The following is a 57,671-nucleotide window of genomic DNA, read 5'->3' on the forward strand; positions in this document are numbered from 1 at the left end:
ATTCGTTAATGTAATCGGTGATGCCGGAATACGCCGTATCCCGGTTCGCCTTGGGATGGTTGTCCCGCAGGAAGCCCTTGAGGCGGAGCTTCTCGTAACCCCAATCGCCAATAATGTAGTCATAACGGTCGAGCACCTCGCTGTACCGCTGTTTAAAAGCTTCGGGATCCCAAGCATCCCGATAATTCTGAATCAGTTCGTAGGTTCTGCCGCCGATTTGAATCAAAGGATCCATCCTCCTTCCGGTTTACGACGAAGCGGGAACGCCTGCTTGCTTCTTGGCCGAATTGACCTGTTCATGGGCGTGATACGAGCTTCGTACGAGCGGACCGGACTCCACATGGCTGAAGCCGCGCTTCATGCCTTCTTCCTTCAGCTCCGCAAACTGCTCCGGCTTATAGTACTTCTCCACACGCAGATGCTGCGGCGAAGGCTGCAGGTATTGGCCAATCGTCAAAATATCGCAGTCCACGGCCCGCAGATCGTCCATCGCCTGCAAGATTTCATCCCATTCTTCCCCAACGCCCAGCATAATGCTGGACTTCGTAGGAATATCCGGCTTCATCGCTTTCGCCCGCTGGAGCAGCTCCAGGGAACGGCGATATTTCGCTTTCGCCCGAACCCGATCCGACAGCCGTTCCACCGTTTCGATATTGTGGTTTAGAATATCCGGCTTCGCTTCCATCACGATGCGCAGCGATTCCTCATCTCCCTGAAAATCGGGGATCAGCACCTCTACGCTGCACAGGGGCAACCGTTCGCGGATCGCTTGAATGGTTCCGGCGAAGATACTGGCCCCGCCATCCTTAAGATCGTCTCGGGCCACGCTCGTCACGACGCAATGGCGCAAATTCATCTGCTCCGCCGCTTCAGCAACCCGCTGGGGTTCCTGCAGGTCGAGTTCGGTCGGCAGACCGGTATTCACCGCACAGAAGCGGCAAGCGCGCGTGCAGATATCGCCTAAAATCATAAACGTTGCAGTGCGGTTCGCCCAGCACTCATATATATTCGGACAACGCGCTTCTTCACAAACGGTATGTAAGGTTTTGGAGCGCATCATCTGCTTGATGTCTTGGTAATTGTCCCCTGTCGTCAGCTTGATACGAATCCAATCCGGTTTCGGTTCCTGGATTTGTTTTGCCAAAGCGCAAGACCTTCCTTCTTGTGATTTAAGCCGTAGCGCCATTTATTATATCATGAATCTGCTGGAAAAACCTACTTCGTAAAATGGAATAAAAACACAACATTTGCCTCAATCTAAGAGAGGTCACGAATCGCGTGCAAAATAAAGGCGAAGGAGGAATACTTGCCTTGAAGTCTCAACGGTTTGCCCGCGGCAAAGCGGTATGGTGCGTCGTCGGCGCAGCGCTGGTCTCCTTATTATGGCCAGGGCTCGGGCTTGGCTCTGCGGAGGCCGAAGCCCCGGGAACTCCGGCGGCGGAGACGGTTTCCAGCGTGTACCAACAGCGGCGCACGTTATACGAGGAAATGGGATTGCTGACGAAAGTTCCTTGGTACTGGCTGGCCGCGGTCGATCAATACGAACGGACAATCACGCCGCGCAAGGAGCAGAAGCAGCAGGAGCAGCAGCTAACCGGCTTACGATTTAAGGAAGCGTTTTGGACCGGCCCGCTAAACCCGGATCCCGAGGACCAAAATCCGGCCACGATCGAGCTGTTCGGCGGCAGCGGGAAAGACGCCACTTCCGATGGCGCAGCCGATCCCAAGAACGATCGGGATGCCTTGTTCACCATGGCTTCTTATTTAACCAGCTTCGGCTATAAGGAAGAGGACTTCCGTATTGCGCTGTGGCGATATTACCAGAACGATTCCGCTGTGGAGCGGATTCGCCAATTCGCGAAGATGTATAATCACTGGGGACGTCTGGAATTGTCCGGTAGCGCGTTTCCCCTGCCCTTACGCAGCATCTATACCTATCGCGATACCTGGGGAGACCGGCGCGGCTGGGGCGGTCGGCGCATCCACGAGGGCACCGATCTGTTCGCCCCGATGGGCGTAACCGTTCGCAGCGTATGCTACGGCGTGGTGGAGACGAAAGGGTGGAACCCCTACGGCGGATGGCGAATCGGCATCCGGGATATCCACAATCGATACCACTACTATGCTCACTTGCAGGGATATGAGAAAGGGATAGAGGTCGGCCATTTCGTTGAGCCGGGGCAAACGATCGGTTGGGTCGGCAGCAGCGGTTACGGCCCGCCGGGGACGTCGGGGAAATTCCCGCCGCATCTGCATTACGGAATCTACCGGGACACCGGAAGCACGGAATGGGCGTTTGATCCCTACCCGCTGCTGAAGAAATGGGAGCAAGACGAGCGCTCCCGAACAAATAAAGGGGCGGCCAGATAACCGGCGCCCTTTTATTAATGACTTCCCGCATTCGTTCCTGATTGAGGCAGCTCCTCGGAGCCCCCGTTCCCCGTTCCTGCATTTCCGCCGGATTCTCCCGTCTCGCCGGTTCCCTCCGGCAGAACCGTGTCTTCCTTTGTTGACGGCTCGGACGTAGCTTCCTTGCCCGGCAGCATCGGAAGCGCAATGTTGGGAGCGTCCGCCTGACCTTCGCCAACCGGATTTCCTTTGCTGTCATAGTAATACATCGGCACATCCCCGACTACAAGCAGGTAAGAGACCGGAATCTCCGTTTCGACCGTCTGGGATTCCATATCAAAAGGAACAACCACGGCCAACTCCGTTTTCACCCGAAGATACACTTCCACAAGGATCATGTTGATCCCGGCATCCTGACGCCGGGTATTCAAGTCGACCTTCACATCCCCTTTGGGTTCGATCTTGATCGGGATGCTCGGACCAAAGGAAGCCAGGAGCGGACTGCCGAGAGCCTGCCCCAGCGGGATCGACTCCGATAACCGGGCGACTTCATCAAGCGTGTGTCGAACCGTTTGAATCGTCTCGGACGTGACCTTCATATGAGCGGAGTAATTTAGCATGAATCCGGTGATTTTTCCGTTATCGTCCATTTTCCAATCGATCAGTTGCCCCACCTGCTGTTGATTCGCTACCTGCGCGGTGATCGCATCATTAATCGATTCCGTAGCGATCTGTTTCACCCGAATCTGGGCAAGGTGAACAATCGGTCCGGTCATCCGGCGTTCCACGTACTGTACAAACTGCACCATACCCAGGATCGTGATAATCACGACCGCAATCCAGATCTTCCGTCTACGCTTCGGCCGTCTTGTCCGGCTTCGCCATCCGCGTCGTCGTATCCGCATGTTTTCCTCCCCCTGCAGCCAAAACTTCTAGAGGATGTTCGATCCTGCCAAGAACCGCTTCTTCTCTTAAAGTTATGCGAGACAGGGACAAAAAAGAAGGACGCGCAGGCGGAAACGGATATTTGTCCGAAGGGGACTTGATTTTTCACTACGGATTGCGTATAGTTCTCTAGTATTACTTTTTTAGTCGAAAAGCTCTAGGTGCAGACTTTAACAGCCTTCATGGTTTAATACTCATTATAATGTATAAATATACAAGGGGATCAACATCATGAACAGCTCAAGGACACTGTATCAAATCACCGTGGAATTAAGGAAAGATCAGCTCACCTCCAAGATTACGCCGTGGAAACTGCTCGTCGAGACGAACCGTTACTACGAGATCAAACCGATCACCGGTTCAGTCAAACGCCTGTATAAAGAGAAGCTGAATACCGCTATCCAGGAAACGAAGCATTATGCCGACGGTCTTCTGACGATTTCCGCCTTCTGCCATGAGGAGCATCTTCAAGAGATCCGTTCCTACCTGATCGAACAACTGGAGGAGAGAATCAATCATTATATGAATGATCTTGAATTGAATAAAAAGGCGCTGTGTTCGAAATAATCCATTTCATACACGATTCCTAAGAGATAACCCCGAAACCAGTGGTCTGGTTTCGGGGTTTTAAGTTGGCTCCCCTGTCGCTGATCGAATAAACGACATCAGCGGTAATGCCGCTGCCGCATCGCTTCGTACAGCAGCACGGAGGCGGCCATGGCCACGTTCAGCGATTCGGCCCGGCCGCGCATCGGGATCAGCAATCCGTCGTCCATCCGTTGACGGACTGCCGGGCTAAGGCCGCCGCCTTCGCTGCCGAACAGCAGCCACACCGGCTGCGTGAAGTCGTAGGCGAAGCAATTCGCCGCCGCCTGCAGGCTGGTGCCGGCCAGCCGGATGCCCCGCTGCTTCGCCTGCGGCAGCACCTCTGCCAGGTCGGCGTGCACGACCGGCAGGTGGAACAGCGAGCCCATGGTGGCGCGCAGCACCTTGGGCCCGTAGATGTCGGCGCAGCCGGCGCCGACGATCACCCCGTCCGCCGCGACTGCGTCGGCGCTGCGGATGATGGTGCCGACGTTGCCGGGATCCTGCACGCCGTCCAGCACCACCACCAAGCTCCGCTCCCGGTCAAGGAGCGGAGCAACCGTCCCGCGGTCCTTGCGCACGACCGCGAACACCGGCTGCGGCGACTTCGTATCGCTACACTTGGCGATCACGGCGGCGGACACGCCGATCCAGTCGACGTCCAGCCCGGCGGACGCCGCTGCCTGCAGCTCGGGCGGGATGCCGCCCTCCAGGTTGTAGCAGACGCATTCCACGTCGGCCTTCGCCTGCAGCGCCTCCTGCACCAGATGGACGCCTTCGATCAAGTATTTCCCCTGCTTGTCCCGGTTTTTCTTCTCAAGCAGACCCGCCCATTCCTTGACGCGGGGGTTCTGCACAGACAATATCTCCATCGCAATTCCATCCTCAGTCAGGTTATCATCCAAAAATGATCTTTCGTTCGCAAAAAGAAGCCGCTCCCCCGCCTGCCTTAAGCCTCCGCGTAAGCCAGCTCCAGCTTCGTCAAATCGCCCTTCTCACCGACGATAACGAGCACGTCCTCTTCGGTCAACCGATCCGTTGCCGCCGGTGAAATGTTCATTTTGCTGCCCCGTTTGATCGCCATGACGTTGCAGCCGAACCTCGCACGGATATCCAGTTCGATAAGGTTCTTACCGATCATCTGCGAGCTGACGCGCATCTCCACGATGCTGTATTCCTCGGACAATTCGATGTAATCCAGAATGTTCGGCGACGTGAGATGATGCGCCACCCGAAGCCCCATATCCCGTTCCGGGAAAATAACCTTATCGGCGCCGATCTTCTGCAGGACTTTGCCGTGCAGCTCGTTCTGCGCCTTCACAACGATGAGCGGTCCGCCCATATCTTTTAGAATCAGCGTGGTCAAAATACTGGCCTGGATGTCCTCGCCAATCGCCACGACCACAACATCAAAATTGCGAATCCCCAACGCGCGCAGCGCTTCTTCGTCGGTGGAATCCGCAGAAACGGCATGCGTCACCACATTGGCTACAGCTTGCGTATTATGCTCGTCCGCGTCGATGGCCAGTACATCAAATCCCATGCTGCTGAGTGCAGTGGCCACGCTTAACCCAAATCGGCCCATGCCAATCACGGCAAACTGTTTCTTGGCTGCATTTGCCAAGCTCTCACCACCTATAACATAATTCTCATCCGAACTAGTATACCACAATCCCGCTAACGAGTTGACTCGCTGGGGGAAATCCCTCATGACATGCGCAGTTGTCCCTTGTCCCTCTTGTCCCTTGTCTCTGTACGGCTGCTTTTGTACCATTATCCCTTTCGATAAGGGAGGGGCAAGAACGGAGACCAGGATGTGAGGCAGACCAGAATCAAGTTCAGCGTAACAGACCCATTCGGGGGAAAACAAAATGCAGGTGAGAGAAACGGATCTGATCAAACGGGATAATCGTGCAAAGCGTCCGGACAACAGGGGGGGCACCTGGGGGTTACCTGGGATCAGATCACCAGAAACAGCGAATGCTTGTATGTTCCCCGAACCGATCGGGCAAATTAACACCGGGCAAGTCACATATTTCAAGGAGGGAAAACACGTGCCATCCATTACACTCGACCTGCGTCAAGCGGTTATGCACAAAATCCAAGGCAAAGACGAGCAGGGGCTGCGGGAGATGATCGAGGGCTCGATCGACGCTCAGGAAACGGCGCTGCCGGGCTTAGGTGTCGTCTTCGAAACGATCTGGAAGCATATCGATGCGTCCAAACAAAACGAACTGGTATCCGTGCTCAAGCAGCAAGTGGATCAGGCCAGCCTCAAACCGTTGAAATAGAACTGCCCGCTGCAAAAATAAGACCGCCCGGTCCAAGGGCGGTCTTTCATTATCATGCAACCTTGTCTGATTAAGGCGCCGTCTCCAGGAACTGGGCATCCGGATTTTTCTCCATCGCCGTCCGCATCGCATATTCGTTCTCGAACAACGCGACGTAGTTGCCTTTCTTATCCTTCACCAGCGTCGAATTGATCCGGAACTTGGACGGGTCGATCTTGTCGCCTACGATCCAGCGTGCGAACTGGAACGGCATCCGCTGCAGTTGCACATCCACACCGTATTCGCCTTTCATCCGGTATTCGAACACCTCGAACTGAAGCTGCCCGACCACGCCAAGCAACGTATCCTCAAAGCCCACGGTCGTGAACACCTGAATCGTGCCCTCTTCGGTCAACTGGTCGATTCCCTTCTGGTATTGCTTATGCTTCAGCGCGTTCTTCACCGTCACCTTGGCGAAGATCTCCGGCGAGAACGTCGGCAGCTCGTCAAACACGATTTCGCTGCCTTGGCTGAGCGAGTCGCCGATGCGGAAGATCCCCGGGTCAAACAACCCGATGATATCCCCCGGGTAAGCCTCGCTGACGATATCCCGGTCCTGGGCCAGGAACTGCTGCGGCTGGGACAATTTGATTTCCTTGCCCGCCCTGACATGCTTCACGGACATGCCGCGTTCGAACTTGCCCGATACGATACGCAGGAAGGCGATCCGGTCGCGGTGGGCCGGGTTCATGTTCGCTTGGATTTTGAATACATACCCCGAGAACTTCTCGTTCGTCGGTTCAATCATCCCCTGGGTACTGCGGCGCGGCTCCGGCTTCGGTGCCAACTGCAGGAAGTTCTCCAGGAACGTCTGCACGCCAAAATTGTTGACTGCACTGCCGAAAAATACCGGCGTCAGCTCCCCGCGACGCACCTTCTCCAGGTCAAACGGGTCCCCCGCCACGTCCAGCAACTCCAGATCCTGGCACAACTGATCATGAAGATAGTCGCCCGCCATCTCGCGGATCACCGGATCGTTATAACCCTCCACCTTCTTCACCTGGATCGTGGAGTGGTCATCGCCCTGGAACAACTCAACCTGGTTCTTCATCCGATCGTAGACGCCGGACAGCTCACGGCCCATCCCGATCGGCCAGTTCATCGGCACCGACCGGATTCCCAGCACCTGCTCGATTTCCTCCATCAGCTCAAACGGATTCCGTCCTTCCCGGTCCAGCTTGTTAATGAAGGTGAAGATCGGAATCCCCCGTTTGGCGCAGACCTGGAACAGCTTGATGGTCTGGGCCTCGACGCCTTTGGCCACGTCGATCAGCATGACTGCACTGTCCGCCGCGGTCAACGTACGATAGGTATCCTCCGAGAAGTCTTGGTGACCCGGCGTATCCAAGATGTTCACCCGATGGCCGTTATAATCAAATTGCATGACGGAAGACGTGACGGAAATCCCCCGCTGCTTCTCAATTTCCATCCAGTCACTTGTCGCGTGTTTGCTCGCTTTGCGCGCCTTGACCGACCCGGCGAGGCGAATCGCACCGCCGAACAGCAGCAGTTTCTCGGTCAGCGTCGTTTTCCCGGCGTCCGGGTGGGAAATGATCGCAAACGTGCGCCGTTTGTCCACTTCCTGCTGCAGCACTTGGTCCAATGCTTTGCTCATGCTCACTTTCCTCTCGTTCCACAAATTCACGTTCTCTATTGTAACATATTTTGTCCCTCAGTTAAGCAAAAACACCTTACGCCCTGGCCGGGACATGAAGGTGTTTCCAGCTATAGCTATTCTATTCGCCCGCCGCCTTCACAGGTGACGGGAAGAACGAACTTAATTCGGGTTGATCCAAATTACGTTATCTTCCTCTTGGCCGTTCACCGGCCACCAGTGGAAGCCATCCTTCGCAAGCAGTTCATCCGCTTCCTTAGGCCCCCAGGATCCGGCGGGATAGGTGCTGATGTCGGACGGATGCTGTGCCCAGGCTGCGGCGATCCGATCGACGAAAGCCCAAGCCGTCGCCACCTCGTCCCAACGGGTGAAATACGTCGAATCCCCTTGAGCCGCATCGTAAATCAAGCGTTCATAAGCTTCCGGCGAGTTGATTCCCACCAGACAGCTCTGGCAGAACTCCATCGCCAGCGGCTCGATCTGCGATTCCGAACCCGGTTTCTTGGCATTGATCTTGATATAGATGCCTTCCATCGGGTTCACGCGAATTACGAGCAGATTGGGCTCGAGGGTATGTTTTTGACCGAGATAGACATTCGTAGGCATCTGCTTGAATTCAACAACGACCTCTGTCGTCTTCACGGGGAGTCGCTTCCCGGTACGGATATAGAACGGTACGCCGGCCCAGCGGAAGTTATCCACGAATACTTTGGCCGCAAAATACGTCTCCGTGTTGGAATTCGGATCCACCTTGTCCTCTTGGCGATAACCCGGCAGCTTCTTGCCGTTCGCTTCACCTTCGATATATTGTCCCCGCACGACATATTCCTTAACTTCCTGAGCGGAATCGTACGGCCGCAGCGAACGCAGCACCTTCACCTTCTCATCGCGGATGTCCTCGGGGAGCAAGCGGCTGGGCGGCTCCATGGCGATCATCGTGAGCATTTGCAGCATGTGGTTCTGTCCCATATCGCGCAGCGCCCCGGCATGGTCGTAATATCCGCCGCGCTCCTCCACGCCAACCGTTTCACTTAGCGTAATTTGCACGTTGGCGATATGTTTGTTATTCCACAGCGGCTCGAAGAAGGCATTCGCAAAGCGAATCACTTCGATGTTCTGCACCATCTCTTTGCCGAGATAATGGTCAATCCGGTAGATCTCCTCTTCCTTAAACACCTGGTTCAGCTCTGCGTTCAGCTTCTGGGCCGACTGCAGATCGTAGCCGAACGGCTTCTCGATCACCAACCGGTGCCAGCCGCTGGTGTTCAACATGCCGCCCTTCTGCAGGTTAAAGGATACGCTGCCGAACAGCTCCGGCGCCAAAGCCAGATAGAACAGTCGGTTCCCGGGAATGCGAAAGCGAGCTTCCACAGACTCCGTCAATTCTCGGAGCTCGCGGTATCCGTCAACATTATGGATGTCCAGCGATTTATAGGAGAAATGCTCGGCAAATTGCACCCAGTGCTCCTTGTCATCGATTTTGTACCGGCAAAATTCTTCGATCGAACGATACAGATCGTCCTTGAATTCCTCGTCTGAACGAGGACGCCGGGCCACGCCAACAACGGCGAAATCCTCAGCCAATTTCCCTTCGCGATATAACGAATAGATGGCAGGGAAGAGCTTGCGGCGCGCCAAGTCACCAGTAGCTCCAAAAATAAAAAATACCGCCCCTGGGGGCCGAACCGTTTCCCGAGTTACATTTTCTGCCATGGCTCCTCATTCTTTCTATGTAAGATTAGTGAATTTCAACTGAATTCCCGACCAAGACCCTATCTTTACATGGCATCACAGGATGTGATGCCATTTTAGCATATTCGCTTCCGGGACGCCATCATAGATATTTCAGAAAACAATCTCTTTTCTGAAATATCTGCAAATCTTTCTAGGAGGACTTGTCGCGAATGAGATATCCCCTCCCCGGCTGGCTCTCAACAAAACCCGCCATGCCTTGGGCTTGATATCCGATGGGCTTGAAGCTGCCCGCGACTATCATGTTCCGCAGGTCATGAGGTTGATCCGCCGGCAGCGAGAACACCCGGACTTCGCTCATCACGGCCTGCATCGTTGCAGCCAGCGCTGCAATCCAGACGTCATCGGCTCCCCGGCCGAACACGTTCAGCAGCAGCAGCCCTTCCCGATCCAGCCTCTCCGCTGCCAGTTGAAAGAACTCCAGCGAAGTCAAATGGGCCGGCGTGCCTCGTTCGGAGAACGCATCGACGATGATTCCGCTAAAGGCACCCGGGGGCTCCTCTTCCAACAAGCGGCGTCCGTCGCCGATTTTCACCGGGGCTCCCTGATAGCCAAAATAAGTACTGCTAATTTCTGCAACAAGCGGATCTATCTCCGCAACCGTTACCCGAACCCCGGTCAAACGGCTGGCGAGGGTGCCCGCTCCCTGGCCGATTATGAACACCCGATCCCGCTCTGAGACCCGATGCTGCAGCAAATGCAGCATGGCGCGAGGATATTCTAGTATGACCCGTTCGGGCCGGTCCATATCCATAGCCCCTTGCACCGCTTCGCTGGCGAATTGCAGCACGCGAAACCTTCCCCGTTCTCCGTAAAGCTCGTCCGTTTCATAGACGGAGATTTCCGAGTAAGGGCTATGTTGATGCAGCAGCAGATGTCGCATCTTCCTCCGCCTCCTCCCTTAGAATTCAACGGTTAGCAGCGGGGTACCTATTGTGATTTCATCCATCCCGGTGCTGCTGTTGCGGTGAACAGCCAGTTGGAGCGCAACCCGGTGCCCGCCGCTTTGGACGGCAACAGGCAAGGCGTTGACGTCGTAGGTGCGGCTGGTTGTATGCTCGTCCGCAAACTCCTCCACCTGCTTCAGCTTGAGTCCAGGCAAAGCGCCGATGCTTGCTTCAAGCTTGTCCAGCACGGCGGCAAGCCCGGCCTCCCCGGAGCCTTCTTGACCTTCCGCGACCAATGCCGGCCAGGCCAGACCTTGAACCGCTCCGTTCCAATCGGCCTGTACGCCTTCGTCGGCCAGCGATTCCCCCGCTCTCCGCTGAGCTTCCCGCAGATTCGCCAATGCCGCTTCATCGCCGCCCACCGCTTCCAATCGCAGCATCGCATAGTGCTTGCCCTCCTCAAGATTTGTCAGCTCCAGCTCGGCCAGCACCCCCTCGATCCGTCCCTTGGTCTCATAAACCGTTCGCCCCTGGACCGTTCCGGCTTCCGGTTCAGGCAATCCCATCCGGCTGGCCAACACGCCGGCGGCTTCTTCCGGCGAGAGCAGTGAGCTCCATTCGCCCTGCCATTTCAACATCAACTGGAAGGGCCCCTTCGCCGCGGCCTGCCCCATGGAATACAGGACGGAGAGCTGCTGCCCCGCCGTTTCAAGCGGACCGGAAGCGACCGCTTCCCGCCCGCTTTCCTGGAGACGCTGCCAACCTGCCAGCAACATCGCACAAATGAGAATCAATAAACCGATCTTCCATAATCTGCGGTTTTGCATGTCCCGTGCCTCCTCTGCCAATAATAACTGCGATATTCGAGTATTTGAGATAGGAGTACCTTATGATCCGCTCGCCAAAACCTACAAAACTTCAGGCCATCATGACTCTGATGCTGGCCATCGGAATTACAAATCATGTATTCATCATACCTGCCCTGCTGCAAATCGCCAAACGCGACGCGTGGTTTTCCGTACTCCTTGCCGCCGTCCCCTTCGGGCTTATGATCGGGCTGATCGGATTCGTTTCGTCCCGGATCGGAACGCAGCCTCTTCCCGAATGGATTCGCCAACGGATGGGGCGAATTCCTGCTATTTTGTTTCAAAGCTTGATTACGGTGTTTTTCTTTATCACCGCCTGGTTCAGCTTGTTTGATACTGTGATGTGGATGAAAGTAACGTTCCTGCCGTACACTCCGGTTTTGGCGACCTCCTTGATTTTGACTTTGCTGTGCCTGGTCGGAGCTTTGAAAGGTATGAAGACGATCGCCATCACCTCCGGCATTTTGTTGCCGTTCGTCGTCCTGCTGGGTTTTTACGTCGCTATCGTCAACGTTGAACTCAAAGATTACAGTCTGCTTTTCCCCTTTTGGAGCACGGGTGGACCCCCGTTTTGAAGGGCGTCATCTACGCTTGTTCCGGATTTTTCGAATTGTATTTTATCTTCTTCCTTCACCCCTATCTGCAAAAGCCGTTAAATAAGAAGCAGTTTCTCGCGCTTGGCGGCATACTTTTTGGTTTGACACTGGGTCCACTAACCGGTTCCATCGCCGAGTTCAACCCTTTTGAGGCAGCTATCCAACGTTATCCTGCTTATGAGGAATGGAGGATCTCCGGTTTTGGCAAATACATATCGCAAACCGATTTTTTCTCGATCTATCCAATGGTTGTCCGGAAGCTGCATTCGCATCTCTTTTGCGCTCGTCGTCATCGCCGACATGTGGAAGAAACGCTCGGCACGCTGGAGGCCCGCTTTCCTCACCTCCCTTGCCGTCCTTCTCGTCCCGCTCAGCTGTTATACCTTCTCTGACATCACGTTCCAGCATCTGCTCATTCGATATGTCTTCCCGGCGAGCGTTTGCTTCATCTTGGGGGTGACGCTGTTTCTAGCCATTGCCTGCTTATTCAGACCACGTAAGAAAGGACGATCCGCATGAACCCAAGTGACATGTCCGTCGACCATCGGGAAGGTCCCATCGACCTCCCGTTCCTGTACGACTATTTCCGCTATTCCTCCGACGTGAAGATTCGCCGGTTCGATGCGGACTCGGAGCAGGTCCATCCGATCACCTTGATCTACTGCGAACCGATGACAGACTTGAAGCAGTTGAATGACATGGTCTTTCCACGGCTTTCGTATCTGTTTCAGGAACATGCCCCCGACGGGACCCGAGCGATCGAACAAAACCGCTATTTGCCGCTGAGCCTGATCGAAGGACCCGATCTGTTGCATCATCTTACACATCAGGTTTACTCCGGCAAGCTGGTCATTTATTGGGAAGAGGAACAGACCTTCTTCAGCTTTGACAGCTCGAACCCGCCTGGCCGCTCTCCCGAAGAAGCCAGAACGGAATCGGCCATCAAAGGGGCTCGCGATGGTTTTACGGAGAACTTAACCACCAATATCGGCTTAATCCGGAAACGGCTGCGCACCCCCACGTTATGTGTAGAGGAATTTCTGAAGGGAACGCGGGGCGAAACGCGGATTGCGCTATTCTATATAAGGGATATCATCAACCCGGATATTCTTGAGGAAGCCAGGAAGCGGCTGAACGGAATTGATACCGATGCCGTTATTGGCACCTCCTATATGGAATCGGTCATTTCCGGTTCCAGCAACCGGTCTATTTTTCCGTTAACCGATTATTCGGGAAGGCCCGATTACGTGTCCGATGCCTTATTGGCCGGCCGATTCGCCGTTTTGGTCGATGGCAACCCGATTTCCGTCGTCGCTCCCGTCACGCTGATGAATCTGATGATTTCTCCGGAGGATGCCAACACTCCCTTTTATATTGTGTCGGTGCAAAAACTGCTAAGAGCCGTTGGACTATCGGTCGGATTGTTTCTGCCGGGCTTCTATGTTGCGTTAACCACCTTTAACCTTGAGCAGATTCCCGTTCCGCTGCTGGCAACCATCAGCAATTCCCGGCACGGCTTGCCCTTCCCGGTCCCGCTTGAGGCTTTCATCATGCTGTTCCTATTCGAAATTTTCAATGAGGCCGGCAAACGCCTCCCTCAAGCAATGGGACAAACGATCACCGTCGTAGGCGGTTTGATTATCGGCGATGCCGCGATTCGGGCAGGAATTACCTCCCCGACGATCATCGTCGCCGTAGCGATTGCGATCGTGGCCAGCTCCACCTTGGAAAATCAGACGCTCAACGGTGTGACCGCCCATCTTCGCATTGGCATTGCGCTGCTGTCTTCGATCTTCGGGATGTTCGGGTTCCTGATCAGCTTTATCGGACTGATCCTCTACCTCTCTTCCCTGGAGTCCTACGGCGTGCCCTATCTGTCCCCCTTCTCCCCCTTTGTCCAAAACGACTTTTCCAAGGCCGTGCTGAAAAAGCCGTCGGACTCAACCAAGAAGCGGCCTCGCATCCTTCATCCGCTCGACAAAACCGCTAGGAGGGACAAACCTTGAAGGCAACAGCGGCGATTCTTGTGCTTATTTTGCTGCTAACGGGATGTTGGGACATGAAAGAAGCGCAAAATATCAATTTTATAACCGCGCTGGGAGTTGATTACGCGAAGGGGCGCTATATCATATACGCCCAGTTGCTGGATTTTGCGGACATTGCCAAACAGGAGGGCACGGTTGAGACGGGGGATGGTAAAGTGTGGGTCGGCAAAGGCGAGGGGCAAACGATCGACGAGGCTTTGAACTCCCTCTATACCGCTTCGCAGCAGCGCACGTTCTGGACGCATGTCCGGACGATCGTATTCTCCGAGGCGCTGCTGGACAAGGGCTTGCCTGAGGCTGTCAACAGCCTGGTCCAAACCCGCGACCTGCGGTACACGCCATGGGTGTTCGGCACGACCCAGGATATTCCGATGGTTTTTTCGAGCACCTCTCTGCTGAACGAATCCGTGCTTAATTCAGAGCTGCTGGATCCGGAGGAAATCTTCAAGCAGTATTCCTTCGTCGAGCCCATTCAGGTCCTCAAATTGATCAACGGCCTGAAGGAACCCGCCTCTACGGCGCTGCTGCCATGGATCACCTATACGGAAGAGGTTTGGAAGGGGGAGGGCAAGCCCGTTCCCCAAGTGAAAATTGTCGGCGCTTATGCCATCGCACAAGGGATCAACCGCGGGGTTGTTGACGCAACGATGCTTCAGGGAGCCCGGTATGTTGCTTTCCATCGAATGGTCAAATTCCCGTTAACCTTGTCCTCGGATGACGGTCCCCCCGTGACGCTCAGCCTGATGTGCAGCCATCCCAAAATACAGATCTCTGCCAACGGTGAATCCCCTTCGGCAAGTATCCGTGTGCGCGTCAAAGCGTATATCACCGAAGCGGCTGCGATTAACGGAGCCAAGGCCTCTCGCATTGCGGCCCTCGCGGAGAAGCAGATCGAACAGGACATCCGGCGCTCTTTTACTGCGGCGAAGGCGAAGCAGATCGATCTCTACAACCTGGAAGAGAAGCTGTATCGTCATGACCCGGTCCGTTGGAAGCAGCTCAGTTCCCGCGGCAAACCGTTCATTTCCATAATGGAGTTGAATCAGGTGAAAGCCGAGGTGAACCTCGTCCACTCCTCTTCCTACAAAATGCTAAACCGATAAAAAACGGTTTGCCGGAGCCTTTACTCCGCCAAACCGTTTTTATAAGCGTAAATCGCTGCCTGGGTGCGATCCTCGACGCCCAGCTTCGCCAAAATATTCGTCACATGGAACTTGACCGTTTTGATTCCGATGATCAGCTCGTCCGCGATGTCCTGATTCGATTTGCCTTGGGCCAGCAGACGCAGAACATCCATTTCGCGCTCGGTCAACTCCTCGTGAGCCGGCGCCTCCGCTTTTGGCTGGCGGAACCGGTTCATCATCTTGGAAGCGACCTGCGATTCCAGGACCGATTGACCGCGAGCCGCCGCACGGATGGCCTCGGCGATTTCGGAAGCGCGCGAAGTTTTAAGCAAATAGCTGAAGGCACCGGCTTCGATGACAGGGTACATCTTCTCGTCGTCCAGATAACTGGTGAGCACGATCACTTTGCAGTCCGGATGCTGCGCGAGCAGTTGCCGGGTAGCTTCAATCCCGTCCATCCCCTCCATGACCAAATCCATCAGCACGACATCCGGACGATACTCCTGCGCCAGCCGGATTCCTTCCTCTCCGCTGCTGGCTTCTCCAACGACTTCGATACCGTCTTCCGTGCCCAGTACCGCGGCCAGGCCGATTCTCACCATTTCATGATCATCCACAAGCAGTACTTTAATCTCCTTGTCTTCCATCTCCATGGCTGAGCTCATCCCCGCTTTCTTCATTAATTAATGGAACGGTAATCTCAATGCGCGTCCCCTTGCCGGACGCGGTAATAAACTGAATGGAACCGCCGATTTCATGAATGCGCTCCTGCATGGTAGACAAGCCATACGAAGCTTGCTTCTTGTCATCCAGCTCGAAGCCGATGCCGTTGTCCCGCAGCGTCACCTTGACCGCTTCGCCCCGGCGGTGAATGCGGATCTCCATCTTATCCGCCTTGGCATGGCGCAGCGTGTTGGACATCGCCTCCTGAATGATGCGGAACAGATGGTTTTCGATTCCCTTGCCCAGGTTCAAGTCCTCGTCCATCTCCAGGGTCAAGTCCATCGGGACCTTGGTTTTCAACTCCTTGACCAGGTCGCGCAAGCCTTGGGACAACTCCTTGCCTTCCAGATACACCGGCCGCAGGTGCAGCAGCAGCGCCCGCATCTCCGACTGGGCGACGGAGGCCATCTCTTCAATCAGCTCGACCTGGCGCTGGGCCTTGTCGAAGTCCTTCTCCAGCGTTCTTCCGACCGCCGTAGCCGTCATCGAGATGGCGAACAATTGCTGGGAGACGGCGTCATGCAATTCGCGGGCGAGGCGCTGCCGTTCCTCCACGATGGCCGAAACCCGGGCCTGTTCGGCAAGCTGAGCGTTATGCGTGGACAACCGCTGTAAGGAGGAGACTTGCTCCTCCCAACGTTTGCCGATTCGCTCCAACTGCTCGGCCAGCCGGCCCAATTCATCTTCACCAAGCTTCGGAACGCTCCCGGTCTGGTTGCCCTTCTCCCATTGCAGGAGGGCTTCGCGTAATCCGTCGATCTGCCGTTTCGGCCGATATCCCTGAATTAACCCGTAGGCCGCCCCGATGATGACCAGCAGGGACAGCAGTGTAATACCGGCCCTGATACCCGTTCTCCAGGACGGTTGAGGTTGAAAGTACCCATATGTATACAGCACGTAACAGGTAGCTGCCATCATAATGACAGACAGGAGAATCCCTCCGCGCATGCTGCGGGATACCATATTGCTTGTCTTTCTGGATTTCATGCGGGATGTTCCTCCTGTCTTAAGTTAATCGTATATCGACATCTCCCACAAGATAGGAAATGATGATTTTCACTTTTTGGTCACGGAGCTCATAGCTCGGCGACTTCCAATACAACCGATTGAGCATGCCCGTTTCTTTGTCTTGACCGAAGTCGATTTGACCGAACAAGACGAAGGCCTCGATCTCCACGCCGTAATCCTCCGGAATGACCAGATCGACATCGCCGACGATCCCTTGGAACATGAGGACGTTATGCCCTCCTTCCACCATGGCCAGCGACAAATCGATGTCGAGTTCTCCGAGCACATGCCACATGCTCGTATTCCGCAAGCTCCATGGATCGCGGTCCCACCGGATGCTGGAGGTGATGTTCTGCTTCTGCACGTAATTGCCCGGAGGCTGAGTTTTGCGAATTTTCGCGTAATAATAACCAAGAGAGATCATCAGAATCGCGAGCACCAGCATGAAGTGATCGAGCAAGATCATCCCGCCGCCGATCGCAAGTAAAATATACCCGGTTTTGACCTGCTCCCCCTGCCGGATTTTATAAATGCCGAACGCAAGAAAAAAGAGGGCGACAATGGTGAAGAAACTCAGCCACTTGCCGAAAATCAACAGTACCCCAAATCCAATCAAGCCGATGGCTAAGAACCTTTTCCGTTTATCCATGCCGCACCTCCCTGCAGGTTCATAGAGTTGTAAAAAGCCATAACGGTATGGGACCCCATACCGTATGGCTTCACCAGTATCTAGAATATCACAATGTCCAGCGGACGTGTAGTTTATTCCTTGTCTTCTTCGCGAGCCGCGGACGGGTTCAACTTCGCTTTCAGCGCTTCAAGCTGCGCATCCACCTTCAACTGCTTCTCGGCATCCGCCGGGCTGATATACGTGGAAGGCGAGGTTCCCCGATAGACAACGCCAGCCACTTCCGCTTCCGCTTCCAACTGCATGATCTTCTCTTCCATCCGATGGAATCCAAGCGATGCGTTGCCGCTTTCGATCGTATGCAGGCTGCTGATTTGCGACATTTGTTTTCTGGCTTTGGCCATTTGTGCACGGCTGACCAGCTCGTTGCGTTTGTTGCGGAGCTTGTAGAATTCATCCTTCATCTCATGCAGCTGTTGCTTCAGTTCGGCAGCTTGAGCTTCGGATTGAGCGTGCAGCTCGGCGAATTCCGTTTGCTTCTGATCGTAATGAATTTTCTCTTCCAGCATCTTGCGAGCGACTTCTTCCTGACCATTGCGAAGGGCAATTTCAGCTTGCGCCTCCCGCTGTGCGGAGATGCGCGCCGCTTCGTCCAGGCGCTGCTTCATCCGGCGCTCATTGGCCATTTGCTTGGCCACCGTCACTTCGGCGTCGCGGATTTCAGCCTCCATATCGCGCAGGTACTGGTTGAGCATGACGATCGGGTCTTCCACCTTATCCAGCAAATCATTCACAGACGCTTTTGTAATATCTTTAATTCTTTTGAATACTCCCATATTTTACACTTCTCCCTTCTCGTAGTCGGAGAGCTTCTTCCGCAGCTCTTCCAGTTCTTTTTTCATCGCTTTCTTCTCGATATCTTCCATCATGGAATCCAGGTTGGAGGCTCCCGGTTCGGCTTGAAAGCCGGTTCCCGAAGCGCCTGCGCCGTAATGCGGCGGCTGGGTTCCGTAAGTATTTCCGTTTGGATTTCCATACGGCGGACGGGCACCATAGCGAGGATCTTCGTAGAAGTCCCGGCGTTTAGGGCCATAACCCGGCTGCGGCCCGCCGCCCGGCCATCCGCCGTTATAGTATGGATCGTGAGGCGGATACGGTTCCTTGGAGATCACCAAGGCTGCGATAAAGTAGATGAATATCGTCGTTCCGCCGGTGAAGAAAATGCTGAGAATAGCGATCAACCGGAGCACGCCGACGTTAATGCCGAAATATTCGCCCAACCCGCCGATCAAACCGCTGATCCAGCGATCCCGTCTAGAACGATACAAAGGTCTTCCCATCGATCTTACTCCTCTCCCTGGTTATTCAGCTTCTGCTTCAAGCGGGAGAGCTCCTGTTCCAGAGTCGATTGGATGGCGGAGCCGGCTTGGTTCAAGAATTCCGAACCCGCTTTCCGCAAATCGCGCAGGCTGCGGGCTTCCCACTCCATGTCGGACACCCGGTCCTCCAAGCGATGGAACATCTTCGGCACATCCTGCACGCCGTAACCGCTCATTCGCTGGTTCATCCGCTGCTGTAAACGAAGCGTCTCCATTCTTGCGTAGTAATATTGGCGTTTGCTGTACACAACCTGATATTCGGTCTTCAATTCGTTCAGTTGAGCTTCAAGTTCCTGCAGAGATTCCAGGCTTTGCGTATACAATTCGGTGTATTGCTCAACCTTTTCCTCGTACAGCATCTTCTCCTGCAGGGCCAGCTTCGCCAAGTGCTCCTCGCCCGCTTTCAGAGCGAGCAGCGCTTGTTCTTCGCGTTTGTCCCGCATCACCTTGGCTTGGTCGACCTGTTGCTTCATTTGCTTCGCATGACCGCTGTATTGGTAATGCAGCTTCTCGGCTTCAGAAATCTCCTGCCGCGTCTCAATCAGGAACTGGTCGATCAATCTGACCGGATCTTGGGATTGCTCCAATTTCTCATTCAAAGTAGCTACCGTAATATCTCGTACCCGACGAAATACACTCATGACACCCTTCCCTCCTAACCTTACGGTTCTCATTTCAATCTCACTTGCATGTATGCATCAAATCAGTAACTCCGTCTTCCTCTTAAGGAAGAGATACCGTATACGATTAACCCGATACCCAGGATCGGAACGATCAGCCAGGCCAACTTGGAGATCAGGGAGATCACCCCGAAAATCAGCACCAGCCATCCGAAGAAGGCGTTCCCCCGGCGAATTCCGTAATAGCCGAGACCGATCATGACGATCGCGACAACCAGTCCGAACAGGCTGCCCAGGAAAGGAGTCAACTTGCCGAGCAGAATCAGAGCGCCCAAGGCAATTAGTACAATAGCGAATACATTCGGTCGATTTGTTCTCATCGATTTATCACCGCCTCTCATTTAATCAACCTTATGTCTCTATTCTAGGTGGATTACAGGTTTTCCAAAACGGACCGCGGACGGTTTTTCAACCTAGACCTAAGTCGAGGATTCGCTCGGCCCCAGGGTTTACAAGACAAGAGCCGGATCCGCGGCAAATGCTTTACAATTTAACAGGGGAAGTCTATAATGATGTCAGCAAGACTAAACAATAGGATATGAGAGTTATTGGAGGAGCCTGCCACGTAGCGGGCTCCTTTTACTTTTTTTTGACCGGAAATGGCATAATTACGCCCCTGCATGGCAATCTAAAGTTACCTCACACTTCCTGCTGACTTTGGAGAGGAGAAATACAATGGAGCAACAAGCGATTTGGGCCATCATCATCTTTCTATTCACGTATGCACTGATCATTTCGGAGAAAATCCATCGGACGCTGCTGGCCATGGTCGGCGCTGTCCTGATGATCGTCTTCGGCATCATCGACCAGGAGTCGGCGATTCATCACATCGATTTCAATACGCTGGGTCTCTTGATCGGCATGATGATCATCGTCAATACGACGGCCGATACGGGACTATTCAATTATATCGGCATCTGGACCGCCCGAAAAGCCAAGGGCAATCCCGTCACGATCCTTGCGCTGCTGGCGTTGATCACTGCGGTCGGATCTGCCTTCCTGGACAATGTAACCACGATCATCCTGATGGTACCGATCGCTTTCAGCATCACCCGCCAGCTTAAGGTAAAGACTTTCCCTTACATTTTCTCGCTGGTGATTGCCTCGAATATCGGAGGTACGGCAACCTTGATCGGGGATCCGCCGAATATCATGATCGGCAGCGCCGTCAAGGATTTGACCTTTATCGCCTTCCTGCAAAACTTGACGCCCATCGTTCTGCTGATTATGGCCGCCACCTTGCCGCTACTCGTGCTTCTATTCCGCAAGAGTATCCGGTCAACGCCGGAGAATCAGAAGAAGATAATGAATCTCAGCCTGAGCGGCTTGATTACAGATCGAAAACTGCTCATCCGATGCCTTGTGATCCTCGGCTTGACGCTGCTGGGCTTCTTCTTGCATCAAACGTTACATTTAGAATCTGCTACCGTGGCTTTGGCCGGGGCTTTTCTGCTGTTATTGCTAACGGGAGAGCATGTGATGGAGAGAGCGTTCCGCTCTGTAGAATGGCCGACTATCTTCTTCTTTATCGGTTTATTCGTCCTGGTCGGCGGATTGATCGAAACCGGGACGATTAAGCGGCTGGCCGAGTGGGCGGTCGACTTGACCGGCGGGGATCCGCTGACGACATCGATGCTCATATTATGGCTTAGCGCAATCGCCTCATCTTTCCTCGACAATATCCCGTTCGTGGCTACGATGATTCCGATGATTCAGGATATGGGAGCGATGGGAATCGACAATCTGGAGCCGCTTTGGTGGAGTCTGGCGCTTGGAGCCTGTCTCGGCGGCAACGGCTCGCTGATTGGAGCCAGCGCCAATCTAATCGCCGCAGGCATGTCCGCCAAGGAAGGCGAACCGATTACGTTCATGCGCTTCCTTAAATATGGCTTCCCGCTGATGATCCTGTCCATCATGTTCGCAAGCGTTTATATTTGGGTCCGATATTTTTAGTCCATTTGGGCCAATGGTTCATCATTTCTTTTTGATAAGGAAGACGTCAATATGCTATCCTGAAGATAGAAGTATTGTTATCCGAGGGAGGGATTACGCATGAATATACGAATATTCAAGCCTCGCTGGTTGGCTGTTGTCATGTTGTCGTTGTTCCTCGCTTTTCCCCTCCCTTCCTTTATTGCGCTCCCCGTACAGGCGGAGGCCAGCGGGGAAGAAACGCTGGAAACCGACTATCGCGCGGTGAACCCCAAGGTGCCGCTTCGCCTCAACAGTTCGCCGTCCCACGGCAAGCTGTTTATCGATAGAACCTCACATCAACCGGATCGCGTTCCGGCCTTGATCAGCTTCTTGCTGTTAGCGCCATGGGCGCGCTTCCGCCCGTTATTTGGCTTGCTGTTAAAGCGGCTTCTGCTGATGCCCATCAAATTTACAAGTATGTTTGTGGCATAAATCAAGCTGTATTTTCTGGATCCCTAATCTCCTGCTTGCAGGGGCTTATTTTGCAATACCTCAAATGGGAATCATGACATTATAAACTGGAGGATTGACTCAAATGAATCTCAAAGAAACCGATCTGCCGGGAATCGGCAAAAAAATCGTAATTCAAGCCCGCAGCGGCGACAAATTATCGATCGTAATCCATAACGACGGCCGGCGTGAGCTATCCCATTTGGATAATGACGATCCAGAGGACAGTATTTCCAAGGTGACCTTGGATGACGATGAAGCCAGATATGTCTCGGCTCTCATCAGCGGAGCGACTTACAAGCCAACGGCGATGGAGAACATTGAAGTCGCTTTAGGTGATTTGAGCATTGAATGGTACAAATTAGATCCGAATTATAAAGCCATCGGCAAAACCATCGGCGAACTTAAAATTCGTCAACGTTCAGGGGCTACGATCATCGCCGTCATTGAGAAGAACCATACCAAACATATCAGTCCCGGCGCCAATCTGATGCTGACGGCCGAAGCTATGGTTGTCGTGCTTGGCGAACGGCTCCATCAGCAGCAAATCAGACAGATCCTGCTGAGTGGAAAATAGGAGAACCGCCTGCCCTTGATGATGGGTTTGTCCAGTAAGGAGGGGTTGGTTTGAAACACCAGATGAGAATTCATTCCTCCGGGAAAACCCGTGGCAGTTTCAAGCATCTCATTCCGTCAGTTGGCCGTGCCGCAGGCGTCATTGTCGGCGCACTGCTGGCTTCCGTCGGTTTAGAGCTGTTCCTGATGCCGCACAGTATCATTGTAGGAGGGATGACCGGGTTATCCGCATTGCTGGCGTTAAAGACGGAAATGCGGCTCGGATTGTTCCTGTTCCTGCTTAACCTGCCGTTGCTATTTCTCTATCGCAAAAATATTCATTGGTCCTACGGGATCTTTACTGTGATCGGAGTATTGGTGTTTTCACTCGGGACGCTTGTGCTCCATCCCTATCCCTCCCTGATTGGCGAGCCGCTGCTGGCGGCGCTGATCGGCGGAGGATCTCTCGGACTCGGTCTTGGGTTGGCCTTACGTTTTGGCGGGGCGCTGGACATTGCGGAGAAAGCGTTGAATCAGCTCCCCTATCGCAGATTATCCCCGGATCGGATTCTGCTGCTGTTGAACTGCCTGATCTTGATCGGTGCAGGCTTTCATTTTGGCTTTCTGCAGGCCCTCTATTCGGTGATCGCCTATCTATCCGCCTTCGAAACCGTTAAGCTTCCGGTTCAAGGCGGGCTCTTCACCCAAACGGTGCGGATTAAGAGCCGACATTGCGCCGCTATCCAGGGGGAGCTACTGCGGTATCTGAATCGCTCGGCCGTCTACCGGAACGAACTCGCGGAGCCTGAGAAAGCCGAGGAGACCGGGAACGGAATCGGCATTCTGGAATGCCGGTGCCACCGATTGGAGAAGTCCCGATTGATTTCCATTGTCCATCAGTGCGATCGCGAAAGCGAAATTACGTTTGGTTCGAAGTGATTACAACGGAAGCCGCAGGGGTTGCCCCCCTGCGGCTTCCGTGATTTCCGGATGTGTCAAGCTTCCGGGCGGGCCTGTCCAAACCCCTGACCCGCCAATTATGGGCTAAAGTTGCGAACTGCGGCGAACCAGTGACAATCCCCCACGCCTGGGTACCCAGCCGAGATTGCTGCTGTGGGACGAGCCTCTTGTCCAACCTGAACATGCGCTTGTGAATCGAAATACGCATAGAGACGGCTTCATTGTTCCCCAAGCTGGGTAGCAGCGTGTTCCATGTTTCCATTTATTACTATGTTACTTGGCTTATCTCAATTTCGGCTCGATTCGATCAGCAGGCCTTAAAACTCCTCGTAGACCGCCGGATCCTGATTTCTTAACCGTCCGTCCGGGCGGGTTAAGCCGGAGATTCGCTCCATTTCTCCTTCGTCCAGCGTAAAGTCGAAGATCGAGAGGTTCTCCTGCTGCCGAACGGCGGAGGCCGATTTCGGGATAGACACAGCCCCCAGTTGATAATGCCAGCGCAATATAATCTGGGACACCGATTTTCCGTGATGATTGGCGATTCGCCGAAGGGTCTCGTGATTGAATACGTCATTGCCGTGGGCAAGCGGGCTCCAGGATTCCGTAACAATCCCATGGGCCTCATGATAACTGCGCTGCTCCGCCTGATTAAAGAACGGATGGAGCTCAATCTGGTTCACGCTTGGCGTCACACCGGTCTCCTCCACCAGGCGGTCCAGGTGGTCGGGCAAGAAGTTGCTGACTCCGATCGAGCGGATCAGCCCCCATTTTCTCGCGTCAATCAATGCCTGCCAGGCCTCCGCATAGTGGCCTTGAATCGGATTGGGCCAATGGATCAGATACAGGTCGTAATAATCCAGCTGCGCCCGATAAAGCGATTCCTGAATCGCCTTCACCGCTTTGTCGTACGTGTGGTAGCGCCCGGGGAGCTTGGACGCGATAACGAGCTCTTCTCTTGGGACTGCGGAGCGCCTAACGGCTTCCCCGACGGTTCCTTCGTTCTCGTAGTTATACGCAGAGTCCAGCAGGCGGTAGCCTGAGCGGATGGCGCTAGCGATCGACTGCACGCCTTCGCTGCCGCGGAGCCCGTACGTCCCCAAGCCGACCACCGGCAGCTTGATACCGTCATTCAGCGTAATTTCCGGAATGATTTGACCCAACATGAACACTCCTTTCGGATAAGTACTTTCAGGTTATCATATCCAGCGAGAATTTCATATCAAGGGGGGACGCCGGAACGGAAGCATTGTATACGAAAAAACGAACAGAAATCGCCGATAACGGCGATTTCCGCGCAATGTGTATGAAATTTCGTACAGAATTACCTCCAGGCAGGCCCAATCCCGAGATTCTGTATGAAATATCGAATAGATTCCTCTTTTGGGCCAAGGAAAAACAGTTTATATACGAAAAATCGATCCTATCCGAACCTCAAATTTCGCAACCAGACCCGCCATGAGGAAACGCGAGCTTGATGGCCTCTAACTCTACCCCATATGAGGTCCTTGAACCGTTAAGCTAGACTCTGCCCAACCCGCGATCCTTCAACAACTGGATAAACAAGCCGCCAACCACGGTGCGATGCTGAAATCCGATTTGCGCCGACGTCTTGGTGTCGTACCAATCCGTGAACGGGACGCGGTCCCGCGTTTCGTTCAGGAACACCCAGAGCGGCTCGATGATCCGCTGGAAATCCTCGCGGCTCTCCGCCAGGGCTCCGGCCCAGACCAGCCAATCCGCCTTCGTATAGGCCGCCCGGTTATCCAGCGGCGTCCCGTACCGCTCCTGCTTCTGCACATACCAAGCCACCTCGCGGCGGATCGTCTCCTCCCCAAACAAGTTCGTACCGAAGATGCCGTCCCAAATCAGGTTATACTTCAGACTCCAGGTCCCCGGCTGCCCGAAGGCCAGCATCGTATGACTGTCGTCACTCGGATCGGCGGCCAACCCTTCCCACTGGCGGGCCATATCTGCAGCGGCCCGGCGATAACGCTCCGCCGGTTCTTCTTCACCCAGCAACCCGCACAATAACCCGTAGCTGGCTACACCCATGACCGCTTTCGCCGAGAGGTTGGCATTGCGCGCCAAATGTCCGGCGAAATCGTCCGTGCACAGCTGATGCTCGGGATCAAGCCCATGCTCCACCAGGTAGTCGGCCCACCTTGCGAGCAACCAGCGGTGCTCCCGCACGAAATCAAGGTTCCCGTCGGCCAGCGTCACTGCGGCTGCCATCACAAGCATATTGCCGCACTCCTCTACCGGCATTTGCCCCTCCAGCGCGTTGTCGCCATATACCTGGCCATTGGCAAGCGGGTATTGGCCGACGTCATGCGGTGCAAATTCGAAGGCCCAGGCGTCGCTGGCGGCGTATTTGAAGATCGGCCGCATCATGCCGCGAACCAGCTCGGGCTGGTAGAGCAAGAACATGGGAATCGATGGATAACTTACGTCGACCGTAGCGATACAGCCGTTGCTGAAGCATTCCTTCGACATGAACAACACCTGTCCCTCGGGATCAAGGACCAGTTTATGCGCGGCAATCGCTTGCCGGTAGGAAAGGGACAAGATATCGGCGTATTTCTCCCCGCCAGCGCGGATCGCATCCTCGCGCAGCTTCGCATCAAACGCGTCGCAGCGCGCCAACAGGGACGGGTAGTCTCGGAACGCTTCGTCCAGCAGGGCCGGGACCGCTTTCCCGTCCTTCTTCCAATACGCCTCCAGCGGCTGGCCAAAATACTCGATCGCATATACGTCGTCATATGCAAGTACGATCAATTGCGATTTCGCGTCTGTCCCGGTAACCACGCCGGCATCCCACACGCAGGCCATGACCAGCTCGGCCTCGCGAACCGGCTGAGGCTGAGCGATTGGCGCCGCACCTTCGCCAGGCCGGATTTCGCCTTCCCGGACAAACTGCTTGCGAACCTGCGCCCGATCCAGATATGTCCGCACATCCGGCGCTTGCTTGACAGCCAGCATGAAGGTTCCCCAATCGATGCGCTGATCGTCGCCGGAGACATGCAGCGGATTTTGCTCGGCATGGCTGACCTGCAATACGGTAAGGTCACCCTGCGCCTCTTCCCGCCAGGTGATCGCCTGATCGGTTTCGTTCACGCACCACTCCCCGGTGACGTCTGTATACAGCCGCACCTGATGGGGCCGGCCATCGCGGGACCGCACACGGTAAGAGACATAGGAGGCCGGCCGCGACAACAGCTCCAGATCGTCCGGCAGCAGCGGACTCGTAAAGGTCACCTCCAGCTCAACGCCTGCCGCTTCGAACTGGTAGCGGGTGGAGAGCGCCGTGACTTCAAGTCCGGTTTGGTTCATTGCCAGCGGCTCCGTATAATACCGCTCCAGATTGGACTCGACGCGCCCGGCAAACCGCCAGGCCATGCCGTCGATATGAATCAAGCCGGTGAACGCCTGCCGGCGCCCGGTCCAATGGCGGGTGAAATCATCGGTCAGACGATCGGCCATCGACCAGACGCTGAAGTAGGGATCCATCGTTACCAAAGGTACTGCCGGTGGACGCAATTTCGTATTCATCGCTTTATCTGCCTCCCATGCGGATCTCGTGTTTTCTATCGTTCAATCTCCATTGCTTATTTCGTCACCGTAATGCGTGTCCCTCCGTCTCCATGCTCATAATGAAGGAGCAAGGTACGGCTCTTCGCCTCCCATTCGAAGGGGATCGAGGCGGCACGATCCGGAGCAGCGCCGTTCCTTTGTCCGGGACGAAGCGCTTCAACCGATATCGCCGCCGGTCTCGCATCACAATGAATCCGCGCCACAGCCTGCAGCGGGCGGGGCCCCTTGGCCGTAAACGTAATGCTGCGTTCATCTTCGCGGTAGTCCTCGATCCGGGAAGAGGCCGCGATAAGACCCGAGTGGATGCGGCCTGGTCCGGCATAAGCCAAATCATACAGTAGGGCTTGGCAGCCCGGCTGAACGATGACCTTCTCCCTGACGGGCAGGCCGGCATCAAGCAGATCAATGAACAAGCCTTCCAGCTCCAGCGGCATCTCGTGGATCGACTCGGTCATGACGGAGGCGATCACATACGGACCGCGGCGAAGATGGAAATGGTTCTGCGGCTCCCAGTGGAGCGCGTCCGCCGGAGCCGACTTTTCGCGGAGTTCCTCAGCCTCAGAGGCTTGAGGCAACGTGGCGGGGCTGGCATCCGCCATCCCCTCCAACCTGCGCAGCACTTCCATTGCTTCCCGTACGGCGCGCCGGTACCGCTCCGCCGCTTCTGCGCTCGCCGCGATCCGATCCGGCCGCATCGGCAAATAGCTGACTAGTCCGGCACCAACCCGGGTGATCCCCTCCACAGGAGCGTCCGCCTCAGGCGGCAGCCCCAGGCACTCGAACAAATGAGCCCGGGGAGTAGCATACCGCCGTCGTCCCTGGTTCCACCATTCGCGGACCCCATGATACGGGTCGCTGTCGTCCCCAACGTATATCAGCGCCCCGCCTTCCCTTACCCATTGGGCCAAAGCGCCGTGCAAATCCGGGGATTCCGGCTTCATAAATTCATAACTTAAGATCAAAACGCGGTAATCGTCCAAATAACCGGTGAACCGTCGCACATTATCCAGCTGTACCGGTCGGATGGGCAGCCCGTGTTTGACAAGCGGCAGCGTCAGCCCGTAAAAGGCCGAGAAATTCAGCAGTTCCAGCGCCGAGTCATCCGTCATCTCCACTTCATTCGTCCCGTCGTATTTCAGCATGAAGCCGGACGTAACCGTCCCGATCCGTTTCCGCTGGAACATCGCCGAGTCAGCCAGGAGCACGCCCGCGACGGCGGCATTGCCGTACATCCGCACCTCCTCCTGCTCCATGTTCCCAAGCGTATGCATCACGTTCAGCAGCATCGTCCCGTATTCGGCCGGGATTCCCTCCTTGCCGCTGCCATCAGCGGACGGGTATTGGCCCTCGAAAATCCGCCGGGGCCAAGGGGCTACCTCATAGCGGGCAACCTCTGGATGCAGCAGCGAGGCGATCAGTGTCTTCACGTAGTTCTCGCGGTAATCGGCCCAAGTCCGCTTCGGATCGTCCTCGATCGGATCGTGCAGGAACCACATGCGGCGGTGCGTCCCGCGCACCAGCTCCTGCATGATTCCGTATTCCAGGAACGCCGTCTCGAACGTCCGCTCCGCCCGGCTGCCTTCGTACACGTTCGCCGTCCGCGACGTCCCCGTCCAAATCTGGGCGATATAACCGTCAATCGTCGGCACGTCGAGCAGCCGGGACTCCGGGCTGATGATCCGCCACTGCGTGTAGTTGATCAAGCTGTGCGTCGGGACGAAAAACCGCAGCGGCCGATTATACCGGACCAGCGAATATTCCTTCAACGCCGAGCAGATGCGGTCCAGGCAGCGCGTATAAAGATAAGCCTTCAGCTTGGAAGCGCGGTATTGCGCGTCTTCCGAGGAATGGGGCGGCTGCCAGGGTTCGTTGTAGTAATTTTGCCATTCGCGCCGGAACGCCTCGGAATAGCCGCCCTCCACCCAAAATTCCGGCTCCTCCAGGTGGATGGCTTCCACGCCGGCGTCGACAGCGGGTCGAATGCGTTCCACAAGAAAGTCGGCATAGCTGATCGTTGGCACCATATAAGGAATATCTGCGGAGGTCCCGTGGATGATCGTCTCGCCGTCCTGATATTTCTGGGCTTCATCCCAATGGGAGCGGCCGTCCGTTTTCCCGTTCAGATAGTCCTGATAACCACCCCAGGACACCCCGGTCATCAGATGGACCCGGTAGCCTTGCTCCGCCCATTCACGGATCCGTTGAGGCATCGACTCGCCGATGCCATACACCATTACGAAGTCGGCCTGCAGGTCATACGAAGCGCCGAATCGGCTGCCTTCCTGAAACCCGGTTCGCTCTTCCGCCCGTGCTCTTCCTGTCACGAATAAGCCCTCCTCATCACCTAGAAGATTCGTTTGAAGCCGTCGCCCCGGCTTCCTTAAGCCAACTGAACGCGAATCGTCTTGATCTCAAACGGTGTAAAATGCAGCCGAACCAAATCGGTATCCTCCGCCAGCAGCGCCGTTGGTTCTTCCATCAGGTTCGTCTCTTCAATGGTCCGGCAGGAGCGTCCGAAACTCAGCTCCCCCTCGGCCCCAGCTCCAGCCGTCTCGTACAGACGGACGATGAGATGGTCGCTGTCCTCGGCTTTCTTGACGGCTTCTACCATCACGTTCGGATGATCGATCGAGAGGAGCGCCTTCGAGCTGAGGCGCCCAGGATCCGCCGCCTCGCGGTCTGAAGCTGCTGCCGGGATCACCTCAGCCAGGGTGAGCGGTACATTCAGCTCATACCCTTTGCGGTAAACGCCGGCTTGGATGAAATCGCCCGCATGCGGATACAGGGCATAGGTGAAGCGGTGCTCCGCCCGATCGGCCTGCGGATCCGGGGACCCTGGGCTGCGCAGCAGGTTGAGATCCAACACGCCGCCTTCTGCACGGTGTCCGTATTTGCTGTCGTTGAGCAGCGCTACGCCATAATCCGGCTGTGACAGGTCAAGATAATGGTGAGCGCAGATTTCATCGCGGGCAAATTCAATCACGTTATTCCGCGTTGTCGGCCGTTTCAGCACCCCAAACTGAATTTCACAGTTCACCTGATCGCTGACGACGGTCACCGGAAAAGCGACCCGCAGCATTTTCCCACTCTCCCGCCAATCCGCTTCCGTATCGAAGCGCAGCAGACCATCGCCTTTCAGCAGCCGGATCGTTTGCTTCAACGTCGACTCTCCGTAGCGGTAAACCTGCTCGACGACCGCCTGCGGCCCCGACACGTAAGCGCGCCGGCTTTCCAGCGTCATCGTCCCGGCAATCGTCTCGCGGTAATCGCGCGGGAAGTCCCAGGCATCGCCATCATCGTGATAAATCGTAAATACGTTGGCCTGCGTACCCGGTTGAACCGCTTCCCGTCCGGCAGCTTTGTCGTACAGCGATACGATGCTGCCGTTCTCGGCGAACCGAACTTCCAGGCGTTCGTTCTCCAGCCGGAGCTCCTCGGCGATCAGCACCGTCTCCGGCACCAGCGTCTCTACCCCAGCCTGCTTCAGCTCGCGCCAGCCCATCGCCGGCACCTGCACATACTGCCAGTTGCCGCCCACGTTGACCCATTCCCGCCGCTCCCACGGCAAGGAATTAAACAGCACCGTCTCACCGGCAGCCGCACCGGATCGCGCGGCTGCGTGTCCATAAGCCTCCGCAATCATCGCCTGCACTTCGCCAAGCAGTTTCGGGTAGCGTTCCAGCGATTCATCGTACACCCGGGTAATCGAGGAGCCCGGCAATATGTCATGGAATTGGTACAACAGCACTTCCTTCCAGATCTCCTCCAGTCGATCCGAGGGATACGCTGCCAGGCCGTCACCGAGTGCGAGCCGCAGCGATGCCGCGAATTCCAGCTCGCGCAGGGCTTTCTCCAGCTTGCGGTTATACCACTTGTTGCGGCCTTGCGTGGTTAACGTCCCTTGGTGCTTCTCCAGATACAACTCCCCGCGGTAGGTTTGGAAACGGGAAGCTTCCTGTTCCAGCCGCTCGAAGAAGGCGATCGCCGGCTCCTGAATCACCGGAGGAAGCCCCAACAGGTTCTGCTCCCGTTCCAGCCGCTCCAGATGCTCTTCCCCTGGGCCGCCGCCGCCATCGCCGATCCCAAACAGCATCAGCGCATGCTCCGAGACGTTCCGGTCGAGGTAGGACTGCTCGATTTTGGCCAGCGAGCGCGGGGCCGCCGGACTGTTGTAGGTATCCTCCGGCGGCAGATGCGTCAGCACCTTCGTCCCGTCGATGCCCTCCCAGAGGAAGCTGTGATGCGGATGGGTGTTGTAGGTGCTCCATGAGAGCTTCTGCGTCATCATGTAGTCAACGCCGGATTTCTTAAGCAGTTGCGGCAGACTGCCTGTATAACCGAATACGTCCGGCAGCCACAACACCTTCATGTCCTTGCCAAACTCCTCCCGGAAAAACCGCTTGCCGTACAAAATTTGCCGTACCAGGGCCTCGCCGCCGGAGATATTCGTATCCGGTTCGACCCACATCGCGCCTTGCGCTTCCCAGCGTCCCTCGCGAATGCGTTCCTTCACCTCGGCATACAGCTGCGGATAATGCTCCTTCATCCACTGGTACAGCTGAGGTTGGCTTGCGCCGAACACGTAATTCGGGTATTTCTCCATGTTGCGAAGCGCCGTCGAGAACGTCCGGGCTCCCTTGCGGATCGTCTCGCGAATCGGCCACAACCAGGCCAAATCGATATGCGCGTGGCCGATTGCGCTGACCGTCAGCACGGGGTCGCCGCCCTTTTTCGCCAGCTCCCCGGCGACTCGTTCCTTCGCCTTATGCACCGATTCTTCATTCAATTCCGCGAGCAGGTGGGCCGCCTCATAGACGGACTGCAGCACCCGCGCTTTTCTGGCGCTCGAATCCGGCAGCTGCTCTACCAGCTCAATCAGCACTTCGAGATCGTAGGCTAATTGCCGCGCTTCCTCGTGGCATACGGCTACGGTCGCTTCCTTCAGCGTCCCGCTGCGATAATGGCCGAACAAGTCATTGCATCCGCCATCCCCCCAGAGGTCGACGATTTCCCCGCCGCGAGCGGCGGCGCTGACGTCCACTACCCGTTTACCGGGCCGCCCCAGGCTGTAGTCAAACTCGGAGCTCACATTCGTCAAGCCTTGACGCGGGTTACCCGATTCGTCCACGAGGCACAGCTCTCCATTAATATCAATTAGAAGTACGATTTTGCGGCCAACCGCCGTTTCCGGAACGCTTCCCTGGAAATGAAACCAGGCGCAATCCCAAAGCTCTCCCCATTGATCCCCGGGCTGCAGCCGGACGTGCCGGCCGTTCTTCCGCTCGGCATAGGTGACCGGCTCTTTCGTCACCCAAGCTTCAACCTCCAGTTCCGCAACGGGGCGGTAAATGAACTCCTGCAGTTTGGCAAGCCTTTGCTTCGCCTTTTGGATCATGACGTGATTCGTTTCATAAGGCATGCTGCATCACTCTTTCAATATAATTTACTTTGTAATGGCCTCCGCTTTCTTTTGCGCCTCGTCCAGGATGGCCTTGATATCCTCCTTGGTCATTAACGCTTTGGTTACCGCTTCTCCGAAGATCTGCCAGATCTTGGAGTCCTCCTTGGCAAACGTCGGCAGCCCTTGCACATTGCCGGACATCGCCAGATAGTGCTGATACATCTCCGGATGGGCTTGCTTGTAGGCATCCGTCTCAGCAACGGATTTGAGTACCGGTGACCGAACGCCCGTGTCGGCGATCAGTTGCTGGATTTCCTCGCTGTACATCGCGCGGATGTATTCAAAAGCGGCTTCCTTGTTCTTCGCATCCTTCGGTACGGCATGGAACGCCGCGCCGATCGTAATATTGCCGGGTTGGCCGTTCGGGGACAGCGGAATCTGCGACATCCCGTACTCGATTCCGATTTGCGAGCTTTCGACGGCCCGCCACGGTCCATCGATCAAATACGCGATTTGCCCCTTCTTGAAAGCATCGAAATACGTTCCTTCATTCGTATTCGCCATCAATCCGGCAGGATGGTTTGCGTTAAGCTCTTTCAGGAACTGCACCGTCTCCACGTTGGCGTCGGAGTTGAAAACAGGCTGGCCTTGATCATCGGCGAAACCTCCGCCATTGATTACCAATAGTGTACCATACCGCAAGTACCCGCCAGCGTTCGGACCGGCGTATACCCCGCCGCCATAGAACTTCCCTTTGCCCGCTTCGGTTACCTTCTGGATGTTCGCCAGCAGTTCATCCCAGTTCGCCGGCGCCTTGTCGGGATCAAGCCCGGCTTCTTGCACCAGCTTCTTGTTCCAGAACAAGCTGCTGACCCCCGGCTGCGAAGCAAAGCCGTAAATCTTGCCGTCATATTCCATCGGCTTCCAGGCTGCAGGGGCTACATTGTCGCGAATTTCCTGCGCCATGTCGTCCGGAAATGGCTCAAGCAGTCCCTGCTGGGCAAAGCCGGGCATTTGCGTTTCCCCTACGATGATGTCAGGCAAGTTTTTGGCCAGGAACCCCGCCGTTTGCTTCTGGATCAGCGGTTCGCCCCATCCCCAGTCCTCGGTTTTTACCGTAATGTTCTTGCTTTGCATTTTCTCATTCATGAACGATTGATAATAATACGGGAAGAGGCCGGCTTTTTGCAGCTGCTGACCCGGAGTATAGTTGTAATCCTCTTCCGTAATCCGTGGATTCAGCGTCTCGTCGGCAATCGTCTTTTGCTTGTTCTTCTCCAGCAGATCGCCAAGCACCCCGACGCCTACCGAAACGGCTCCCTCGTTCAGCACCGTAATCGTCGCGCCATCCGCCGACTTCCCCTGATTGCCTGAGGGTTGATTCTGATTCGTTCCCGGATCGTTTGTCGCCTGATTGCCTCCGGTATTGCCTCCCCCCGATCCGCAAGCAGCTAATAAAGCGATGAGCAACAGTGAAACAACCGTGATGTGCATTTTTTTCAACATCATGCTTGAACCCCTCCTAATTTTTTTCAACCTGCGTGTTTTTCAAGTCAAATTCTCCTCTTAGGTGTGTATCCTTCCGATCCGCAACGGATCGTCGTGACCTTATTCATACTCCGGCTAGCCCTTGATCCCGGTGTTAGCTAAGCCCTGCACGATGTACTTCTGGAAGAAGGCGAAAATCAGCAGCGCAGGAAGGGTAATCCCGAGGCTTAACGTAATGATCATCGGATAGTTAATCACGGCGCCGGGGCTGGCTCCTACGGAGGAAATCCGCGTGATCGCCGCCGGAAGCGTTTGCAAATGATCGCTGGTCGTATAGAAGAACGGGGTAATAAAATCATTCCACGTTCCCAGGGCCGTCGTGATCGCAATAAATGCCATGATCGGCAGCTGCAGCGGGAAGAGGATCTGGAAGATCAGCCGAATCGTCCCGGCCCCATCCACAATCGCGGCTTCGTCGATTTCCAGCGGCACTTTCTCCAGCGACTGCTTCACCAGAAACGTTCCCATAATGTTGATGCTGGGGCCTCCGATGAAGTACACCCACCAGGAGTTCAGGATTCCGGTCCCGCCGGTAAAAATGTCGTTGCCCCCAGCGAACGGAAAGCGGGCGAATTCGAGGTATGTCGGAATGATCGCCAGCGTGCCGGGAATCATTTGCGTGGCAAGCAGGATGAGAAAGATCGCATCCCGTCCCTTAAACTTCAACCTCGCGAACACGTACCCGGCCAGGAACGAAGTCAGAATCGCCCAGAACGTATTGTAGACCGTACGAATCAGCGAGTTTTTCATATAAGTCGCTACCGCGGTGTCCGTGGACCCGACGATCAGCGCCTTGAAGTTCTCCAGCGTTGGGGCTTTAGGGATCGGGAAGATGCCAAGCACGGTCGAGGAGAATTCGGTCTTTGTAAAAAAGCCGGCAAGCACCATGAATATCAGCGGGTACAGCAAGATGATCCCAACGCCGAGCAACACGAGGTGGCCGAGCAAATAAACCGGCTTAAACTGCTTGCTGACCTTAGCGTTTCGCAGACCGGGCATGCGGGATCGCCTCCTTTCTCGCGGATTTGACGGGCTTCAGCGGGATGGTCGTCCGTCTGTCAGATTTCGTGGACCAGTTGTAATACAACACGGTTACGACGATAACGATCAAGGCCATAATTAACGAGGAAGCGCCGGCCATCCCCAAGTTGAAGTCCCAGAAGCCGTCTCGATAAATGCGGAACACCAGCACCTCGGTTTGCCCGTAAGGCCCGCCGTTGGTAATAAACAGCACCTGCTCGTAAATCTGGATCGCGGCGATCAGGTTCGTGATGACGATATACGTCGCGATCGGCTTTAGCCCCGGTAGCGTCACGTAGCGCAGCTTATTCCACCGCCCTGCACCGTCAATTTCCGCCGCCTCGTACAAGGACACATCCACGGATTGCAGACCGGCCAGCCAGATGAGCGCCGCCCCGCCCACACCTTTCCATACGGAGTAGATCACGATCCAGAAAATGCCCCACCCGACGGAGTATTGCCAGACGATAGGTTCCTTGCCCAAAGCCTTCAAAATGTTGTTAATGACCCCGTTGTTAGAATCCAGAAAAATGTTGAATACCTGCGTGGTCGCCACCGTCGCGGTAATCGCAGGAATATACCATATCGAACGGTAAAACCCTTTGCCGAACAGCGGCATGTTCATCAGCAGTGCGGCAAAGAAACCCGCCCCAAGCGTGATGACCGTGACCAGGCCGCCCAGCCAAATCGACCTCCATAACGCATCTGTATATACCGGGTTTTTGAAGAAGTCGATAAAGTTACCGAACCAAATAAAATTAGGCGTATCCGCCAACCCCACCCATTCGAAGAACCCCAATACGAATCCGAACAGGGTAGGGAAACCTGAAACCACCAGCCAGACCAAAAACATCGGTACCAGGATAACGGCGGCGATCCAAGCATCCTTATGCCTTCCTAATCTGCGCTGCAGCGGTGTTCTCCGCTTCTGTAATCCCGCGGTTTCCATCGTCGAAGCAACCCTCCTTCTGTGAATGGCACGTCTTAAGCATCGGTTGTTAGCTGCGAATCTATTTGTATTATTAACTATATTTCAGTATGTCATTTATGTCAAGATATTAGATATATCATTTATCGCTGATTTTCCACAAAAAAAGACACCCGCTTGTCAGGCAAGCAGATGTCCTTATATCCCTGCGAATTACGTTGTGCGTTTCCGGAGCGGTCCGGTGGACTGGCTCTCGATCAGCTTCGGCTCTAGGATCACCTTGGTGTATCCCGCTTCCTTGACGTCGGGCTTTTGGAGGATGTCCAGCAGGATTCGAGCCGCGGCTTCCCCCATCTCGATCTCCGATTGGGAGATATGCGAGAAATATCCCCACTCGTGCAGCCCCGGCGAAGGATCGTCGAACGTGAGGATCGAGACATCCTCCGGCACCTTGAGCCCCAGCTCCTTACAAATCGAATAAATGTAAAGGCCAAGCCGTCCGTTCAGCGTGATATAAGCCGTGGCGATCTGGTTCTTGATAAACCGGTACAACGGGTGCTTCTTATCGATTTCACTGTAATCCACATTGAAATCGGTCAGGATCAGCGCCGGATTAATCATCGCTTCCTTCTGCTTCAGCGCTTCCATGTATCCGTTAATTCGCTCCTCCACGGTTATGGTCGGCAGCGGGGAATCGGAACAGATCGCGATGTCGCGATGCCCGAGCCCCCACAAATAATCAACGGCAAGCTGCCCCCCGATCATGCCGTCGCTGCGCGACAGGTTCGTTGCGACTCCGGGCAAATATCGATCGATAAGAACAAACGGGTAGCCGCGCATTTTGAGGGACAAAATTTCCTCGTTATACGTTTCCGCGTCACAAGGGAAAATAATCAGTCCCGCCGCCCCTTTGCGGATCAAGTCGTGAATCGCTTCCTTCTCCCGATCAATGGAGTTGTACGTCAATACGATCTGCAGGCTGTAAGGACTGTCCGCAATGATGTTATTGATCCCCTGAAGCAGGCGGATGGCGAAATAGTCGACCAGCATCGGCATCACCAGCCCGATCGTGATCCGCCCCGGAACAGGAGGTGCAGCTTCGTTCGCCGCCAGCAGGTTATCGGCAGAACCTCCGGGAAATGCTCCGGCGTTGTACGACAGCGCCCCCGGATTCCCCTCCAACGCCGTCCAAGGCCCAACCTCCTGAGACGATAACGAGCCCTGGTGACGATGCAGCAGCTCGCCGATCCCCTCGCTGACGAAGCTGCCCCGTCCGGGGATCCGGTAGATCCAGCCGTCCTTCGCCAGCTGCATCAACGCATTGGCCACCGTAATCCGGCTGACGTCGAATTGTTCCATCAATTCTTTCTCTGAGGGGATCTTGTCATTCTCCCGCAGCTTCCCCTGTAGAATCATATCCTTGAAGTGTTGTTGAATCTGCATATATAACGGTTTTCGTTCGTTTTGCATAAGGCTTCTCCTATCTTCTTACTCTCCATATATTCACATTATATCATTTATAGCATTTAGTCAATCGATTTCATGTCTCCACCTCACTCGACAATTATCATTGTATATATTAAATATATTGTACAGTGTTATTTTTTTAGTTATATGCAAACGCTTTCAAAATATGACAAAGCCAAACGGCTTGATGGAGTCGATGAGTTCCGAGGGGCGCGGAAATCCGTCCCCTGCCGTCGCACGCTCTCATTACTGTACGGGCCCCATCGCCTTGATTTTGACCTCGACCTTGACGTCGATCTTCGCTTGAGCGAACGCTTCAGACCAGCGGTCCTGAATCTTCCGGAAGTGGGGGTACTCATGGGCCCGGGCGTAAATGCCAAGCCCGATCGGGTCAATGCGGCGCTTCTGGAACCGTTCGATCAGGTCTTTGAACTGCGCCTCAGCAAGACGGGAAAGCTTCTCCTCCAGCTCTTTCTGCTGCTTCCGGATCTCATGGGGAAACATGACCTCAGACAAGGAGGCGGGCATCGAAACTTGAATATCGAACTTGAACCGGTCGTCCTGGAAGGAGGTTTTGATCTTTGTTTTGACGCTGGACGTGCTGAAGCTGAGAATATCCGTGTTGAAAGGCCCCCGCTTGTGCACGCCGGGTAGCCTGTAGCTGAAGTTAATGCCACCCTCAGCGTCTTGTTTCAGGATACGAAGGATGCCCGTCTCCTGCGCGCTCAGGCTCATGACGTATACGCCGCCGTTATCAAGCAAAGCGGTCCCTTTCAAGACAATCCTCTCGTTCTGGATGCCGATTTCAGAGATGGCAAGAGACACCCCCTTCTCGTATACTTGCCTGTGAAGCTCCTGAACAGTGGTCAGCACCGTCTCCGAACGTTTGCTTTTCGAGTCGACCATCGACCGAAGCAGCAAGGGCAGAATCGGCTGATCGGGATCCTTTTTGTCCATGATCGCGTCGAGCGAGCCTTTATAGTAAATCATGCGGTCCGTCGTCGTATTTTTGGCGTCGCGAAACAGAACGTCCAGCAGATTGAACCAGCCTTCATGCTGCAACAGGCGGCCTCCGAGCAAGATGACCTGATAGTTTTTTCCGCTAAGCAACCCGGCCGTTTCGGCTCCCTGCGCAGCCCGCGACTGCCGTGGCGTCAGCGCCGCCGCTTTGGTCTCGAGGCTTTTGTTCTCCGGACCCTTGATGAACACCGGGCTGGACGTATACATGAGCAATTGATCGTTCTCGTCGAGATCGATGCCGAGAGCAAGCGGAATCGTGGCTTCTTCCAGGTCGAGCCTGTCCGCCGCGCAGGCCGCAAGTATCAAGACGAAGACGGACAGCACAGCCATCCTTAATATCGCCTTCATACTAAACCCTCCTTTTCAGCTTGTCCTGCGCCCAGAAGAACAACAGTAAAAGGGCCGGGACAATGTATTCCAGCACGGCGCCGGTTCTTCCCAACACCGATTCAAGCCAGTCGTTCTGGCTGAAGGTTGGGAAATAGAAGAAGGACACGCCGGCGAGCAAGGCATAGAAGATCCGCAGATGCTTGCGCTCGCCGCCGGCTCCGAGCAACCAGTTCGAGCAGTAAACGGCGAAGTAGCTGGCCGGAACCCAGATCAACGAATAGATGAACAGATAAAAGGCGATAAACGGAACTTCAATCCGCTCCATAACGCGGAACTCGATCGTTTTCAGCATCTGAAGGACGGGCTGGTTGAATTCCGTAATTTCGTCCGGGCTGAAATAAACGAAGCAGACGGTTGTGATCCAGAGGTAGAGGACAGCGGTCAAGGAATTGGCCAGCACGACTCCCCGCACGGCATACTGCTTGTGCTTCAGATTCGGGTATAAGAACAGGGTGGCTGCAAAACCGACGAACGAAAAGAGGACGCGCTCGATTCCCGTCAGCACCGGCAGAACGCCCTCTTTGAAAAAAGGCAGCAGATTGAGCCAATGGGCTTCTTTCAGCGGATACAAATAAATGAGCGGCGTCCAGAACGTAATCCAAAACACCAACTCGGCGTATCGGCCGACCAGAAGGGGGCCTTCCTTGACAATCGCATAGGCGGGAATAAGCAACAAAATCAGCATGACGTAAGCCTTCGTCTCGGGAAGCAGCCACGAACGGGTAATATTCGTCGTCCGGACGAACCCGTCATAGGCCATAGTGGCAAAATAGATACCGAACACGAGCGCCGCCGCTTTTCCCGCCCATTTCCCGATCCGAAGTGAGATCAGGTCGAGCACCGTTCCTCCCGGCATTCTCCGCATGAGCCGGACGGCGATGAGGCTGGCGATGACGGAAAGAAACCACATCACCAGAATCGTCATCCATCCGTCCGTCCCCGCTCCTTCCGCCAGGAGACGGGGCAACGGGAGGTACGCGATGCTGATTTGAAGCCCGCTGATGATAATCGCGAATTGCAGCATGGTGAGTTCAGCCGTTTTTTTCGATTTCACGTTTGTTCTCCTTCCGGATCCGGGCGCGTGCGACCTTGCCTCCGTAACTGGACGGGGTTTGCGCCCAACGGACGTTCGTTCATCATCCATAGCGGAACCCGCATGAACGCATCTTTCCAATCGGAGAATCGGACGGGTCCGAACGGACTGAAATAGGGTCTGCCGAGGGAATGCAGCGCCAGCAAGTGAGCGATCAGAATCATAATCCCGATCATGATGCCGACGAGCCCGAACAACGCCGCGGCGATCATCAGGCAGAAGCGAATGAGGCGAACTGCCGCAACCAGATCATAGTTGGGCAGGATGAACGATGCGATGGCCGTAAACGCGACAACGACAACCATAATGTTGCTGACCAGGCCCGCCTGCACAATCGCCTGGCCGATAACGATACCGCCGACGATGCCGACGGTTTGTCCAACGGGAGCGGGGAGGCGGACGCCCGCTTCACGCAGCATCTCGAGCGTGATTTCCATAAATACCGCTTCGACGAACGGCGGGAAGGGGACTTGGCCGCGGGATTCCCCCAGCGTCAGCAGCAGCTTGAACGGAATCACCTCGTAATGAAACGAGGTAACCGCAATATAAAAGGCGGGCAGGAAAGCGGCAATGCCAAAGGCAAACAACCTCAGCAGTCTAAGAAACGTCGCGATGGACCAACGGGTGCTGTAATCGTCCACGCTTTGAAAGAATGACGTAAAAGAGATAGGTGCGACCATGACGCTCGGGGAGCGGTCCACGACGACGACAATCCTTCCTTGCAGCAGTTGCGACGCGGCTGCGTCGGGCCGCTCGGTCATCAGCATTTGCGGGAAGGGTGAAGCGGAACTGTCTTCCACCAGCTCAGCCAGCTCGCCGGTATTAATCACCGCGTCGATGTCGATCGCGTCGATCCGCTCCTCCATTTCCCGAAGCAGCGTTGGATTCACGATATCCGCAATGTATAGAACATAGACCTTGGTGTGACCCCGGCGGCCGACGATTTTTTCTTTGATTTTCAGCTCCTCGTGCGGCAGGTACCGGCGCAGAAGCGCGAGGTTATGGGAGCCGGTTTCGACGAACCCTTGATGCGCGCCTTTCAGCGACGTCTCCAATTGGGGATCTTCGATCGCCCGCTGCGGCCATCCTGACGTTCCCAACACCTGTGCTTCGGCCCAGCCTTCGATGAAGAGGACGCTGTCGCCCTCCAGCACGGCTCTCTCGGCCTTGACCCATTCGTCGATCGGGGTCATTCGGCCCGCCGACAGCGGCAGTTCCCGGCCCTCGCCCGTTTGCTTGGTCTGAAGCGGAAGCAGCACATCCCGGTTGACGGAATTGTTGTCGGTCAGGCTGTCAAGATAGACCAGCATAGCCGGAGACTGCGTCTGCCGGATAACGAATTTGCGAATAACCAGATCGGGTGAAAGGGTGAAGCGCTCCTGAATCTTCTTCTCGCAATCGCCGAGATCCGAGGGGATCGGATCATGTACAGGTTCGGGTTTGCGCGTCGAACGGTAGGAGCCTTGGTATTTTCGCCCGCCCGGCAAGTAACGTCCGAAGAAGCTCATGAACATTCCTCTTTCCTTAGGCAATGGGCATATTTTTCCACCGATCCCGGTTTATATGCGTACAGCGTTTCCGAGAATCACTTCAGAACAGGATTGAACTCCGCTTCCTTCACTTCGAATCGAAACCAGTGAAACGGTCCCGCTTGCAGGTTCCAGCAAATCTCCCCTTGCGAAGGAATGAATATCCCCTGAAAGGGTTTGTAGGTTCCCATCCGAACCTCCCACTCTTCCATAGTGCAGGTTTCTCGATCTTCTTTAAATCGCTGCGCCATAAAACGAACGGGCTCGCCCGTTTTTTGAAAATAAAAGGTGCCCGACGCGTTGATGCCTCCATAGGAGATATTGGCTCGCGCTACATCGTCAGCGACGGCTTCCCAAGTAATATACGGCGACAAAGCCGCTGTGGGATACCAGACCATCTCAGCCAGATACCGTACTAGGGATCCCTGGTCAATCTCGCGACCACGTGCATGCCCCACTTTAAACACGCCCATAAGCTTGATGAGCATATCGGCTTGACCGTTCAAGTACAAGTCTCTGCCATAAATCGCCACCCCCGGTGCCGCCCGAATTCTCGCCTTCCAGATGAAAGATGGCTGGTCAAGCAAGGAGTACTGCTTGGCGCGGAACGGCATCCAGCCTCCCTCAGGCTTCGTGCGCAGCATCCCTTCCTGCCTAATCCTAACGGATTGAATCGGCTTCCCTGCATCCAATGAACGAGTGAGACGCAACCACCTCAATACCGGCGGCGGCAACTGCTGCAACCTTTCTTCATTGAGTTGGATAACGGGCTCATGAGCGCATGCCTGCAGGAGAAGAGCGGTTTCCTTTTTTACGTTTCGCCGAAAAGTGAAATTTTGAACAAGCGCAGCTATGAGTAATCCTGATCCGATCACGACAACCGTAATGACTAAAATCTGAAGCCAATCCATGCGCCGCCTCCTCTACGATTCTCAATGATTAAGATGAAGAACGTGCTTCCAACTTCATGATGTTCGATATGAACTGGTCAATCAAGGCTGCGAAGTGCCGGAGATCATCCTCCGAGAAGCCGCCGAACAAATCATGTAAGAAAGCCAGCTCCCGATCCCCTCTTGCCGCAAAATATTCCTGACACCTCTCGGTAAGGCCGATTCGTTTGAACCGGCGATCCGAATCATCGACGGAAATCTGGACAAACCCTTTCTTTTCCAGACTCCGGACCATTTGCATGACATTCTGATGAGAAACACCGAGTACGCCGGCAATTTCTTTCACAGAGAGTATGCGCGGCTGACTTTTGTACATAATGGCAATCAAGAGCCACTGCTTCACCGTTACTTCGGGATCCAGCCGATCCCCGAGCACTTGCAGCCGATTGGCGATAATGAACAGCGAGGCGAAAATCTTCCCTTTATGCTCATCCACAGTCATCCCCTGCCTCTCCCGAACCAATAGGTAATATATTATATATCTAGCATGAGGATATTTTTCCTGTCAAGGAGATATGTTTTCTGTTCGTCAAAAACCGTAACAAAACGCCCTGGCCTTTTTACGACCAGGGCGTACCTTTCGATTTATTTCTCAGCACTGAATGGTGATAACCGCTTGGGCAGGATCGCTCTGACTTGCAGCTACCTCCACCTGCTTCACACATTCCTGACCATTCGGTACAATGACAGGCGTTATCACGGGATAACCCGCTTGCTCAATCAGGGCGATGTCGAACTCCAGCAGCAGTTGTCCCCGGGTGATCACATCCCCCGTTTTGACATGTGCCGTAAAGCCCTCCCCCTTCAGAGATACGGTGTTCATTCCGACATGAATCAGGATTTGCGCGCCGGAAGCGTGCTCCAGCATAATCGCATGTTTGCTCTTCTCCATCAAGTGAACAACCTTGCCGTCAAACGGAGCGATGACTTTCCCTTCTGTGGGCTGGATGGCGACGCCTTCCCCCATCATTTTAGCGGCAAAAGCTTCATCAGGCACTTGCTCCAAGGCTACCAACGTTCCGGGTACTGGAGACGGAATCTCAACCACCACCGGACCGGCTTGTTTCTTCTTCCAACCAAACACCGTTGTTTCCCCCTACCTTATAGATTTTTAGCGATGAAGTAACCTTCTCGGGTGGCATCCATCACATTTCTTGGTTTATTAGCATCGCCGATAACAAAGGTGTCCGGAACAATGCCATAGAAGGAATCGATGAGCGCTGGAGTGGTTCTCATCCCCGTGGAGAGAATCACGGTATCCGCCGGAATTTGCTTCCGCTCGCCAGCTTCCTCATAAATAACCCCGTCCGCACTGATTTCTACAATTCTCACATTTAATTTGGTGTGCAGCGTTTCTTGCTTGTCCATGGCCTGCCGTAAACCAACGCGATAGAGGATGTTCCCGTTCTTGGCCAGCAGATCTCCCGCTTCCATAATGGTAACCTGCTTCCCGTGGCGCGCCAATTCGATCCCCAGCTCGCATCCCGTGGAGCCGCCGCCAACCAGCACGACCTTATTCCCGACTTCATCCATCCGGGTGTAGACGTCCAATGCCCCCATCACATGGCTTTGCTCCACACCTTTGATCGGAGGTGTAAACGGAACCGCACCCGTAGCCACAATAATGGCATCCGGGGACAACTGCTTAATCAGCTCCGGCGTTGCTTCTACGCCCAACTTCACCGTAACCCCTGATTTGCCGATCTGGGTAATTAAATAGTTCATATAATTGTACAAATCAATCTTCAGCTCTTCATATGCCGAGTAACGCAAGGCCCCGCCGAGCGATTCGTGCTTCTCCAGCAAAATCACTTCATGGCCCCGCTCATCCGCAACCAAAGCCGCTTTCATCCCCGCCGGGCCGCCCCCGACGATAACCACCTTTTTCCTTTGCTTCGCCTTAGGCAACTCCAAAGGAACCATATCATAGCGGGTATAACGCGGGTTAACCGAACAGCCAACATTTTTGCGCTCCGTGGAGATATGGTAGCAGTATTGGCATCGCAAGCAAGGGACGATATCTTCATCGCGGCCTTCCTTGGCCTTCTGCGGCCAGAACGGGTCGGCAATCAAAGGGCGCCCCAGGGCAACAAAGTCCGCCTTGCCTTCCGCAATAATCGATTCGGCTTCCGCTGGGCTCATGATCGCGCCCACCACAGATACGGGGATCTTAACGTTGCGCTTGACCTCGGCAGCCCACTCAACGTTAGGCATATGCTCTTTAAAGATCGTTGGAGCCATGTGCACATTGCCCTCATAGTTGATATCCAGCCCCGCCGAAATATGCACCATATCCAGCTTGTCCTCAACGATTTTGATAAACTCCAACACGTCCCTGAACTCAATGGAGCCGTCCACAACTTCGGAGGCGCTGATTCTCATGTCCACGATAAAATCATGACCCACCGCTTCGCGCACCCGATCAATAATCATTTTCGGGAATTTAATCCGGTTCTCAAAGGAACCCCCGTATTCGTCCGTCCGCTTGTTGAACAGCGGCGACAGGAATTCGGCAGGGAGCCAGCCATGGGCAAAATGCAGCATAACGAGATCAAATCCGGTCTCCTTGGCCCGCTTGGCCGTCTCTGCCCAGTCGTTCGCGACCTCGTCCATCATTTGCTCGTCCATCGCTTTGACGATAGTGCCGTCTTCCCGCACCAGATCAACAGGGCCAATGGCATAATCGTCTACACGGGCATATTGACCCGAATGAATCAGTTCCAGCGAGGCCTTTGCTCCCGCCTGATGGGCGACAATTACCCGATTTCTCGTGGCTTCCATTTGATATTTGTCGAAGGCATAGGGCTCGTCCGGCCGGGAATAGCTTGCTCTCTTGCGGCTGACGTTAACGCTGCCCGTAATAATGACCCCGGCTCCGCCGATCGCTTTATCATGATAAGGTCCTGCAGGCGTGGCAATAATCCGGTTATTGAATACGGTATTTTTGATGCGAATCGGCTTGAATAGATTTGGAAATTTCATCCTTATCCCTCCTCGGTCTGCTCTTCTTGAGGTTCATCCAACATCGCGCCGTTTGATGCAATCACGTTTTTGTACCAGTAAAAAGATTTCTTGCGCTCCCGGTTCAGTGTACCCTGTCCTTGATCGTCACGATCCACATAAATCAGGCCGTAGCGTTTCTTCATTTCTCCGGTCGAGGCGCTGACCAAATCAATACAACCCCAGACGGTGTAGCCCATGACATCTACTCCATCCAACACAACCGCGTCTATCATATGAGCAATATGTTTTCTCAAATAATCGATTCGATAATCATCCTGGACCATTTCGCCTTCGCGCTTCTCATCGACGGCCCCCAGGCCGTTCTCAACCACAAAAATCGGCAACTGATAACGATCATACAAATAATTCAAAGCGATTCGCAGCCCCAGGCCATCGATCTGCCAATCCCAAGCACTCTTCTCCAGATACGGATTGGCAATGCCGTCCAGCATGTTGCCCTTGACCCGAATTTTCCGGTCGGGGTTGGCGCTGGTAACCAGGGACATATAATAGCTGATGCCTATATAATCAACGGTCCCTTGCAATAAGTCTTGCTTGTCCTGCGGGGTAATATCCAGCGAGATTTGACGCCGTTCCAGAAATTTAATTGCTTTCGGAGAGTAGTACCCCCGGACTTGGATATCGGAGAAATAATAGTGGAGGTCCATATTATGCAGGTTCTCCAGGTTGTCTTCCGGGGAGCAAGTCTCCGCATAGGATAACGGATACAGCATCATCATGCCGATCTTGAAGTCAGGATTAATCTCGCGACCCAACCGGACAGCTCTTGCACTGGCAACCATCTGATAATGTGCCGCTTGATACATCAACTGCTCGGGGTGCTCCGCCTTCTCGATGCGAATCCCCGCAGCAATGATGGGATTTAAGGTAATCACATTAATCTCGTTAAAGGTCATCCAGTATTTCACCTTCGTACGATATCTCCGGAACAGCACCTCACACAAACGAACATAAAAATCGATCATGTTGCGGGAGGTCCAGGAACCGTATTTCTCGACCAAATAAAGCGGGGTTTCATAATGAGAAATCGTAACGACCGGCTCAATACCATATTTCAAGCATTCATCAAACAGGCGGTCGTAGAAGGCCAGTCCTTCCTCATTCGGCTCCCTCTCATCCCCTTGCGGGAAGATCCTCGTCCAATGAATGCTGGTCCGGAAGCATTTGAAGCCCATTTCGGCAAACAAGGCGATATCCTCCGGATAACGATGATAAAAATCAATCGCTTCGTGATTCGGGTAATACACGTCTTCCAGAATGCCGTCCGTATATACTCGCTTCTGCCCGTGCTTACCGGCAGCAGCGACATCTGCGGTGCTAATCCCTTTGCCTCCTACATTCCATGCTCCTTCGGATTGGTTAGCCGATATGGCCCCTCCCCATAAGAAATCCTCAGGCAATTTCTCTGTTGACATACGGTTCCTCTCCTTACTCTCTACTTTTCACCGAGCTTCTTTCTATAATTTCCGAATGGAAAATAGCGCCCTTCTGCAGCTTCTGGACCAAATCGGCCTTAACTTTATTCCCCTCTATCATGGCGATTAAGGATTTGGCCACTCTACGCATAATTTGCTGCTGATGCAGATCCACCGTCGTAATCGGCGGAGTGACCATTCTGGAGATTGGATAGTTGTTGTAGCCTACAATGGATACGTCATCGGGCACAGAGATCCCCCTCTCCAGCAGCTTCTGCAAGCCTCCTACAGCCAGATCATCCGTAGCGTAAAAAATTCCGTCAACTCGGCCGGATTCAATATGTTCCACAATGCTCTCCGTAATGCCGTAGCCGTGGTCATAATCGCTGCCGCGCGCTTCAAACACAAGCTCTTTATCCAGCTCAAATTGATATCTCTTCAACGTTCTCAAATATCCTTTATACCGATAGTTCGAGCCAATGGATGTCCGGCTTCCTCTCACGAAAGCAATCTTGCGATGTCCCTTGGCAATAAGATACTCGGTGATATCTTCCCCGACACGCTTATAATCGAGGGGGACATTGATCACATGTTCATTTGTAATCAGCTTGGCGGCCCGGCCCAGCACAAACACCGGCATATTCTTATTGGCATAAAGATTAATAAATTCCTCAGAGATAAATTTGGACATGCAGATGACCGCGTCCGCCCGATTCTCGGAAATAAACCGCTCAGCCGTTCCTTTATGCTTGTCATTCGCTGTAATAATGACCAAATCGATTTGCTTCGCAATCAACTCCTGCTGAATGACCTGCAAGGAGTCGGTAAAATAGGAACGGGTCGGATTATCCGTAATCAGCAGCACGATATTGGTCTTCTGCCGCTGCAAATCAATCGCCGAGCCGTTCTTGATATAGTTAAGCTGCTTGGCAGCTTCTCTCACTTTGATCTTGGTCTTCTCGCCAATTTCCGGACTGTCGTTCAAAGCCATGGAGACCGCCGAAACTGAAATATCGAGTAATTTTGCAATATCCTTAATCGTTGCCATGTTGTCTCACACCTCGCGCCTATCGTTCCGTTTTTCTTTATATTATAGAGTACGCTCAAGGGATTTGCAGTTTCGGTTGCTCTATGGCTTCTGCTTGGCTAGTAGCGTGATAAACGGTTGGAAACCTACGACTTCTGCTTCTTGAACTGAATGTTTTGCTTGCTTAATAGAATCGTAGCAAAGAAGGAAACCGCCAAAGTTACCCCCACTGCGATGAAATAGGTCGTTGCCGTTGGCGAAGACAGAAAGGCCGGCAGGCCGAACAGACCCGTGAACGCAAAGTTCGTAATATAGGACTTGGTCATGCCGAAGATGATACCGCCAACTAAACCGCCCAGTGTGAGCGAGATGAAATATTTCTTGTTCTTCATGACAACCCCGTACAATCCCGGTTCAGTCACACCTGACAAGAAGTTGACGAAGGCGGAGGAACTGGCAATCGTTCTCTCTTCCTTGCTCTTGGAGATGACCATCACGGCGAGACACACTCCAAGCAGCGCGTAGTTCCCCATTCCGCCTGAACCCAGACTGTATTCCATGCCGTGTTCAGCCAGATAGGACAGTTGCAGGGGCAGCACAACCCAATGAATCCCCAGCATGATGACGTAAATGAACAGAGCGCCAAATACGGCGTTAAAAAGAATAACGTTGGAGTTCAGGAAGAACTCGTACCCATCAGCTACCAGATTCGCCAGCAGTCCGCCGACAGGGCCAAATACCATCAAAGTCAAAGGAACCATAATCAGCATGGACAAGAGCGGCACAAAGACGAATTGCAGCATCTTGGGCAGAAATCTTTTCAGCAGCTTATCCAGATGGGAGTAGGCCCAGATAGCCAAAATAATCGGAATAACCGTACTGGAAAAGTTCATCGCCGTAAACCGGATCCCCAGGAAGTCGATCACATTCCCCGTCGTCGTGATGCCCGTAATGTTCGGTTCCATCAATGCTGCGCCAATCGCTGCCCCGATGTAAGGGTTAGCCCCGAACTTCTGAGCTGCTGTGAAGGCAAGCAAGATCGGGAAGAAATAGATCAAGGCATTCCCTGCGCCAGCCAGGATTAAATAAGTGTTGCTGGTAGCCGGAAGTACCCCCGATTGAGCCAAAATATCAATAAGCCCTTTAATAATCCCCGATGTCGCCAAAATAGGAATATACGGCGTAAAAATCGCGGAAATCGTTGCCAGCAGCTTATCAAACCAGGACTTCTTGCTCCCCTTGGCATTAGTAGCCGGGCTTGCCGAGCTCGCCGCCGCGACTCCTTCAGCCCCTGCGCCGCTCTCCAATTGCTGCATGATTTCAGCGTGCATCTCATTGACTGTAGGGCCGATGATGACCATCGTTTGCCCTTGAGCATCCATCACCCCAAGCACCTTCGGCAGTGCTTTGAGGGCCTCGCGATCGGCCTTGGAACTATCATGCAGTTCAAAGCGCAATCTTGTCGCGCAATGAACCAGGCTCGAAATGTTTTGGCTCCCTCCCACGAGTTTAATGATGCTTGTTGCCGTCTCTTTGTTACTCATTTGCGTCACCCCAGTAACTTTATCATGTGCTAAAACCCGTTTACTGAAACGTTACAGTAGAAGTTCAAAAAAAATATTTTGAACAAACTGAAACGTTTCAGTCGTGCTCAAAAAAATAAATCCCTGCAGGTATGTGCCTAGTATAAGTGACAAAATTCGACTTGTCAATAAACCGTTTTCAAAAAAATAATGGAACTCCAGAACAAAACCATGAGCTCCTTCACTGGCATTAAGCCGGGGAAAGAGCTCATGGTCTTATGAGTTTAAGAGGCTGCTCGCTTTATCCGAAATCAGAAAAGGGTGGGTACCATTCCCCCATCCATGCGGATAGGGGATCCTTTAAAAGCAGAGGCCATCGGGCTGCAAATGAAAGCAGTTAATCGACCGATCTCCGCAGGTCTGATAAACCGCCCGATTTCGGATTGAGGCAGGTTCTTCGTCATGAAGTCCTTCTCTTTCGCTTCAAAGGTCATCTCTTCATTTGCATACACGCTCTCAATGATCTGGCGCACGTTCTCGGAGAGGGTGGGTCCCGGCAGGATCGTGTTCACTGTAACTTCGGTGCCGCGCGTCAGCTTGGACAAGCTCTTGGACAAGGACAGCAGCATCGATTTGGTTACGCCGTATTGAGGCATCTGTCCGGAAGGCATGACGGCCTCCTCACTTGCGATGAAGATAATACGGCCGTATTCGCGGCTCATCATGGAAGGCAAGTAAAACTTGCTTAAGGCGTTGGCGGCGAGAAAGTTCGTACGGAAGTACTTCTCCCATACAGCATCGTCTACGTCGTCATAGGACATGATCTCATAGATCCCCATGCTGTTGACGAGGATATCAACGTGGGGGAATCGCGCGAATAAAGCCTCCCTCTGCTGCGAATCGACGAGATCGGCGGCTGCATTTCGAGGTTCCGTTCCCGGGAATGCCGCTTGGATCTCAGCGACCGTACGCTCTACGTCATCGTTGTTACGACCATTTATGAGAACATGAACACCTTCCCTGGCAAGTTCAAAGGCAATCGCTTTTCCTATACCTCGGGTTGATCCCGTTACTAAAGCTGTCTTATTCTTTAATCCCATCTCCATCTGCCTGCACTCCTTGTGTCTAGGATAGGGATTATGATACCTCGTTTCGTCTATTCGGTCACTAGCCCGGAACGTCAATTCTCTTGCGCAACACGCCAATTGGCAGGCGTCTCCCCTGTCCATAAGCGAAACGCGCGATAAAACGAATTCTGATCCTCATAGCCGACGAGAAAAGCGACCTCTTTGATCTCCAGCGCAGGGTCCGCCAAGTAAGCGACGGCCATCTCTCGCCTCGTTTTTGCCAACAACTGCTTAAAGCTTTCGCCTTCTTCCGTCAGCCTGCGCTGCAAGGTGCGCTCGCTCATCCCGAGCTCGGCGGCTACGGTTTGGATGTTGATTTTCCCTTGAGTCAGGCATCGAGACAGGATCCACTGCACCTTAGCGCTCATGGTGAGCTGGCCCTGCCGTTCTTCCAGCGTACGATCCAAGGAAGGAGTCAGAATCTCGAGAAGTTCTTCGTTATACGACGTGAAGGGGCGTTCCAGATCCTCACGCTTCAGCGTTAGCCGATTACGATCCGCCCCCGTCCTTACGCGACAGCCGAAATAACTTTCAAGGGCTTGGACGTTGCCCATGTAATTTATAAATTCTACGGAATGTGCCTTCAGTTGACGGCCGGTTCCCCGGCGTCCGAGCTCAAGCAGGTAGGCGAGCGTAATGCCGACAAGTACCGGCGGTCCGGGCAACTCGGCATGCTGCCATTCCAATTCAATTGCATATTGCTCGCCTTCTTCCTGAATCCGCAAGTTTTCCGGAGGACACATTTGCTTATAACGCGCCATTCGGTTCAGTGCGTCCCGGTAATCACGGGCGTGAAAGGTCGCCAAAGCAGCCGGCGGATACTGAGCGGTCTCGTACGCGGTTGCAAGCTTGACGATTCCCGTAGCGATGTCCCCGACTAATTCGGAATAGGCTTGCCAGATGGAATAATATTGTGCGGTCGTCACGAACGGTTCGGTGATGACGGTTAGCGGCAGACGTGCCTGGCGCGCTACCGCTATGGGTTCTACCCCTATTCCCTCCAGGCTGGTCCAGAAACCCGGGGCAATCTTGATTCGGTCTACAGAAGGAGCATTCATAGTTGGTAATCGACCTCCAAGGACAATGTCCTCTTGCATTCACTCAAGCCCTTGTCCATCCACGCGATGGCTCTCGATTAACTGCATAACCCACGTTTCATCAAATCGAAGCTTTTCCAGCCGATGCCGGAAAAAGATCTGAATATATTTCTGCTCCCCCCCGGGAATCCGATCGTCTTTGCTCGCATATTCCAACCGTTCTTCCTCGTGGCGGATTTCATAACGCAGGTAATCTTTGTATTGATGCAAAATTAAAAACTGCAATTCCTTGCTGATCAGTTCAAAATTTTTCAGTTTCGTATAAAAATGCAGCTCGTAATCCGGCGAATATGGAATCGGTTCTTCCATCAACCGAAAAAAACGTATTCTGCCTTCGTCCGTAAGTTTATAAGTCTTTATTTTTTTCCCTTTTCCTTGTTTGGCACCCTCCGGTTGCTCATCGGGAACCTGTTCGATTAACCCGTCCGCAAGCATGCCGTGGATCAGCGGATAAATCGCCCCCCAGCTGACTTTTCGCGTAGGACCAACGATTCCGTTCAAAATCTGATGGAGCAAATAGCCGTGCATCGGGTTATTCATCAATTCGCCGAGTATGAACAATTCGTACAAACGAAAGGCCCCCTTTACTGCTTTTAAGCAAACCTCAGTATAACATACAGCTGCCTGAAAAAACAGAAAAGCCGCAGGTCGCGGCTTTTCCAGGCCACCTCCGTTTGCGGCCGGTTCCGGTATTTTGCTTTAATACCTGCCGTTACGCCGAATGCTGTTGCGCCATCACTTGGCGGTGTTTCGGCAGGAATGATACGGCGAGCAGGTTCGCAATCGCGATCCCCAACATGAGCAGAAAAACGGCATGCATTCCGGCAGCCAACTCCGTTTTGGAGCCGATTATGGTTACATACTGGTTGTAAATCGTGCCGAAAACCGCGATGCCGACCGTTTGGCCAAGCGCACGGGCCAGCATGCTGGAAGCGTTGGCGACGCCGCGTTTTTCCCAGCCGACAACCGATTGCACAACAACGGTGGAGGGCGTCGCAACGAACCCCATTCCCAGTCCGATTAGCACGAGGATACCAATCCAAAATACGTAGGGCGAGTTCATCTGAAGCGCAATCAGCCAGATGGAGCCCGCCATGACCAGCGAAGAGCCGAATACGATCGACGCCTTCACCCCGATCCGGTACATGAGCCGACCAGCGATGTTGGAGGCGAGCGGCCAGGCCAGCGACATCGGCATAGCGATCAGGCCCGAGCTTGTTGCGGAATTGCCGAGCACGGATTGAATCCAGATCGGCGAATACACCGTCAACCCCGTCGTAATGCTGAACGTCAGAAAACCGCTGATATAGGTGACGTTCAATACGCGCATCTGGAAAATCGATAACGGGATCATCGGTTCCTCCGCCCGCTTTTCAATCCAGAGGAACAACATAAAACATACGGCCGATACCGCGAACAGTCCCACGATCACCGGGGAATCCCAGGTATGCCGGGACCCGCCGCTCAGTAGCGCATACAACAGCGCGGAGAAGGTAATGGTAAACATAATCGCGCCGAGGTAATCGATTTTTTTCGCCTGACGTTCGATCGGCTGGTGCAAAAACACGACGACCAGCAGCAGGGCGATGATGCCGATCGGCACGTTGATGTAGAAAATCCATCGCCAAGAAACTTGATCGACGAAGTAACCTCCGATTAGCGGGCCGAGAAGGCCAGCCACGGACCAAACGGACGAAAAGACACCCATCATTTTGCCGCGCTGCTTGCCCGAGAACAAATCGCCGATGACGGTAAAGCACACGGGCGCAAGCGCCCCAGCGCCAAATCCTTGCAAAGCCCGGAACCCAATGAGCCCCGTCATCGATTGTGCGGCTCCGCACAAGATGGAACCGAGCACGAATAAACCAATGCCAGCAGCGAATACGGGTTTGCGCCCGAACAAATCGGCGAGCTTGCCGAAAATGGGCGTCGCCACGCAGGTGGTCAACGTATAAATCGCAAACACCCAACTGAACAGCGTCTCGCCGTGCAAATCCTTGATCATATGTGGGGTAGCGGTGGCGACGACGGTCGCATCCAAAGCGCCGATAAACATCGCCGCCAGCATTCCGGCGACCACCATGTTGACGTTGGTTTTCGAGGCCATGAGGAAAACGCCTCCTTACATCTTCTTTATGCGGCCCTTTGACTTAACGATTGCAAACCAAGTAAAGGGTATTGCCTTCAGGATCGTTGAAATGCACGACATTGGCCGCCTTGCCTTCCACAGAATCGTGGAATTGAACGCCGCGGGACTTCAGCGTTTCGATGGCTGACTCCATGTCCTCCACCTCAAATCCTATGGACATGCTGCCCGATTTTTCCGGAAGGGAACCTTGTTCTCCGGCAAGATACAGGAGACCGATCGTCAATCCAGGTGCCGCGATTTGCGCAAAATGCCCGTCCCCGTGCTGCAGTTCCAATCCCAGTGTTTCGGCGTAAAATTTTACCGCCTTTTTCATATCCGCCACCATTACAGTCACATTGCCGCTTTTGAACATCTTATATTTCCTCCTTATTCGTTTGATTGATTTTTATTATATCAAAATAATATAATAAGTAAACATGTTTTATTGATATAATTCATGAAAAAAATTGCGAACGCGCCTTTCTCGATGATGGGAGAAGTATGCTAGACTAAAACAGCCTTAGCCCGATGAGAAATTCGAGCTAAGGCTGTTTAGACATTTTGTTTTATTCCACGATATCCCTAAAGGACGGCTTACTGTCTTTGGAAAGCGACCTTTAGGCCAAGTCCGATATAGATTGCTCCGACGAATTTGCTGCTTAGCCGGCTTATCCGGCTTAGCCATGTCTTCCGTTTCACCAGTTTTCCAAGCGCAGCGATGCTTAGTACAATTGAGGTTGTATACAATGCACTTAAGATCACAAAGACGACACCAAGGATCAAAAACTGCATGGTGACTTGACCTCGTTCGTGATGAACAAATTGAGGCAAAAACGCCAGAAAAAACAGAGCCGTCTTGGGATTAAGAACTTCTGCGACAATTGCCGAAAAGAAGGACTTTAAAGCTCCTGCCGTTTTAACCTTGGGAAGTTGCGGATCTGATGGCTTACTCATCAATGCCCGAATTCCTAAATATAGTAAGTATACCGCTCCAGCATATTTAACCATATTGAAAGCTAGAGCAGAGGTCATCAGTATCGTGGAGAGCCCGACAGTAGCAAATAAGGTGTGAAGAAAATCCCCGATGGAGATGCCAAGCCCTGCCATAATGCCTCCTTTTCGCCCGTTCTGAACGGTACGAGTAATGGTAAGAAGAACGGCGGGGCCTGGAATTATAAATAGAAGAATGACAACGATAACATATGCCAATAACGTTGAAAAATCCGGCATCGGGCCTCCTCCTTCCATAGCACTTAAAGTGAGATGTTGTTACGGCTTTGCAACCATTGTTCGAACTCTTCGGGTGTGCTCACTTGATGGTCTAATACAGCCGTATAGATATCAAAGCTTTTCACCTGTTTCCCATACTCGGCTCTCGATGCCCAGATGGTTTTGATCCGCAGAATAGAGAGAATCGCCTCTTCATCAAGACGACCGGGCAACGTCCGAATATGCCGCAGATCAGGTTGTTTCTCAGGATCATCAACGAACCATATATCCAGTGACCATTGGTTCTCGCTTTTAGATAAGTAATCCAATCCAATAAAATACCCGTCCGGGTAAGCCGGATCGGTGTTCCAGCTACCGGTATCGTTCATAAATTTCATCTGCCGAATCTGGGGATTCAACATCAATTGCGAAGCAATTCGAGAGATTACAGCTATGTCCAACTTGGAACAAACGACCGTCATATCAAGGTCTCTCCAAGCCATTAAACCGAGTGCCGCACTTCCAACTTTGACCGGCATGCCGGCTGCTTTTAACAATGGGATAAGGTTCAATTCTTCCGCCACTGCAGCGGCCTCCGCTTGCAGCTGGAATTGACGAGCAAGCAGATCTTCACGTTCTACCATTTGTTAGCTCACCTCCTGATGTGCTCATGCGGATTCGCCTTTGTTGCTATAGGTTTTGTTATAGTGGTCAACCGCAAAGCCAAATATTACTTTCAACATAAATAAAAGACAAGGGATCAAAATATAAGGCGGGATATGAGGCAGCAAGGGAGTACCACCTAGGCCGATCGACAGAAGCAAGCCGGCAACAAACAGCTGCGACTGCTTTCCTTTAAGCGAGTTCACGATATAAGCCCCTATTAGGGTATAGATCCATACCCCTATAGAATATCCGATCGCCGTGTTTAGTAAAACCCCAATTAATACGACATGAAAATGAATGGCAATGAACACGATTCGGTTCCTTGTTCTCGTTGCATAGTAATTGCTTGTTGAAGGCGTAAAATTGGCGATACAACCCGCGAAAATATCGAATATCAACAATAAACTAAGCACGCTGCGCCATACCGGTAGATTGGATGTCATTTCAGGGTACATCCAATACAATACAGCAGTCAACAGTCCGCCAAACAGTAGGATCGTAAGAATGGATCCAAGAGATTGCCTTTCGCCAAAAACATCATGCAGAACCGATGGAATTATTATTTGTTTCAATGCTTTCCCTCCTACTGCATAGTCCGGGATTATTTGCCAAGAAAGCAACTTCAATCTTCTCGCCGGGTTCAATATTTACTGTATCTAAGACAAGTGGGCTTCCACTAATCGTTTTTCCATTTTTACTAATGACTTGGACATGGTGTCCATGAAGGTGCATCGGGTGATCGGCAAAACTCCGGTTTACAAATGTTGTCTTCACCAGATCTCCCTCCTTGACCATAAGGGGATTGATGTTAACCCTTAAGGACAGCTTTTAAGCCAGCAGCTGTTTGGCGCTGCTCTTTCTTCATCGATTGACGCATGAAAAATTCAGCTACCTTCGGAACGTTGTCAACTTGAATTGAGAAATGAATACGGCAAGATTGATCCGAGATCGGCTCAATACGATAACTTTCGCGAAACGATTGTTTTTCATCAGGAACTGTCTCCATCGTTAACAATTGATCCTGAACAAGCTCTGCCACGATCATGTTTTTTTCGCTCTTGAAGCCTGAGTATTTTCCACTTTCGAAATACTTGGTCCCCAACTGAGCAGGTCCTTCAGGAGTAACTTGAGTCTCCATAATGCCTTTAATCCAGGAAGGTCTCCCCTTTAAATCAACGAGGCGTGAAAAAACGATAGATGCGGGATAATCATAGATTTCGGTATATTCAAATATAAGCATAATTATGATTCCTTTCCTTTTTGATGTAGTTGATTTAACGAAAAAGGATTGTCGACAGAGCATGGGTTAACATTTTTTCCATTTCCCCCTTATTCGCCCCAGTACGCGGTTTTCGCCATCCGATATACCCGTCTGGCCGCACGATGACAGCCCCTGTGGAAGTTATACCGTATGCATCAAGAAAATCGTTCCCAGGATTGTTGAAATCGGCATGCCCATCAACCTGATAAATATCGATCGGGAAATGTAGCGTATCTTTAACATGTTTAGCAGCCTCCACCCAGTTTTTTCCTTCTGGTCCAACGAGTAACACAAATCGAGAACCAAACAGATCGATGGAGGAAAGCCGCTGACCGTTACGTTCCAAAACGACGTGGGCAGCACGGCTTCCTGGCTGACCCGTCCACGACTCGGGATGTTGTACAAGGGGGAGGTTCCGCCCGTCTTCTTCCGGTATGAACGCGCCGTCTGGATAGCGATAACCCATATTGACATGTAGGGTGTTTACCGTAATTCCATCCGCACCTTCATGTTCGCGCTGCTGGGAGAGCATGACGACCTGTTCCACGGTGTAATCCGCTATAGGCCGGCGCTCCATGTCGTAAGTGGCAAGCAAGTCCTCGCCAGCTTCACCGCGCAACACCGCAGCCAGCTTCCAAGCGAGGTTATGTGCCTCGGCAATGCCGGTATTGCCTCCCAAGCCGCCGCTGGGAGGTTGAACTCGTGCGGCATCACCAACGATAAATATACGTTCTTGTTGGAAGCGATCAGCTACGCGAGCAGCCATTTCCCAGGTTAATACCTTCTTGAACTTGACGGGAATGTCA

At 53.7% G+C, this 57,671-nt stretch carries 55 protein-coding genes and 1 pseudogene (2 of these 56 only partly in view); 11 read left to right on the forward strand and 45 right to left on the reverse strand.

What is annotated here, in order from left to right; all coding sequences use genetic code 11:
- Together BN3795_RS03830 and lipA are read right to left on the reverse strand one after the other, a co-directional pair.
- On the reverse strand, positions 1-235 hold the 5' portion of the coding sequence (locus tag BN3795_RS03830) for a YutD family protein (protein ID WP_232729847.1). The gene continues 137 nt to the left of window position 1, outside the view; only the first 235 of its 372 coding nucleotides appear in the window; it begins with the start codon at positions 233-235; its stop codon lies off the left edge, out of view.
- Positions 236-247: 12 nt separating this feature from the next.
- A complete protein-coding gene (lipA, locus tag BN3795_RS03835) occupies positions 248-1,144 on the reverse strand; it encodes a lipoyl synthase (RefSeq protein WP_198524642.1) in 897 nt (298 codons plus the stop codon).
- 167 nt (positions 1,145-1,311) lie between these two features.
- Here lipA and BN3795_RS03840 point away from each other — a divergent pair, with 167 nt between their 5' ends.
- Positions 1,312-2,370 (forward strand): M23 family metallopeptidase, encoded by a 1,059-nt coding sequence (locus BN3795_RS03840; protein WP_068783420.1) that lies wholly within the window; start codon positions 1,312-1,314, stop codon positions 2,368-2,370.
- Between the two features lie 14 nt (positions 2,371-2,384).
- On the opposite strand, the gene yunB is transcribed toward BN3795_RS03840, so the two are convergent.
- Positions 2,385-3,254 (reverse strand): sporulation protein YunB, encoded by an 870-nt coding sequence (yunB, locus tag BN3795_RS03845; protein WP_068783421.1) that lies wholly within the window; start codon positions 3,252-3,254, stop codon positions 2,385-2,387.
- A gap of 271 nt (positions 3,255-3,525) precedes the next feature.
- Between yunB and BN3795_RS03850 the strand changes: the two genes are divergently transcribed.
- Positions 3,526-3,861, forward strand: a complete 336-nt coding sequence (locus BN3795_RS03850) for a hypothetical protein (RefSeq protein WP_068783422.1) — start codon at positions 3,526-3,528, stop codon at positions 3,859-3,861.
- Positions 3,862-3,959: 98 nt separating this feature from the next.
- Here BN3795_RS03850 and BN3795_RS03855 read toward each other — a convergent pair whose 3' ends face one another.
- Both BN3795_RS03855 and BN3795_RS03860 read right to left on the reverse strand, forming a co-directional pair.
- Positions 3,960-4,751 (reverse strand): TrmH family RNA methyltransferase, encoded by a 792-nt coding sequence (locus BN3795_RS03855; RefSeq protein WP_068783423.1) that lies wholly within the window; start codon positions 4,749-4,751, stop codon positions 3,960-3,962.
- 77 nt (positions 4,752-4,828) lie between these two features.
- Positions 4,829-5,503, reverse strand: a complete 675-nt coding sequence (locus tag BN3795_RS03860; RefSeq protein WP_269800206.1) for a potassium channel family protein — start codon at positions 5,501-5,503, stop codon at positions 4,829-4,831.
- A 430-nt stretch (positions 5,504-5,933) separates the two neighbouring features.
- Here BN3795_RS03860 and sspI point away from each other — a divergent pair, with 430 nt between their 5' ends.
- On the forward strand, positions 5,934-6,170 hold the full coding sequence (gene sspI / locus BN3795_RS03865; RefSeq protein ID WP_068783424.1) for a small acid-soluble spore protein SspI: 237 nt from the start codon (positions 5,934-5,936) through the stop codon (positions 6,168-6,170).
- 70 nt (positions 6,171-6,240) lie between these two features.
- Here the strand turns inward: sspI and BN3795_RS03870 are convergent, their stop codons facing one another.
- The 4 genes from BN3795_RS03870 to BN3795_RS03885 all read right to left on the reverse strand — a co-directional run bounded on the left by BN3795_RS03870 (position 6,241) and on the right by BN3795_RS03885 (position 11,290).
- Entirely contained in the window at positions 6,241-7,824 is a 1,584-nt protein-coding gene (locus BN3795_RS03870) for a peptide chain release factor 3 (RefSeq protein ID WP_068783425.1), read from the reverse strand.
- A 162-nt stretch (positions 7,825-7,986) separates the two neighbouring features.
- Positions 7,987-9,537, reverse strand: coding sequence for a glucose-6-phosphate dehydrogenase (gene zwf / locus BN3795_RS03875; RefSeq protein WP_068783426.1), 1,551 nt, complete (start codon positions 9,535-9,537; stop codon positions 7,987-7,989).
- 172 nt (positions 9,538-9,709) lie between these two features.
- The gene (locus tag BN3795_RS03880) at positions 9,710-10,459 is read right to left on the reverse strand and encodes a spermidine synthase (protein WP_068783427.1); all 750 of its coding nucleotides are present in this window, start codon (positions 10,457-10,459) and stop codon (positions 9,710-9,712) included.
- Positions 10,460-10,477: 18 nt separating this feature from the next.
- The gene (locus BN3795_RS03885) at positions 10,478-11,290 is read right to left on the reverse strand and encodes a YwmB family TATA-box binding protein (RefSeq protein WP_068783428.1); all 813 of its coding nucleotides are present in this window, start codon (positions 11,288-11,290) and stop codon (positions 10,478-10,480) included.
- A gap of 62 nt (positions 11,291-11,352) precedes the next feature.
- On the opposite strand from BN3795_RS03885, the gene BN3795_RS03890 reads away from it, so the two are divergent.
- The 4 genes from BN3795_RS03890 (at position 11,353) to BN3795_RS03905 (ending at position 15,073) form a co-directional block, all read left to right on the forward strand.
- Entirely contained in the window at positions 11,353-11,904 is a 552-nt protein-coding gene (locus BN3795_RS03890) for a GerAB/ArcD/ProY family transporter (RefSeq protein ID WP_068783429.1), read from the forward strand.
- Positions 11,901-12,317 carry a hypothetical protein gene (locus BN3795_RS03895; RefSeq protein WP_068783430.1) on the forward strand — a complete coding sequence of 139 codons (417 nt, stop codon included), beginning with the start codon at positions 11,901-11,903 and terminating at the stop codon, positions 12,315-12,317. The genes BN3795_RS03890 and BN3795_RS03895 overlap by 4 nt, the downstream gene beginning before the upstream one ends.
- 123 nt (positions 12,318-12,440) lie before the next feature.
- A complete protein-coding gene (locus BN3795_RS03900; RefSeq protein WP_232729848.1) occupies positions 12,441-13,931 on the forward strand; it encodes a spore germination protein in 1,491 nt (496 codons plus the stop codon).
- Complete coding sequence (locus BN3795_RS03905) at positions 13,928-15,073, forward strand: Ger(x)C family spore germination protein (RefSeq protein WP_068783431.1); 1,146 nt, start codon at positions 13,928-13,930, stop codon at positions 15,071-15,073. The genes BN3795_RS03900 and BN3795_RS03905 overlap by 4 nt, the downstream gene beginning before the upstream one ends.
- A 20-nt stretch (positions 15,074-15,093) precedes the next feature.
- Here BN3795_RS03905 and BN3795_RS03910 read toward each other — a convergent pair whose 3' ends face one another.
- The 7 genes from BN3795_RS03910 to BN3795_RS03940 all read right to left on the reverse strand — a co-directional run bounded on the left by BN3795_RS03910 (position 15,094) and on the right by BN3795_RS03940 (position 19,832).
- Entirely contained in the window at positions 15,094-15,747 is a 654-nt protein-coding gene (locus BN3795_RS03910) for a response regulator (protein ID WP_068783432.1), read from the reverse strand.
- Positions 15,722-16,804 carry a sensor histidine kinase gene (locus BN3795_RS03915; protein ID WP_068783433.1) on the reverse strand — a complete coding sequence of 361 codons (1,083 nt, stop codon included), beginning with the start codon at positions 16,802-16,804 and terminating at the stop codon, positions 15,722-15,724. Before BN3795_RS03915 ends, BN3795_RS03910 begins: the two co-directional genes overlap by 26 nt.
- Before the next feature lie 19 nt (positions 16,805-16,823).
- Positions 16,824-17,474, reverse strand: a complete 651-nt coding sequence (liaF, locus tag BN3795_RS03920; protein WP_068783434.1) for a cell wall-active antibiotics response protein LiaF — start codon at positions 17,472-17,474, stop codon at positions 16,824-16,826.
- 113 nt (positions 17,475-17,587) lie between these two features.
- Positions 17,588-18,289 (reverse strand): PspA/IM30 family protein, encoded by a 702-nt coding sequence (locus tag BN3795_RS03925; protein ID WP_068783435.1) that lies wholly within the window; start codon positions 18,287-18,289, stop codon positions 17,588-17,590.
- Positions 18,290-18,292: 3 nt separating this feature from the next.
- Complete coding sequence (locus BN3795_RS03930) at positions 18,293-18,793, reverse strand: PspC domain-containing protein (RefSeq protein WP_068783436.1); 501 nt, start codon at positions 18,791-18,793, stop codon at positions 18,293-18,295.
- A gap of 5 nt (positions 18,794-18,798) precedes the next feature.
- Positions 18,799-19,473, reverse strand: coding sequence for a PspA/IM30 family protein (locus BN3795_RS03935; RefSeq protein ID WP_068783437.1), 675 nt, complete (start codon positions 19,471-19,473; stop codon positions 18,799-18,801).
- A gap of 62 nt (positions 19,474-19,535) precedes the next feature.
- The gene (locus tag BN3795_RS03940) at positions 19,536-19,832 is read right to left on the reverse strand and encodes a hypothetical protein (RefSeq protein WP_068783438.1); all 297 of its coding nucleotides are present in this window, start codon (positions 19,830-19,832) and stop codon (positions 19,536-19,538) included.
- Between the two features lie 355 nt (positions 19,833-20,187).
- On the opposite strand from BN3795_RS03940, the gene BN3795_RS03945 reads away from it, so the two are divergent.
- The 4 genes from BN3795_RS03945 to BN3795_RS03960 all read left to right on the forward strand — a co-directional run bounded on the left by BN3795_RS03945 (position 20,188) and on the right by BN3795_RS03960 (position 23,430).
- On the forward strand, positions 20,188-21,465 hold the full coding sequence (locus tag BN3795_RS03945; RefSeq protein WP_068783439.1) for an ArsB/NhaD family transporter: 1,278 nt from the start codon (positions 20,188-20,190) through the stop codon (positions 21,463-21,465).
- Between the two features lie 99 nt (positions 21,466-21,564).
- Entirely contained in the window at positions 21,565-21,918 is a 354-nt protein-coding gene (locus BN3795_RS03950; protein ID WP_068783440.1) for a hypothetical protein, read from the forward strand.
- A gap of 103 nt (positions 21,919-22,021) precedes the next feature.
- Positions 22,022-22,513, forward strand: a complete 492-nt coding sequence (locus BN3795_RS03955; protein ID WP_068783441.1) for a cation:proton antiporter regulatory subunit — start codon at positions 22,022-22,024, stop codon at positions 22,511-22,513.
- 50 nt (positions 22,514-22,563) lie between these two features.
- Complete coding sequence (locus tag BN3795_RS03960; protein ID WP_068783442.1) at positions 22,564-23,430, forward strand: YitT family protein; 867 nt, start codon at positions 22,564-22,566, stop codon at positions 23,428-23,430.
- A 338-nt stretch (positions 23,431-23,768) separates the two neighbouring features.
- On the opposite strand, the gene BN3795_RS03965 is transcribed toward BN3795_RS03960, so the two are convergent.
- The 29 genes and pseudogenes from BN3795_RS03965 to BN3795_RS04100 all read right to left on the reverse strand — a co-directional run.
- Positions 23,769-24,611 carry an aldo/keto reductase gene (locus tag BN3795_RS03965; protein WP_110944997.1) on the reverse strand — a complete coding sequence of 281 codons (843 nt, stop codon included), beginning with the start codon at positions 24,609-24,611 and terminating at the stop codon, positions 23,769-23,771.
- 358 nt (positions 24,612-24,969) lie between these two features.
- Positions 24,970-27,039: a glutaminase family protein gene (locus BN3795_RS03970; protein ID WP_408635002.1), complete on the reverse strand. Its 2,070-nt coding sequence runs from the start codon at positions 27,037-27,039 to the stop codon at positions 24,970-24,972.
- 17 nt (positions 27,040-27,056) lie between these two features.
- Positions 27,057-29,366, reverse strand: coding sequence for a hypothetical protein (locus BN3795_RS03975; protein ID WP_068783445.1), 2,310 nt, complete (start codon positions 29,364-29,366; stop codon positions 27,057-27,059).
- Positions 29,367-29,422: 56 nt separating this feature from the next.
- Positions 29,423-32,461, reverse strand: a complete 3,039-nt coding sequence (locus BN3795_RS03980; protein ID WP_068783446.1) for an alpha-mannosidase — start codon at positions 32,459-32,461, stop codon at positions 29,423-29,425.
- A 24-nt stretch (positions 32,462-32,485) separates the two neighbouring features.
- Positions 32,486-33,952 carry an extracellular solute-binding protein gene (locus tag BN3795_RS03985; protein ID WP_068783447.1) on the reverse strand — a complete coding sequence of 489 codons (1,467 nt, stop codon included), beginning with the start codon at positions 33,950-33,952 and terminating at the stop codon, positions 32,486-32,488.
- A gap of 114 nt (positions 33,953-34,066) precedes the next feature.
- Positions 34,067-34,990: a carbohydrate ABC transporter permease gene (locus tag BN3795_RS03990; protein WP_068783448.1), complete on the reverse strand. Its 924-nt coding sequence runs from the start codon at positions 34,988-34,990 to the stop codon at positions 34,067-34,069.
- On the reverse strand, positions 34,968-35,960 hold the full coding sequence (locus BN3795_RS03995; protein ID WP_068783449.1) for a carbohydrate ABC transporter permease: 993 nt from the start codon (positions 35,958-35,960) through the stop codon (positions 34,968-34,970). The genes BN3795_RS03990 and BN3795_RS03995 overlap by 23 nt, the downstream gene beginning before the upstream one ends.
- Positions 35,961-36,152: 192 nt before the next feature.
- Positions 36,153-37,409: a GntR family transcriptional regulator gene (locus BN3795_RS04000; protein WP_068783450.1), complete on the reverse strand. Its 1,257-nt coding sequence runs from the start codon at positions 37,407-37,409 to the stop codon at positions 36,153-36,155.
- 243 nt (positions 37,410-37,652) lie between these two features.
- On the reverse strand, positions 37,653-38,774 hold the full coding sequence (locus BN3795_RS04005; protein ID WP_068783451.1) for a Ger(x)C family spore germination protein: 1,122 nt from the start codon (positions 38,772-38,774) through the stop codon (positions 37,653-37,655).
- 1 nt (position 38,775) lies between these two features.
- On the reverse strand, positions 38,776-39,870 hold the full coding sequence (locus BN3795_RS04010) for a GerAB/ArcD/ProY family transporter (protein WP_068783452.1): 1,095 nt from the start codon (positions 39,868-39,870) through the stop codon (positions 38,776-38,778).
- Positions 39,867-41,417, reverse strand: coding sequence for a spore germination protein (locus BN3795_RS04015; protein WP_110944999.1), 1,551 nt, complete (start codon positions 41,415-41,417; stop codon positions 39,867-39,869). Before BN3795_RS04015 ends, BN3795_RS04010 begins: the two co-directional genes overlap by 4 nt.
- A 77-nt stretch (positions 41,418-41,494) precedes the next feature.
- Positions 41,495-42,349, reverse strand: a complete 855-nt coding sequence (locus tag BN3795_RS04020) for a DUF6544 family protein (protein ID WP_068783453.1) — start codon at positions 42,347-42,349, stop codon at positions 41,495-41,497.
- Between the two features lie 28 nt (positions 42,350-42,377).
- Positions 42,378-42,830, reverse strand: coding sequence for a MarR family winged helix-turn-helix transcriptional regulator (locus BN3795_RS04025; protein WP_068783454.1), 453 nt, complete (start codon positions 42,828-42,830; stop codon positions 42,378-42,380).
- A gap of 150 nt (positions 42,831-42,980) precedes the next feature.
- Complete coding sequence (locus tag BN3795_RS04030) at positions 42,981-43,472, reverse strand: PTS sugar transporter subunit IIA (protein ID WP_068783455.1); 492 nt, start codon at positions 43,470-43,472, stop codon at positions 42,981-42,983.
- A 17-nt stretch (positions 43,473-43,489) separates the two neighbouring features.
- Positions 43,490-45,370: an oxidoreductase gene (locus BN3795_RS04035; RefSeq protein WP_068783456.1), complete on the reverse strand. Its 1,881-nt coding sequence runs from the start codon at positions 45,368-45,370 to the stop codon at positions 43,490-43,492.
- Positions 45,371-45,372: 2 nt separating this feature from the next.
- Positions 45,373-46,827, reverse strand: coding sequence for a 6-phospho-beta-glucosidase (locus BN3795_RS04040; protein ID WP_068783457.1), 1,455 nt, complete (start codon positions 46,825-46,827; stop codon positions 45,373-45,375).
- Between the two features lie 13 nt (positions 46,828-46,840).
- Positions 46,841-47,875: a LacI family DNA-binding transcriptional regulator gene (locus tag BN3795_RS04045; RefSeq protein WP_068783458.1), complete on the reverse strand. Its 1,035-nt coding sequence runs from the start codon at positions 47,873-47,875 to the stop codon at positions 46,841-46,843.
- A 125-nt stretch (positions 47,876-48,000) separates the two neighbouring features.
- Positions 48,001-49,398, reverse strand: a complete 1,398-nt coding sequence (locus tag BN3795_RS04050; RefSeq protein ID WP_068783459.1) for a PTS transporter subunit EIIC — start codon at positions 49,396-49,398, stop codon at positions 48,001-48,003.
- 290 nt (positions 49,399-49,688) lie between these two features.
- The gene (locus tag BN3795_RS04055) at positions 49,689-50,483 is read right to left on the reverse strand and encodes an SDR family NAD(P)-dependent oxidoreductase (protein WP_068783460.1); all 795 of its coding nucleotides are present in this window, start codon (positions 50,481-50,483) and stop codon (positions 49,689-49,691) included.
- 74 nt (positions 50,484-50,557) lie between these two features.
- Complete coding sequence (locus BN3795_RS04060) at positions 50,558-51,562, reverse strand: helix-turn-helix transcriptional regulator (protein WP_068783461.1); 1,005 nt, start codon at positions 51,560-51,562, stop codon at positions 50,558-50,560.
- Between the two features lie 39 nt (positions 51,563-51,601).
- The gene (locus tag BN3795_RS04065; RefSeq protein WP_068783462.1) at positions 51,602-52,171 is read right to left on the reverse strand and encodes a PadR family transcriptional regulator; all 570 of its coding nucleotides are present in this window, start codon (positions 52,169-52,171) and stop codon (positions 51,602-51,604) included.
- A 142-nt stretch (positions 52,172-52,313) separates the two neighbouring features.
- Positions 52,314-53,708, reverse strand: coding sequence for an MDR family MFS transporter (locus BN3795_RS04070; protein ID WP_068783463.1), 1,395 nt, complete (start codon positions 53,706-53,708; stop codon positions 52,314-52,316).
- A gap of 43 nt (positions 53,709-53,751) precedes the next feature.
- A complete protein-coding gene (locus BN3795_RS04075; protein WP_068783464.1) occupies positions 53,752-54,102 on the reverse strand; it encodes a VOC family protein in 351 nt (116 codons plus the stop codon).
- 221 nt (positions 54,103-54,323) lie between these two features.
- Complete coding sequence (locus BN3795_RS04080; RefSeq protein ID WP_068783465.1) at positions 54,324-54,959, reverse strand: LysE family translocator; 636 nt, start codon at positions 54,957-54,959, stop codon at positions 54,324-54,326.
- A gap of 23 nt (positions 54,960-54,982) precedes the next feature.
- Positions 54,983-55,582 carry a hypothetical protein gene (locus BN3795_RS04085; protein WP_068783466.1) on the reverse strand — a complete coding sequence of 200 codons (600 nt, stop codon included), beginning with the start codon at positions 55,580-55,582 and terminating at the stop codon, positions 54,983-54,985.
- 24 nt (positions 55,583-55,606) lie between these two features.
- Complete coding sequence (locus tag BN3795_RS04090; protein WP_068783467.1) at positions 55,607-56,176, reverse strand: hypothetical protein; 570 nt, start codon at positions 56,174-56,176, stop codon at positions 55,607-55,609.
- 22 nt (positions 56,177-56,198) lie between these two features.
- Positions 56,199-56,414: pseudogene (locus tag BN3795_RS24935) on the reverse strand (multicopper oxidase domain-containing protein); the annotation flags it as partial.
- Positions 56,413-56,907: an SRPBCC family protein gene (locus BN3795_RS04095; protein WP_110945001.1), complete on the reverse strand. Its 495-nt coding sequence runs from the start codon at positions 56,905-56,907 to the stop codon at positions 56,413-56,415. The gene BN3795_RS04095 and the pseudogene BN3795_RS24935, both read right to left, overlap by 2 nt.
- Positions 56,879-57,671: the end of an FAD-dependent monooxygenase gene (locus tag BN3795_RS04100; protein WP_068783469.1), read on the reverse strand. It continues 836 nt past the right edge of the window; 793 of the gene's 1,629 nt are visible here — the last part of the coding sequence; the start codon falls outside the window, past its right edge; the stop codon is at positions 56,879-56,881. Before BN3795_RS04100 ends, BN3795_RS04095 begins: the two co-directional genes overlap by 29 nt.

Source organism: Paenibacillus phocaeensis (assembly GCF_900021165.1).
GTDB classification, from domain to species: domain Bacteria; phylum Bacillota; class Bacilli; order Paenibacillales; family Paenibacillaceae; genus Fontibacillus; species Fontibacillus phocaensis.

What these genes read in the sequence shown, in the direction of transcription:
- BN3795_RS03915 (WP_068783433.1), bottom strand. Translation starts at nt 16,804, where the DNA reads ATGAAATCCAGAAAGACAAGCAATATGGTATCCCGCAGCATGCGCGGA.
- BN3795_RS04040 (WP_068783457.1), bottom strand. Translation starts at nt 46,827, where the DNA reads ATGTCAACAGAGAAATTGCCTGAGGATTTCTTATGGGGAGGGGCCATA.
- BN3795_RS03870 (WP_068783425.1), bottom strand. Translation starts at nt 7,824, where the DNA reads ATGAGCAAAGCATTGGACCAAGTGCTGCAGCAGGAAGTGGACAAACGG.
- BN3795_RS04095 (WP_110945001.1), bottom strand. Translation starts at nt 56,907, where the DNA reads ATGCTCTGTCGACAATCCTTTTTCGTTAAATCAACTACATCAAAAAGG.
- BN3795_RS04085 (WP_068783466.1), bottom strand. Translation starts at nt 55,582, where the DNA reads ATGGTAGAACGTGAAGATCTGCTTGCTCGTCAATTCCAGCTGCAAGCG.
- BN3795_RS03855 (WP_068783423.1), bottom strand. Translation starts at nt 4,751, where the DNA reads ATGGAGATATTGTCTGTGCAGAACCCCCGCGTCAAGGAATGGGCGGGT.
- BN3795_RS03925 (WP_068783435.1), bottom strand. Translation starts at nt 18,289, where the DNA reads ATGGGAGTATTCAAAAGAATTAAAGATATTACAAAAGCGTCTGTGAAT.
- BN3795_RS03885 (WP_068783428.1), bottom strand. Translation starts at nt 11,290, where the DNA reads ATGCAAAACCGCAGATTATGGAAGATCGGTTTATTGATTCTCATTTGT.
- BN3795_RS04035 (WP_068783456.1), bottom strand. Translation starts at nt 45,370, where the DNA reads ATGAAATTTCCAAATCTATTCAAGCCGATTCGCATCAAAAATACCGTA.
- BN3795_RS04070 (WP_068783463.1), bottom strand. Translation starts at nt 53,708, where the DNA reads ATGGCCTCGAAAACCAACGTCAACATGGTGGTCGCCGGAATGCTGGCG.
- BN3795_RS04005 (WP_068783451.1), bottom strand. Translation starts at nt 38,774, where the DNA reads ATGAAGGCGATATTAAGGATGGCTGTGCTGTCCGTCTTCGTCTTGATA.
- BN3795_RS03940 (WP_068783438.1), bottom strand. Translation starts at nt 19,832, where the DNA reads ATGAGAACAAATCGACCGAATGTATTCGCTATTGTACTAATTGCCTTG.
- BN3795_RS03955 (WP_068783441.1), top strand. Translation starts at nt 22,022, where the DNA reads ATGAATCTCAAAGAAACCGATCTGCCGGGAATCGGCAAAAAAATCGTA.
- BN3795_RS04060 (WP_068783461.1), bottom strand. Translation starts at nt 51,562, where the DNA reads ATGAATGCTCCTTCTGTAGACCGAATCAAGATTGCCCCGGGTTTCTGG.
- BN3795_RS03910 (WP_068783432.1), bottom strand. Translation starts at nt 15,747, where the DNA reads ATGGAGATGGAAGACAAGGAGATTAAAGTACTGCTTGTGGATGATCAT.
- BN3795_RS03900 (WP_232729848.1), top strand. Translation starts at nt 12,441, where the DNA reads ATGAACCCAAGTGACATGTCCGTCGACCATCGGGAAGGTCCCATCGAC.
- BN3795_RS04020 (WP_068783453.1), bottom strand. Translation starts at nt 42,349, where the DNA reads ATGGATTGGCTTCAGATTTTAGTCATTACGGTTGTCGTGATCGGATCA.
- liaF (WP_068783434.1), bottom strand. Translation starts at nt 17,474, where the DNA reads ATGGATAAACGGAAAAGGTTCTTAGCCATCGGCTTGATTGGATTTGGG.
- BN3795_RS04015 (WP_110944999.1), bottom strand. Translation starts at nt 41,417, where the DNA reads ATGAGCTTCTTCGGACGTTACTTGCCGGGCGGGCGAAAATACCAAGGC.
- BN3795_RS04080 (WP_068783465.1), bottom strand. Translation starts at nt 54,959, where the DNA reads ATGCCGGATTTTTCAACGTTATTGGCATATGTTATCGTTGTCATTCTT.
- BN3795_RS03930 (WP_068783436.1), bottom strand. Translation starts at nt 18,793, where the DNA reads ATGGGAAGACCTTTGTATCGTTCTAGACGGGATCGCTGGATCAGCGGT.
- BN3795_RS04075 (WP_068783464.1), bottom strand. Translation starts at nt 54,102, where the DNA reads ATGTTCAAAAGCGGCAATGTGACTGTAATGGTGGCGGATATGAAAAAG.
- BN3795_RS04000 (WP_068783450.1), bottom strand. Translation starts at nt 37,409, where the DNA reads ATGCAAAACGAACGAAAACCGTTATATATGCAGATTCAACAACACTTC.
- BN3795_RS03980 (WP_068783446.1), bottom strand. Translation starts at nt 32,461, where the DNA reads ATGCCTTATGAAACGAATCACGTCATGATCCAAAAGGCGAAGCAAAGG.
- BN3795_RS03945 (WP_068783439.1), top strand. Translation starts at nt 20,188, where the DNA reads ATGGAGCAACAAGCGATTTGGGCCATCATCATCTTTCTATTCACGTAT.
- BN3795_RS04055 (WP_068783460.1), bottom strand. Translation starts at nt 50,483, where the DNA reads ATGGAGATGGGATTAAAGAATAAGACAGCTTTAGTAACGGGATCAACC.
- BN3795_RS03990 (WP_068783448.1), bottom strand. Translation starts at nt 34,990, where the DNA reads ATGCCCGGTCTGCGAAACGCTAAGGTCAGCAAGCAGTTTAAGCCGGTT.
- BN3795_RS03850 (WP_068783422.1), top strand. Translation starts at nt 3,526, where the DNA reads ATGAACAGCTCAAGGACACTGTATCAAATCACCGTGGAATTAAGGAAA.
- BN3795_RS03890 (WP_068783429.1), top strand. Translation starts at nt 11,353, where the DNA reads ATGATCCGCTCGCCAAAACCTACAAAACTTCAGGCCATCATGACTCTG.
- BN3795_RS04050 (WP_068783459.1), bottom strand. Translation starts at nt 49,398, where the DNA reads ATGAGTAACAAAGAGACGGCAACAAGCATCATTAAACTCGTGGGAGGG.
- BN3795_RS03935 (WP_068783437.1), bottom strand. Translation starts at nt 19,473, where the DNA reads ATGAGTGTATTTCGTCGGGTACGAGATATTACGGTAGCTACTTTGAAT.
- BN3795_RS04025 (WP_068783454.1), bottom strand. Translation starts at nt 42,830, where the DNA reads ATGACTGTGGATGAGCATAAAGGGAAGATTTTCGCCTCGCTGTTCATT.
- yunB (WP_068783421.1), bottom strand. Translation starts at nt 3,254, where the DNA reads ATGCGGATACGACGACGCGGATGGCGAAGCCGGACAAGACGGCCGAAG.
- BN3795_RS03950 (WP_068783440.1), top strand. Translation starts at nt 21,565, where the DNA reads ATGAATATACGAATATTCAAGCCTCGCTGGTTGGCTGTTGTCATGTTG.
- BN3795_RS03995 (WP_068783449.1), bottom strand. Translation starts at nt 35,960, where the DNA reads ATGGAAACCGCGGGATTACAGAAGCGGAGAACACCGCTGCAGCGCAGA.
- BN3795_RS03985 (WP_068783447.1), bottom strand. Translation starts at nt 33,952, where the DNA reads ATGATGTTGAAAAAAATGCACATCACGGTTGTTTCACTGTTGCTCATC.
- BN3795_RS04045 (WP_068783458.1), bottom strand. Translation starts at nt 47,875, where the DNA reads ATGGCAACGATTAAGGATATTGCAAAATTACTCGATATTTCAGTTTCG.
- BN3795_RS03880 (WP_068783427.1), bottom strand. Translation starts at nt 10,459, where the DNA reads ATGCGACATCTGCTGCTGCATCAACATAGCCCTTACTCGGAAATCTCC.
- zwf (WP_068783426.1), bottom strand. Translation starts at nt 9,537, where the DNA reads ATGGCAGAAAATGTAACTCGGGAAACGGTTCGGCCCCCAGGGGCGGTA.